Annotated in this window: 42 protein-coding genes and 1 tRNA gene; 26 read left to right on the forward strand and 17 right to left on the reverse strand. The window is 57.1% G+C overall.

The window, feature by feature from the left end; genetic code table 11:
• Positions 1–8: 8 nt before the first annotated feature.
• On the reverse strand, positions 9–1,448 hold the full coding sequence (locus AC5RE1_RS02860) for a sodium:proton antiporter (protein WP_103633528.1): 1,440 nt from the start codon (positions 1,446–1,448) through the stop codon (positions 9–11).
• Between the two features lie 157 nt (positions 1,449–1,605).
• Positions 1,606–1,678 (reverse strand) — tRNA-Arg (locus AC5RE1_RS02865).
• A gap of 153 nt (positions 1,679–1,831) precedes the next feature.
• On the opposite strand from AC5RE1_RS02865, the gene AC5RE1_RS02870 reads away from it, so the two are divergent.
• Positions 1,832–2,287 (forward strand): ribose-5-phosphate isomerase, encoded by a 456-nt coding sequence (locus AC5RE1_RS02870; RefSeq protein ID WP_006681762.1) that lies wholly within the window; start codon positions 1,832–1,834, stop codon positions 2,285–2,287.
• 103 nt (positions 2,288–2,390) lie between these two features.
• Here the strand turns inward: AC5RE1_RS02870 and AC5RE1_RS02875 are convergent, their stop codons facing one another.
• From AC5RE1_RS02875 to AC5RE1_RS02900, 6 genes are all read right to left on the reverse strand, one after another.
• Complete coding sequence (locus tag AC5RE1_RS02875) at positions 2,391–3,668, reverse strand: Nramp family divalent metal transporter (RefSeq protein WP_219811041.1); 1,278 nt, start codon at positions 3,666–3,668, stop codon at positions 2,391–2,393.
• A gap of 91 nt (positions 3,669–3,759) precedes the next feature.
• The gene (locus AC5RE1_RS02880; RefSeq protein WP_006681760.1) at positions 3,760–4,431 is read right to left on the reverse strand and encodes a hypothetical protein; all 672 of its coding nucleotides are present in this window, start codon (positions 4,429–4,431) and stop codon (positions 3,760–3,762) included.
• Positions 4,428–5,492: a LacI family DNA-binding transcriptional regulator gene (locus AC5RE1_RS02885; RefSeq protein ID WP_493938324.1), complete on the reverse strand. Its 1,065-nt coding sequence runs from the start codon at positions 5,490–5,492 to the stop codon at positions 4,428–4,430. The genes AC5RE1_RS02880 and AC5RE1_RS02885 overlap by 4 nt, the downstream gene beginning before the upstream one ends.
• 126 nt (positions 5,493–5,618) lie before the next feature.
• Positions 5,619–6,494 carry a carbohydrate ABC transporter permease gene (locus AC5RE1_RS02890; RefSeq protein ID WP_006681758.1) on the reverse strand — a complete coding sequence of 292 codons (876 nt, stop codon included), beginning with the start codon at positions 6,492–6,494 and terminating at the stop codon, positions 5,619–5,621.
• Positions 6,491–7,336, reverse strand: coding sequence for a carbohydrate ABC transporter permease (locus tag AC5RE1_RS02895; protein ID WP_006681757.1), 846 nt, complete (start codon positions 7,334–7,336; stop codon positions 6,491–6,493). Before AC5RE1_RS02895 ends, AC5RE1_RS02890 begins: the two co-directional genes overlap by 4 nt.
• Positions 7,337–7,431: 95 nt before the next feature.
• Positions 7,432–8,766 carry an ABC transporter substrate-binding protein gene (locus tag AC5RE1_RS02900; protein WP_006681756.1) on the reverse strand — a complete coding sequence of 445 codons (1,335 nt, stop codon included), beginning with the start codon at positions 8,764–8,766 and terminating at the stop codon, positions 7,432–7,434.
• Between the two features lie 364 nt (positions 8,767–9,130).
• Between AC5RE1_RS02900 and argS the strand changes: the two genes are divergently transcribed.
• A complete protein-coding gene (argS, locus tag AC5RE1_RS02905) occupies positions 9,131–10,810 on the forward strand; it encodes an arginine--tRNA ligase (protein ID WP_006681755.1) in 1,680 nt (559 codons plus the stop codon).
• Between the two features lie 79 nt (positions 10,811–10,889).
• On the forward strand, positions 10,890–12,263 hold the full coding sequence (lysA, locus tag AC5RE1_RS02910) for a diaminopimelate decarboxylase (protein WP_243440796.1): 1,374 nt from the start codon (positions 10,890–10,892) through the stop codon (positions 12,261–12,263).
• Between the two features lie 203 nt (positions 12,264–12,466).
• On the opposite strand, the gene hrpB is transcribed toward lysA, so the two are convergent.
• Positions 12,467–15,013, reverse strand: a complete 2,547-nt coding sequence (gene hrpB / locus AC5RE1_RS02915) for an ATP-dependent helicase HrpB (protein WP_006681753.1) — start codon at positions 15,011–15,013, stop codon at positions 12,467–12,469.
• 135 nt (positions 15,014–15,148) lie between these two features.
• On the opposite strand from hrpB, the gene AC5RE1_RS02920 reads away from it, so the two are divergent.
• From AC5RE1_RS02920 to AC5RE1_RS02955, 8 genes are all read left to right on the forward strand, one after another.
• Positions 15,149–16,174 carry a PhoH family protein gene (locus AC5RE1_RS02920; protein WP_083856973.1) on the forward strand — a complete coding sequence of 342 codons (1,026 nt, stop codon included), beginning with the start codon at positions 15,149–15,151 and terminating at the stop codon, positions 16,172–16,174.
• Positions 16,167–16,616, forward strand: coding sequence for an rRNA maturation RNase YbeY (ybeY, locus tag AC5RE1_RS02925; protein ID WP_006681751.1), 450 nt, complete (start codon positions 16,167–16,169; stop codon positions 16,614–16,616). Before AC5RE1_RS02920 ends, ybeY begins: the two co-directional genes overlap by 8 nt.
• Entirely contained in the window at positions 16,613–17,932 is a 1,320-nt protein-coding gene (locus tag AC5RE1_RS02930; RefSeq protein WP_103633531.1) for a hemolysin family protein, read from the forward strand. The genes ybeY and AC5RE1_RS02930 overlap by 4 nt, the downstream gene beginning before the upstream one ends.
• Positions 17,932–19,131: a GTPase Era gene (era, locus tag AC5RE1_RS02935; RefSeq protein ID WP_006681749.1), complete on the forward strand. Its 1,200-nt coding sequence runs from the start codon at positions 17,932–17,934 to the stop codon at positions 19,129–19,131. Before AC5RE1_RS02930 ends, era begins: the two co-directional genes overlap by 1 nt.
• Complete coding sequence (locus AC5RE1_RS02940) at positions 19,132–20,097, forward strand: amino acid kinase family protein (RefSeq protein WP_006681748.1); 966 nt, start codon at positions 19,132–19,134, stop codon at positions 20,095–20,097.
• A gap of 473 nt (positions 20,098–20,570) precedes the next feature.
• The gene (gene leuA, locus AC5RE1_RS02945; RefSeq protein WP_006681747.1) at positions 20,571–22,325 is read left to right on the forward strand and encodes a 2-isopropylmalate synthase; all 1,755 of its coding nucleotides are present in this window, start codon (positions 20,571–20,573) and stop codon (positions 22,323–22,325) included.
• A gap of 164 nt (positions 22,326–22,489) precedes the next feature.
• On the forward strand, positions 22,490–23,224 hold the full coding sequence (gene recO / locus AC5RE1_RS02950; protein WP_040318689.1) for a DNA repair protein RecO: 735 nt from the start codon (positions 22,490–22,492) through the stop codon (positions 23,222–23,224).
• Positions 23,224–24,054: an isoprenyl transferase gene (locus tag AC5RE1_RS02955; protein WP_006681745.1), complete on the forward strand. Its 831-nt coding sequence runs from the start codon at positions 23,224–23,226 to the stop codon at positions 24,052–24,054. The genes recO and AC5RE1_RS02955 overlap by 1 nt, the downstream gene beginning before the upstream one ends.
• Before the next feature lie 7 nt (positions 24,055–24,061).
• Here the strand turns inward: AC5RE1_RS02955 and AC5RE1_RS02960 are convergent, their stop codons facing one another.
• The 5 genes from AC5RE1_RS02960 to AC5RE1_RS02980 form a co-directional block, all read right to left on the reverse strand.
• Positions 24,062–24,571: an SNARE-associated domain-containing protein gene (locus AC5RE1_RS02960; protein WP_006681744.1), complete on the reverse strand. Its 510-nt coding sequence runs from the start codon at positions 24,569–24,571 to the stop codon at positions 24,062–24,064.
• On the reverse strand, positions 24,568–25,005 hold the full coding sequence (locus AC5RE1_RS02965; protein ID WP_006681743.1) for a Fur family transcriptional regulator: 438 nt from the start codon (positions 25,003–25,005) through the stop codon (positions 24,568–24,570). The genes AC5RE1_RS02960 and AC5RE1_RS02965 overlap by 4 nt, the downstream gene beginning before the upstream one ends.
• A gap of 117 nt (positions 25,006–25,122) precedes the next feature.
• Complete coding sequence (locus AC5RE1_RS02970; protein ID WP_006681742.1) at positions 25,123–26,085, reverse strand: metal ABC transporter permease; 963 nt, start codon at positions 26,083–26,085, stop codon at positions 25,123–25,125.
• On the reverse strand, positions 26,082–26,906 hold the full coding sequence (locus tag AC5RE1_RS02975; RefSeq protein ID WP_006681741.1) for a metal ABC transporter ATP-binding protein: 825 nt from the start codon (positions 26,904–26,906) through the stop codon (positions 26,082–26,084). Before AC5RE1_RS02975 ends, AC5RE1_RS02970 begins: the two co-directional genes overlap by 4 nt.
• Positions 26,903–27,967: a metal ABC transporter substrate-binding protein gene (locus AC5RE1_RS02980; protein WP_006681740.1), complete on the reverse strand. Its 1,065-nt coding sequence runs from the start codon at positions 27,965–27,967 to the stop codon at positions 26,903–26,905. Before AC5RE1_RS02980 ends, AC5RE1_RS02975 begins: the two co-directional genes overlap by 4 nt.
• A 157-nt stretch (positions 27,968–28,124) precedes the next feature.
• Between AC5RE1_RS02980 and AC5RE1_RS02985 the strand changes: the two genes are divergently transcribed.
• From AC5RE1_RS02985 to aroD, 3 genes are all read left to right on the forward strand, one after another.
• The gene (locus tag AC5RE1_RS02985; RefSeq protein WP_006681739.1) at positions 28,125–29,516 is read left to right on the forward strand and encodes a glycine--tRNA ligase; all 1,392 of its coding nucleotides are present in this window, start codon (positions 28,125–28,127) and stop codon (positions 29,514–29,516) included.
• A gap of 88 nt (positions 29,517–29,604) precedes the next feature.
• On the forward strand, positions 29,605–30,777 hold the full coding sequence (dusB, locus tag AC5RE1_RS02990) for a tRNA dihydrouridine synthase DusB (protein WP_040318728.1): 1,173 nt from the start codon (positions 29,605–29,607) through the stop codon (positions 30,775–30,777).
• A gap of 1 nt (position 30,778) precedes the next feature.
• Entirely contained in the window at positions 30,779–31,579 is an 801-nt protein-coding gene (gene aroD / locus AC5RE1_RS02995) for a type I 3-dehydroquinate dehydratase (protein ID WP_179370512.1), read from the forward strand.
• Between the two features lie 46 nt (positions 31,580–31,625).
• On the opposite strand, the gene AC5RE1_RS03000 is transcribed toward aroD, so the two are convergent.
• Complete coding sequence (locus AC5RE1_RS03000; RefSeq protein ID WP_179370511.1) at positions 31,626–32,753, reverse strand: hypothetical protein; 1,128 nt, start codon at positions 32,751–32,753, stop codon at positions 31,626–31,628.
• Positions 32,754–32,849: 96 nt separating this feature from the next.
• Here AC5RE1_RS03000 and AC5RE1_RS03005 point away from each other — a divergent pair, with 96 nt between their 5' ends.
• The 3 genes from AC5RE1_RS03005 (at position 32,850) to AC5RE1_RS03015 (ending at position 36,674) form a co-directional block, all read left to right on the forward strand.
• Positions 32,850–34,115: a deoxyguanosinetriphosphate triphosphohydrolase gene (locus AC5RE1_RS03005; protein WP_179370577.1), complete on the forward strand. Its 1,266-nt coding sequence runs from the start codon at positions 32,850–32,852 to the stop codon at positions 34,113–34,115.
• A 40-nt stretch (positions 34,116–34,155) separates the two neighbouring features.
• The gene (gene dnaG / locus AC5RE1_RS03010) at positions 34,156–36,120 is read left to right on the forward strand and encodes a DNA primase (RefSeq protein WP_006681734.1); all 1,965 of its coding nucleotides are present in this window, start codon (positions 34,156–34,158) and stop codon (positions 36,118–36,120) included.
• Between the two features lie 74 nt (positions 36,121–36,194).
• A complete protein-coding gene (locus AC5RE1_RS03015) occupies positions 36,195–36,674 on the forward strand; it encodes an S-ribosylhomocysteine lyase (RefSeq protein WP_179370510.1) in 480 nt (159 codons plus the stop codon).
• 77 nt (positions 36,675–36,751) lie between these two features.
• Here AC5RE1_RS03015 and AC5RE1_RS03020 read toward each other — a convergent pair whose 3' ends face one another.
• Both AC5RE1_RS03020 and AC5RE1_RS03025 read right to left on the reverse strand, forming a co-directional pair.
• Positions 36,752–37,237: a hypothetical protein gene (locus AC5RE1_RS03020; RefSeq protein ID WP_493938325.1), complete on the reverse strand. Its 486-nt coding sequence runs from the start codon at positions 37,235–37,237 to the stop codon at positions 36,752–36,754.
• A gap of 79 nt (positions 37,238–37,316) precedes the next feature.
• Entirely contained in the window at positions 37,317–38,405 is a 1,089-nt protein-coding gene (locus AC5RE1_RS03025) for a hypothetical protein (protein ID WP_493938326.1), read from the reverse strand.
• Between the two features lie 150 nt (positions 38,406–38,555).
• On the opposite strand from AC5RE1_RS03025, the gene rimP reads away from it, so the two are divergent.
• The 9 genes from rimP to AC5RE1_RS03070 all read left to right on the forward strand — a co-directional run bounded on the left by rimP (position 38,556) and on the right by AC5RE1_RS03070 (position 49,108).
• On the forward strand, positions 38,556–39,032 hold the full coding sequence (rimP, locus tag AC5RE1_RS03030) for a ribosome maturation factor RimP (RefSeq protein ID WP_179370507.1): 477 nt from the start codon (positions 38,556–38,558) through the stop codon (positions 39,030–39,032).
• A 5-nt stretch (positions 39,033–39,037) separates the two neighbouring features.
• Entirely contained in the window at positions 39,038–40,084 is a 1,047-nt protein-coding gene (gene nusA / locus AC5RE1_RS03035; RefSeq protein ID WP_006681729.1) for a transcription termination factor NusA, read from the forward strand.
• A gap of 24 nt (positions 40,085–40,108) precedes the next feature.
• Complete coding sequence (locus AC5RE1_RS03040; protein WP_207326483.1) at positions 40,109–40,432, forward strand: YlxR family protein; 324 nt, start codon at positions 40,109–40,111, stop codon at positions 40,430–40,432.
• 107 nt (positions 40,433–40,539) lie between these two features.
• Complete coding sequence (gene infB, locus AC5RE1_RS03045) at positions 40,540–43,338, forward strand: translation initiation factor IF-2 (RefSeq protein WP_179370506.1); 2,799 nt, start codon at positions 40,540–40,542, stop codon at positions 43,336–43,338.
• 238 nt (positions 43,339–43,576) lie between these two features.
• Positions 43,577–44,053 carry a 30S ribosome-binding factor RbfA gene (gene rbfA / locus AC5RE1_RS03050; protein WP_219585762.1) on the forward strand — a complete coding sequence of 159 codons (477 nt, stop codon included), beginning with the start codon at positions 43,577–43,579 and terminating at the stop codon, positions 44,051–44,053.
• Between the two features lies 1 nt (position 44,054).
• Positions 44,055–45,083, forward strand: coding sequence for a tRNA pseudouridine(55) synthase TruB (truB, locus tag AC5RE1_RS03055; protein WP_219585763.1), 1,029 nt, complete (start codon positions 44,055–44,057; stop codon positions 45,081–45,083).
• Positions 45,080–46,069: a bifunctional riboflavin kinase/FAD synthetase gene (locus AC5RE1_RS03060; RefSeq protein ID WP_103633543.1), complete on the forward strand. Its 990-nt coding sequence runs from the start codon at positions 45,080–45,082 to the stop codon at positions 46,067–46,069. The genes truB and AC5RE1_RS03060 overlap by 4 nt, the downstream gene beginning before the upstream one ends.
• Positions 46,070–46,245: 176 nt before the next feature.
• Positions 46,246–46,515: a 30S ribosomal protein S15 gene (gene rpsO / locus AC5RE1_RS03065; RefSeq protein WP_006681724.1), complete on the forward strand. Its 270-nt coding sequence runs from the start codon at positions 46,246–46,248 to the stop codon at positions 46,513–46,515.
• A gap of 220 nt (positions 46,516–46,735) precedes the next feature.
• Entirely contained in the window at positions 46,736–49,108 is a 2,373-nt protein-coding gene (locus tag AC5RE1_RS03070; protein ID WP_493938327.1) for a polyribonucleotide nucleotidyltransferase, read from the forward strand.
• Positions 49,109–49,123: the final 15 nt, after the last annotated feature.

The raw sequence follows: 49,123 nt of genomic DNA on the forward strand, positions 1-49,123 counted from the left end.
CTGAAAGGTTATCGGTCAGCCACAACGTGGTGGTGAGTGATTACGGGTTCACGCTTTCCAGCTTCCACGTCGTTGGCGAGCTTTACGCGCCACACCATCTGAGCGACGAGGAGCGCTGCCAGTACCCAACCTGCGAGATGAGCGATCATGGATTCGGCAACGAAGATTAAAGCCATGGCAACCAATGTCGGAAGCAAGTCTTGGAACGCTTTCACAACGTATCCGCCGAAGGACGGCATATCGACGCCATCGGCGTCAGCAACTGACTTGACCATGAAGTTCGGACCATTGCCGATGTACGTCAATGCCCCGCAGAAGACTGCACCCAACGAAATCGGGACCAAGTAGTACTCGGGGACACCCGCGATCAGGGTTCCATCGCCACCCAGCGACTTCGCCATTTCGAAGAAAGTCATGTAGGTCGGGGCGTTATCCAAGATCGAGGACAGGCCGCCCGTGAAGATAAAGAAGGTAACGCGGTTCAGGGGGAGGTGCGGTGCAACCTGCTCCAAGAAGCGCAATGCCGGAGCCATCGTCGAGAAGATGCCGATGAACAGGGCTGCAACCTCAAGGATTGGGGCCCACGTAAAGGCATTGTCCTCGTAGCGGATCTTCTTAGAGCCCGCAAAGTAAGAGATTGCTGCGGCGCTGAGCATGACGATCTCGCGCCACGGCACCAGGTCTGCTCCATGCGCGTGGCCTTCAATGATCTCGTGAGCGTTCCACGAGGGGATCTTGGCAACGGCGACGATGACAATGGCGAAAAGAACCAGGTTGAAAGCACCGCGCAGGCGCAGTGGGGTGATCTGGGTATCGTCCCTGACGATTTGCGCTTGAGGCTCCGACGAGTAAAGCAGACGGTCGAGCGAGTAGTACATACCGAGCATCAGCACAAGTACGAACAACCATTCCTTCCACAGCTGGAATGTCCAGGTGAAGGGGACACCGTTCAAGAAGCCTAGGAACAGTGGCGGGTCGCCGAGAGGTGTCAGTATGCCACCGCAGTTAGCAACGATGAAGATTGTAAACAGCACGGTATGTACGCGGTGGGTACGTTCTTTATTCGTCGCAAGAAGAGGGCGAATCAGGAGCATTGCGGCGCCTGTCGTTCCGATGAAAGAGGCAAGCGTGCCACCGATAGCCAAGAAAACTGTGTTGTTCTTCGGGGTTGCGCGAATGTCACCTTCAAGGTGGATACCGCCGGAGATGATGAAGAGCGAAAGAAGCAGAGCAATGAACTGAACGTATTCAACACCGACGTCAATCAGCGCTTCATTTCCGATCATGTACACCATGAATGCCAGCGTGGGTAGGCCTAGAACGAGGGCAACCAGAAGCTGGCTGGAGTTACGTTCCCACCACTTGTGTGTGGCGGGGATGATCGGGAAGAGTGCAATGGATGCAAGCATTGCTACGAACGGCAGAAGAGACCACCATTGGAAGGTCATCGGGATCCTTGTCGTCGATTACTAGGGACAGGCACATATTCGTGCGTACCGTTTCAGCCTAACGTGAAACCGCAATATCTTGCCGAAGATGTCCGTTTTTGATGATTGTTAACACTTTGCCCTGAATGTTCGTCCAGATGTGATTGGGCACAAAAAGTGCCCCGAACAGGATTCGAACCTGCGACCTTTCGCTCCGGAGGCGAACGCTCTATCCACTGAGCTATCGGGGCTTAACGCATTGAGTCTAGCAAAGGTTGATGGTGGGTGAAGAATGGCGCTTGACTGCTTCACTTTCGTGCATAGGCGAACGCCCTGATGACGCTGAGGGGTGAGGAGTGTCATACTAGGGGAGTTGATTCGCTGATACCCAAGGAAGGGACACAATGCGCGTTCATATTGGAACAGACCACGCTGGCTATGAGCTGAAGGAAAAGGTCGTCGAGCACCTCAAGGAAAAAGGTTACGACGTTGTTGACCACGGTGCCCATGAGTACGACTCGCTGGACGACTACCCGCCGTTCTGCATTGAAGCAGCAGAAGCAGTGGTTGCAGATGCCGGTTCTCTGGGTGTCGTTATCGGTGGCTCCGGAAATGGTGAGCAAATGGCCGCGAACCGTGTGAAGGGTGTGCGCGCTGCGCTGGTGTGGAATGATTCGACCGCACGTCTTGCCCGCGAGCACAACAATGCGAACGTCGTCTCTGTTGGTGCGCGTCAGCACACCGTCGAAGAGTGCCTGGCATTCATCGATGCCTTCCTCGAAACCCCGTTCTCTGAAGATGAACGTCACCAGCGTCGTATTTCCGAAATGGATGATTACGACGAAGCGCATCGAAAGTGAGTGGTGTCGTTAGACGCTGAAACTCAATAGAATGGGGTCCCTCGGTTTTCCGAGGGACCCCATTCGCGTTGTCACAGGGCAAGTAGCTCAGTTGGGCCTGCCCCTAGATGTCGAATCCGAAGTAGGGAGCTAAGGTCAGCGCCACAAGGAAAATGTTGAGTGCCACGATTGCGACGGCAATCAGAGTTCCACAAACCTGCGTGATCATCGCATTCGAGTGCTCGCCCATAATCGAAGGCTGGCGCGTGTAGCGGATCAAAGGAAGAATCGCGAAGGGAATGCCGAAGGACAGGATGACTTGGGAGACGACCAATGCCCACGTCGGTTCTGCCCCTATGCCGAGGATGATGAGGGCGGGGATTAGCGTGATCAGTCGTCGCACAATCAGCGGGATCCGAATGTGAAGCAATCCGGCCATGATTTCTGAACCGGCGTATGCGCCAACGGATGTCGATGCTAGGCCTGACGCGAGGAGACCAACGGCGAAGATCATGGCAACGACCGGTCCAAGTGCGCTGGCGATTGCAGTGTGAGCACCTTCAATGGTGTCTGTTCCGCTGACCCCTGATAGTGCGGATGCTGCGAGAAGAAGCAGACCGATGTTGACGATTCCCGCCAATCCGAGTGCCCACACGATATCAATCCGGGTTGCTCGCAAGTAATGTTTCAGGTTCGCGCGAGGAGCTTTTTCGTCGTGGTCGTTCACCAGCGAGGAATGCAGGTAAATCGCGTGTGGCATCACGGTTGCGCCAAGCATGGACGCTGCGACGAGAACCGAGTCCGTGCCAGCAAATCGGGGGACGAGGCCGGCCACAACTGACGGGCCGTCTGGCGGAGCAATGGCCAGTCCTGCAAGGAATCCGATTGTGATGATGACCAAAAGGCCGATGATGACGCGTTCAAAGATCTTTTGTGTCCCGCTACCTTGCAGGGTTAACAACAATGTTGAAACGACACCGACAATGATTCCGCCGGTAAGAAGCGGGAGCCCGAAAAGGAGGTGAAGTGCTAGAGCTCCGCCGATGACTTCCGCTAAGTCAGTTGCGGCTGCAACGACTTCTGCTTGAAGCCAGTAGCCAATGCGTGCGCGTTTTTTCAAACGTGTGCCGAGAAGAGCGGGCAGTGATTGCCGCGTGACTAGGCCCAGCTTTGCGCTCAAGTATTGAATGAGCATTGCTGCAAGGTTGGATGCTAGAAGAACCCATACCAGCAGGTAGCTGTAGCGTGCGCCGGCGGTAATGTTTGCTGCAACATTCCCAGGGTCCACGTAGGCGATTGCCGCAACGAATGCAGGACCCAGCAGTGTCGCAAGCGACGGGTGATGGGTCTTTGATGTGCCTGGAGTATGCGACTGCATCTCCGTAGAATCAAGTTTCGGCATACCGGAACCCTAACGCGTTTTTATTGAGATGTCACTCAAGAATGAAGAGCATGAACACGCCAAAGCAACGCTAGACCAGCGTGACCAGGGATCAAGATTCGCTCGAAGCCTCGTCAACCTGATCGGTGGAGAGCACGGGGTAGGTAGCGAGCACGCAGACGTACTGGGCGAAGGCAATCCCGAAGACGACGAACCAGAAAAGCAAACGGATAGCCCACGGCAGTGAAATTGATGCCAGCACAAGCGGTCCAGCCACAACGAGCAACGCCAACAGAGTCCGATGAAGCTTCGCCGCGGATGCCAAAAGCGCAGCGCTGGCCAAACGCGGAAGATCTTTGACGCTTACGCGTCCCCTGTATGCCAAACGGTGAGCAAACATCGGCCAGACCCACACGTGCGTAAACGCTGCAATCAGCACCACAAACACAATCAGCGCACGAACGATCAATGCCATTGAGTGGGAAGCAAGATGCGTCGTCACAGACCACTCCCACAACAGTAGGGAGAAAAGAAGACCTTCAATAAGTGCAAGGAGAATCGCGGGCAACGCTGCCTTGCGGACAACCTGAGCGACGGCCGGGGCAATCGCCGTGGACTCGGAAGCAATCAAACGCAACGAAACCAGCGTCATCACACCAAGACCCACACCGAAAGTGACGACGGGTAGCGAAATGAGCAAACCGACAACGTTCGCCATCACAAGCGCCGCAATCCACGACAGCACCTGAGCGATTGACGAATCAGGCCCAAAACGTGAGCTCACTTGGCTTCTCCGCTCTGAACCAGGGGAGCAGTCGTGCCACCAGCATGAATCGTGGCGGGAACAAAGACGTGGCGGACCGGTGCGGAATCATTGATCTGCTCGAATAAGACATCGCAGGTCAGGCGAGCGATCTCAAGGGGAGGCTGAACGACAGTCGTCAGTTCAGGTTCGACAAACTGGCCGATCGTAATACCGTCAAAACCAATGATGGACATGTCATCAGGAATCGACAAACCCGCTTCGCGAATTGCGCGCATTGCACCAATCGCGAGAACATCCGCGATGGCAAAAATCGCGGTCACATCGGGACGCTCTTGAAGCAGGCGCTTCGCCAAGTGATATCCGTGTTCGTAGGTGTAGGGGTTCATCTGCTCGCGTGTTTCGAAGCGAATCAGATCGTCATCAAGCGGAATACCGGCATTTGAAAGAGCCTGTCGATAGCCGGTGATGCGCTGGGCGCCAACAGAAGCATCCCCTTCGGGAACGCCAAGGGCGGCAATCGTTGTATGCCCCAAGTCAATCAGGTGTTGGACAGCGCGGGTAGCTTCTTCTTGGTCATCAACGGCTACAGACGAATACGCCGAATCATCAACCTTGGGCAGACGTGACACCGTGGAAAGCACGAAAGGCATGTTGAACTTCTTGAAGACGGATGCTTCGTGGCGGAAAGAGCCGCCAAGGAAAATAGCTCCCGCCATCAGTTCTTCATCAACGATCTTCGTGGCCTCTTCGACTTCGTCAGCCCAGTGGGGGACCTTCACGACGGTCAGAAGATAGTTCTTTTCACGGACGATAGCTTCCAATGGATCGAGAACCTGTTGGAAGAACGGATTATCGATACCCTTGATGATCAGGGCAATCGCAGGATTGTGAGAGAGCTTGAGGAAGCGAGCGTGACGGTTGGGGCGATATCCCATCTGATCGGCGAGCGCCACAATGCGTTCGCGAGTGGAGTCGGAGATATCGGGCTTGTTATTGAGTGCACGAGACACTGTCACCACACCAACACCGGCGACTTTGGCGATGTCTTTAATCGTGGGGCGGGAATTCGAGGCTCGCATGATCGCCTTCGTTTCGCTCTCTAGAAAACGGGGGTTAAACGGTGCTCGCCCCTTATCGTGGGCCGTGTCACACCAAGTGTGGTGCGACGCATCTTCAGATAAGGGGCGAGTCCGTCATGAGTATGTTCAGCCCTTGACTGCGCCGGCGACGACGCCTTCAATGATGTGCTTCTGGCTGGACAGGTAGAAGATGATGATCGGAATGATCGCAAGAACGAGCATTGCCATCAACGCGCCCATGTCGTTTGAACCGCGCGAGCCGACCAGCTGCTGAACAACAACAGGGATCGTCTTGTACGGGGTCGACAGGCCAATAACCAAGTAGGGCAGAAGGTAGTCGTTCCAGACCCACATCGCGTTGAGGATCGCGACGGTGATCATTACGGGCTTCAGCATCGGCATAACGATGCGGAAGTAGTTCTGAACCGGACCGCACCCATCAATCATGGAGGCTTCTTCAATCTCCAGAGGAATTGACTTCACGAAGCCGGAGATGATGAAGACCGACAGGGGAGCACCAAAGCCCAGGTACAGCAGGATCATGCCGATTGGGTTGTCGAGGTGCAATATGTCAGCGATCTTGACGGTCGGGAACATGACCATCTGGAAAGGAACGATCATCGAGAAGACGAAGAAGAGGTAAAGCAGGTTCGTCCACCACGTCTTCACACGCGTAATGTAGTACGCGGTCATCGCGCAGAAGAAGACGATCAGAATCAAAGAACCGATCGTGATGAAGAATGACCAGCCTGCGGCGGCCAAGAACCCGGTCTGCTCGAGGCCCGTCACGTAGTTCTGAATACCGGCGAAGTAATCGCCCAGTGGCAGAGCAAACGGGTTATCAGAGATGAACAGACGGCCCTTGAACGAGTTCATCAAGATGAAGAACAGGGGGCCAAGGAACACCAGAGTCAGTGCGATCAAAACGATGTAGAGAATCGCCTTGCCGACGGGGTTAGAGCGTTCTTCCGTGGCAACGATGGGGGCAGCCTTTGTGCTCACGCTTCGACCTCCTTGCTACGGGTTGCGCGCAACTGAATGAATGCGATCACGGAAACGATGAGGAAGAAGATCACGGCCTTGGCTTGACCAACGCCCTCGAAACCGACGCGCGAGTAGAATGTGTTAACGATGTTCAGAGCAACCATCTCGGTCATGTCGAGCGGTTGGCCGTTCGTCAATGCGAGGTTCTGGTCGTAGAGCTTGAACGAGTTGGAAAGCGTCAGGAACAAGCAGATGGTGATCGACGGCATGACCATCGGGATGGTCACGTTACGAAGAATCGTCCACTTTCCTGCGCCATCGATTTCAGCTGCTTCAATGAGTTCCTTCGGAACACCCTGAAGACCGGCGATGTAGATGATCATCATGTAGCCGACCATCTGCCAGTTGATCAGGATGATCAAACCGACGAAGCCGTAGGTGGCATTGGTGACCAGCGTGGTTTGCCAGTGCAGCAAGAGTGCGTTCAGAATTGTCTGCCAGGTGTAGCCCAAGACGATGCCGCCGATCAGGTTCGGCATGAAGAAGACGGTACGGAAGAAGTTCGTACCCTTGAGCTTGCGGGTCAGTGCGTAGGCGATTGCGAATGCAAACACGTTGACCGTAATGATGGAAACAATTGTGATGGCGGCGGTGAAGATCAGAGCGGTAACGAAGCCCTGCTTGTCGCTGAATGCATCAATGTAGTTCTGAACGCCGACAAACGTCGCGTTGGTGACGGTCGTGAACTTCGCGAAGGACAGGTACAAACCGATTGCGAACGGGGCAAGGAACGCCAGCGTGTACGCAAGGAATGTGGGTCCGACGAAGAGCAACCCAAATTTCTTAAGAGCTTTAATCATGAAAAGTTCTTCCTTGAACTATGCGAAGGCGGGTGTGCGGGACCCGGTTGGTTCCCGCACACCCGTATTCGGCAGATTAGTGCGGAGCGTTAAGCTCAGGCGCCCTTTTCAGCTGCCCATCCGGTGGTGAAGGTTTCGACGACCTTGTCCCAATCCATCTGGCCTGCTGCGTACTGCGACAGGGCGGCACCGAAGTCATCCTTGAAGGTCTGGCTCGGGAAGGTGGTGAAGACCCACGGAATCGTGGTCAGCTCGGTGTTGGACAGGTAGGAAACAACTTCCTTTGCTAACGGATCGGCCGGCTGCTCAGCATCGGTGAAGGTGTTGAACGGCGGGATGAAGCCGAGGTCTTCGACCATGTACTTCTTGCCCTTTTCGGAGTTGATCAACCAGTTGACGAAGTCGATCGAAGCCTTCTGCTTGGCCTCGGAAACCTGAGAGTTGATCGAGAAGAAGTTCTCAGTGCCGATGTTCAAGCCCTGGGTTTCTTCGCCCTTGTGTCCGGTGTAGATCGGGAGCATCTTGACATCTTCAGGCTTGACAGTGTTGCCTTCGATGTCAGAAATCTGGCCGTATGCCCAGTTGCCATTCTGAACCATAGCGGCCTTGCCGAGGGCGAACTCAGCCATGGAGTCGTTGACTGCCTTGGAGGAAGCGAGCTTCGGATCAATGGTGGAATTCTGCAGGTAGAGATCGAAGATGTTCTTGAACTCATTGCCGTGCGAGAAGGTCATTTCTGCCTTGTCGTCCACGCCGTCGTCCTGGTACTCGAAATAGACGGGAAGGTCGGCGAGGTGCGTCTGCCAGCGCCAGTCTTCACCGGGCTTGAGTGAGGTTGAAGCAAAGACGCCGTCGATGCCGAGCTCGTCCTTGCGGGCCTGCATGTCCTCAACAACAGTCTTCAGCGTGGCGAAGTTGTTGATTTCTTCCATCGAGGAAGCCTTCGCGCCGGAGAGGGCGAAGTACTTGTCCATGATGGACTGGTTGTAGATGATGCCATAGCCTTCGACGACGTAAGGAACGCCGTAGACCTTGCCATCTTCACCCTTGACTGCCATTGATGGGTCAAGGAGAGCCTTGTTGAAGTCGGTGTCGGTCAGGTCGGCGGTATAGTCCTGCCAGTTCTTCAGGCCGATGGGGCCGTTGATCTGGAACAGGGTCGGAGCGTCTGACTTGGCGATTTCAGACTTGAGGGTCTGTTCGTAGGTGCCGGAAGCTGCCGTGACGACCTTGACCTCGACGCCGGTTTCCTCGGTGTACGCCTTGGCGATTTCCTGCCAGGTGGCATCGGATTCAGGCTTGAAGTTCAGGTAGTAGACGGAGCCGGTGGTGTCATCGGCTGAATCTGAACCTGACGAGCAAGCTGCCAGAGTAGAAAGGGCGGCGGCTGCTGCAACGGATGCTGCGGCGACCTTCATGAACTTCGACATCGCAGGTGTCCTCCTTTGGACGCTTCGAGTTCGTGACGCTACCTGAAGTGCGTCAAGTTGATGCGATAGCGGGGGGCTACGTCTGAAGAATTGTTATCTCCGTCGGTAACGTTTCCGGTGATAGTGAGCATAGGACGATGAAGGCGTTTGCGTCCACATTTTTAAAAGATTGTCAGGTCACAATTTGGTGACGAAAAAATGGCTTGGTTGAGTCATTTAATGGCTGTCGGGTTGTTTTTAAATCATTTACGGATACGTTACCGGTAACGATTCCGTTCCTGACCTGCAGATTTGCTTTCAACTCGTCCTATTTCACCTCGGTGCGCGTAGCTAATCGGGGACGAAAACAACTACCCTAGAAGGCGTGACTCCAGAAGAACTTGCACTTGTTATTCGTCAGGCCATCATCGCTGCTATCGATAATGGTTCGCTTACCCTGAATGCTGAAGACGTTCCCGACCCTGTGAAGGTTGAGCGTCCGCGCAACCGCGACCATGGCGATTGGGCAACCAATATCGCGATGCAACTGGGCAAGAAGGCCGGCATGGCGCCTCGTGACTTCGCGCAGCTTCTCACTTCCGCACTTGTCTCAGTTGAGGGAATCGACGAGGCCGAGATCGCAGGACCGGGCTTTATTAACATTCGGCTCGGTGCCGCATCTGCTGGTGAACTTGCTCGAACGATCCTCGAAGCTGGCGATGCCTATGGCACCGGAGACAAGCTTGCTGGCAAGCACGTGAACCTCGAATACGTGTCCGCAAACCCGACCGGTCCGGTTCACCTTGGCGGTGCTCGCTGGGCAGCTGTCGGTGACTCGCTTGCTCGTCTGATGGTTGCAGCGGGTGCACAGGTAACCCGCGAGTACTACTTCAACGATCACGGTTCGCAGATTGATCGCTTCGCGCGTTCCCTCTATGCCCGTGCAATGGGTCAAGAAGCGCCTGAAGACGGCTACGGTGGCCAGTACATCGCCGATATTGCTGCCCAGGTGCGTGCCGATGCGGCTACGGCCGCTCAGCCTGATCCTGTCACCCTCGAAACTGAAGAGGCTGTTGAAGTCTTCCGCGCTCGTGGCGTAGAGCTGATGTTCGGCGAGATCAAACAGCGCTTATCTGACTTCCGTTCTGAGTTCGATGTCTTCTTCCACGAAGACTCTCTCCACGAATCAGGGGCAGTCGCTCGTGCGATTGAAACCCTGCGCGAACGCGGAGAGGTCTTCGACCAAGATGGCGCCGTGTGGTTGCGCACTACCAAGTACGGTGACGACAAGGATCGTGTCCTCATTAAATCGGATGGTCAGGCCGCCTACTTCGCTGGAGACGTTGCCTACTACTTGGATAAGCGTCAGCGTGGCGCAGACGTCGCAATCTACCTGCTCGGTGCTGACCACCACGGTTACATCGGTCGCATGATGGCAATGTGTGAAGCCTTCGGTGATAAGCCGGGTGAGAACATGCAGATCCTCATCGGTCAGATGGTGAACTTGGTGAAGGATGGCAAGCCGGTTCGTATGTCGAAGCGTGCGGGCACGATCGTGACTCTTGATGACCTTGTTGATGCTGTGGGTGTCGATGCGGCCCGCTACTCGCTGGTCCGCGTTTCGATGGACTCCAACCTCGACATCGACCTTGACCTGCTGTCATCGCACACGAATGAAAACCCCGTCTACTACGTCCAATACGCACATGCTCGTACTCGTAACGTTGCGCGCAATGCCGCCGAACACGGCGTGACGCGCGAAGCTGGATTCGAGCCCTCAGCTCTCGATACGCAGGCGGATTCGGATCTTCTGGGTGTGCTTGCCCAGTTCCCTGCCCAGGTCGCCCAGGCTGCTGAGCTACGTGAACCGCACCGTGTCGCCCGCTACCTCGAGGCTCTCGCTGCTACATACCACACGTGGTACGGCCAGTGCCGCGTCACTCCTCGTGGAGATGATCCAGTCGATGCGGGTCACGTTGCCCGCCTCTGGCTGAATGATGCCGTGGCGCAGGTTCTGCGTACCGGCCTTGGCCTGTTGGGCGTCGCTGCTCCGGAACGGATGTGACGTGGGGGAAGCGCCAGCATCGTTTGACGCCCGCCCCATCGGGGACCTGATTTGCCCAGAGCCCGATCAACGGCCCGACATGTGGCCTTGGTCGGCCAAGCGCCTTGACAATGGTGTTCTAGAAATCGGTGGAGTTTCTTTGACGGACCTTGCCGATGGCTTTGCCACGCCCGCGTTTGTCCTCGATCGCGCTGATCTTGCTGGACGCGCGAATGTCTGGGCGACCGCGATGGCCGAAGAATTCTGGGACGGCTACGGAATGAATGGCGGTGACGCCTTCTACGCCGGCAAGGCATTCCTTTCATCCGACGTAGTCCGTGTCGTCACGGACGCAGGGATGGGAGTCGATACGGCTTCCCTCGGCGAGCTGACAATGGTGTTGCGCTCCGGCGTAAACCCCGCCAAAGTGGGGTTGCACGGGAACAACAAGCTTGATAGCGAAATCGAACGTGCGCTGTTGGCAGGCAACAAAGAAGGTATCGAGCGAATCTTCATCGATTCCCTCTACGAAGTCGGCCAGCTCGAACGCATCGCTCAGAAGCTGGGCGTCGTCGCACGTGTCATGGTGCGCGTGAAGACGGGTGTGCGTGCGGGCGGAAACGAATACATTTCCACCGGGCACGAGGATCAGAAGTTCGGCGTTGGTGCCTTCGATGGTCAGCTTGACGAGGTCGTTGACTCGATTGCCTCCTCGGATCATCTTGAGTTGCGAGGCCTGCACTCGCATATCGGCTCGCAGATCATCGGCATTGACGCATTCGTTGAAGCGGCTACGATTATCTGCCGGCTGGCGAAGCAGATCCAGGAGCGTACCGGCCTGACAATTCCCGATATTGATCTTGGCGGTGGGGCTGGCGTTGCCTACACGGGTGATGACGAAACACCGACTTCGCCTATTGAGATAGCGCGCGCAATTGCGGGTGCAGTGCGTGACGCGTGCGCTGAGCTGGACTTCCCCGTTCCGCACGTTTCAGTTGAGCCTGGGCGTTCGGTTGTTGGACCCGCGATGGTGAGCCTCTATCGCGTTGGGGCCGTAAAAGACGCGACCCTAGGAGATGGCCTGAAGCGTCGCTACATCGCGGTCGATGGGGGGATGGCTGACAATATTCGACCGGCTTTATACGGGGCACGCTACACGGCGACGCTCGCGAATCGTGTTTCCGATGTCGAACCAGTGCGCTCGCGAATCGTGGGCAAGCACTGCGAGAGCGGCGACGTTATCGTCTGGGATGTTGATCTTCCGAGTGATGTGCACGCCGGGGACCTTCTCGTTATCCCGGTGACCGGTGCCTACGGTTATTCGATGGCATCGAACTACAATATGTTGACCAAACCGGGTGTCATTGCTGTTGAAAGCGGTCAGGCGCGTTGGATCATGCGTCCTCAAACCATTGATGACCTGCTGGAACTCGATACTGGACTTGCCAGCCTTGCCACCGCCAACGACACGTAGGGGCGAATTCTTCAGCGTATGTCGTTCATGTTTTTCCTTAAAGAAGATCAGCTTACTGTTGAGTCACGCACGTGAAAAGGAAAGGATGCGCAGTGCGTTCATGATCGGCCTATTCAACGACTGCTACGACGGTTTTCAATCCTGATTTCACCATGTGGTGGTGCGAGTCATGCCTGCGCCTCGTTGAGCACCTTGAGTGGGAATTATCGACGAGGTTTCGCGCGCGATGTCGGCTTCGCGCTCATCGGGTCTTCAGGCCATAGATGCTTGGGATAACGACCCCGTAGCTGGGATCGCACCTGCTGGTAAGGCCCTGCCCAAAAACTTGCGAGGTCTGATGTGACGGCAGTGGGTCTGCCCGCGGGGTCCGTCAAGTGAATAAGAAGGGGAAGACGCCCGTTGGCGAAGGTGGGCGTTACAGTCCAACCGAAGGCTTCCTGTACCCGCAGTGTCACCGTTGGAGTGCCAGTTGACCAGTCGATTTTCCTTCGCTCTCCGGTGGGAATCTTAATGTCGGCGGGAGCCCACTCGTCGAAAGAACCCGCATGCCGCCAAGGGATCAAGCTCCTGATGAGCGACGCAGTGTCAATCCTGGCGATCGATTCGCCCTCTGCCAACGCGGAAATGAAGGGAGCACACCACGAGTCAGCGTCGGCAATCAGCGCATCATCGCTCACGTCGGGCCACATATCGGGCGCTACCGCGTGCAACGCTGAGAGACGAGCGCGCATATGTGTCGCAGACTCAGTCCACTTCAGCATTGAAAGACCGTGGGTGGTGAACTCATTGGTGAGTAGGCGCATGACATCCTCAGGGCTGGGCTTCACATTGCGTGGTTGCCCAAGTGCAATGACGCCAAGCATTGTGGTTGCGGTTGCGCGGATTCTTCCACCGCTGAGCGTGCAGTCCGTGCGCTCCGTGATGAGTGAGTGTCCTAGGGATAGTGCGTCTTCGGCGCTAATCGGAACAGCCGCTCGAATGAGACCATCGGCTCGGCCGACACTGCGCGTCACATCCGTGATTGCCAGCCAATCGCTTCCCGCCAGTGGAGACGAAGGTGGGAGGGAAGCTCCCTGCCCGTCAGCAAAAAGATAGGTTCCGCTTTGTCCACCTCGCGCGCGAGCAATCCACGTTGGGTGAGCAAGCCCAGCAACGAGGCCAATCGCCTCTTCGTCAGAGAGCCTACCGGGGTCGGAATGGGGATCCGCCCAGTGTTCGAGGCGCTTTGAAGACTGACGTACCCGACGGGCAATATCGGCGTGCCCCGCCTTCAATCGTCGAGCAAAATGTGCCAGGTCACCGTTGCCAACTCGAGGATTCTCACCGAGAAGAGCGACAAAGTATGCGGCGCGTTTACTCCCGATCAGTGGTGAAGCGGCAATCAAAGCCTTCCCGAGGAAAGGGGAAACAGGCATTCGAGCAACGCGACGACCAAGTGTCGTCGGAGAATAATTGTCGTCCACAAGGTCTGCGGCGTGGAGGCGCTCGTGGGCACGCTTTAATGCTCCAGGCGGGGCTGGGTCAATAAGCGCCAACGCATCCAAACCACCACTGGTCCAGCAACGCGCTTGAAGCTCAGCGTCTGCAAGATCCGTCGACAGGATTTCCGGGGTGATCTGGTCGGGTCTGCGCGCGAAACTCACCTGATCAAAGCAGCGATACACCGTGCCCGGCCCGAGTCTGGCAGAGCGCCCAGCACGCTGATCACAACTCGCGCGAGGCGCTGGAACTGTTATCAATGAACCTGCATCGCGTTGAACGTCATACGACGGAACGCGTGCAAGACCAGAATCCACAACACATCCAATGCTCGGCACGGTCAAAGACGACTCTGCGATCGACGTTGTAATAATGATCCGTCGGACTTTCTGACTATCGTCGACGCTCAGAATCGCGTCTTGCTGTCCGGGAGCGAGGTGCCCGTGCAGGCCCCGCACATCCATCATGACCCCGCCAACTTCGTGGAGGCCGAACCCTCCTAAAGCCTGGGCGGCCTCGTCGATTTCTTTGGTGCCGGGCACGAAAACGAGGATGTCGGAATTGGTCTGGCTGACCGCTTGGCGCGTGACTGACGCGATGTGCGAGATGAACTCACGCGCGACCACCACATTCCCGCTACTTGTCGTTGCAAGAGGTTGGGTAGACGGCGCCATCCAATGCGTCGTGATCGGATGCAGTGCTCCGGGAACATCAACAACGTTGACCTCATTGAGGACGCCGCCAAGGAACGAAGCCAAACGATCAGCATTCAAAGTTGCTGATGTGAGAGTCAGGTGAAGATCTGGGCGTAGGACGCTCATCGTGTCCACGATGAACGCAAGCGACAGATCCGTTTCAAGATGGCGCTCGTGGAACTCATCGATGACCACGGCGCCAACGTCTTCAAGCTCCGGATCGCCCTGTAGGCGACGAAGCATAATACCGGGCGTGACAAATTCGACCCGAGTACGGTCGGAGACCTTGACGTCGCCTCGTACTCGATATCCGGACGTGTCACCCACCTTTTCGCCGAGGAGCCAAGCAAGACGGCGAGCAGCACTACGCACCGCGATCTGGCGTGGCGCACACACGATCACACGAGTATCGAGGATCGCTTCAAGAAGAGGAGGAAGCAAAGTCGTCTTACCGGAGCCAGGCGGAGAAGAAAGAACTAGGGCATGACCTGGCTTGATTGAAGGTGCAATGCGATCCAAAGCGTTGGCGATAGGCAGGCGTGGCAGGTTAGCCAGGAGGGGATCGCACGCACTCATGGGATAAGTATGACGTGAAGTCGCTAGACTGTGGAATACGAAGAAAGAAAGGGAGCATCAGTGACAGACCCTGACGTTGCGCGAATTGTCGCATCAACCCGTCACATTTCAATCCCTGCTGACCTTGATCCTCTGATGCTACTTGGTACATCAGATCAGGTGTTGCGCGCTCTGGAACACGGTTTCCCGCGCGTGAACTTCCACGTCATCGGCCGCGATATTTCGCTCACCGGCTTTTCTGCGGATCTTGGTGTTGCCGGCGACTTGATCGAAGAACTGATTTCTTTGGCGAAGAAGGGGCAGCCACTGGATGCGCAGGCAGTCGAGCACGCCATCTCACTGCTGACCCGAACATTCGCAACGCCCGCTGTTTCCGACGAAATTCTTTCCGTCCGTGGTCGGTCTATCCGCCCGAAGTCTGCTGGTCAGAAGGCCTATGTTGATGCGATTGATCGGTCGACGATAGTCTTCGGACTCGGCCCGGCGGGTACGGGTAAAACCTATCTTGCGATGGCAGCCGGCGTGCAACGTCTGCTTTCCGGGCAGGTCAAGCGCATTGTGCTGACCCGTCCTGCGGTGGAAGCGGGGGAGAACCTCGGTTTCCTGCCCGGTTCCCTGACCGACAAGATCGACCCGTATCTGCGTCCGCTCTACGATGCGCTGAAAGACATGCTCGATCCCGAGGTCCTGCCGAAACTCATGGCTGCGGGCACAATCGAAGTCGCCCCTCTGGCGTACATGCGCGGTCGCACGCTGAACGACTCCTTCATCATCTTGGATGAGGCGCAGAATACGACGCCGAACCAGATGAAAATGTTTTTGACGAGGCTCGGATTCAACTCTCAGATTGTTGTCACTGGCGACGCGTCTCAGGTGGATTTACCGGGTGCTGGTCAATCCGGTCTTGCGGTCATCTCGAAGATCCTGAGTGACATCGACGGAATTGAATTCTGCTACCTGACCAGCGCAGACGTAGTGCGTCATCAGCTGGTCGGAGTAATCATAGACGCCTACGAGCGTTGGGAAGACCGCCTGAGCGCTCAACGCTCCATATCTGGGCGAACACGTACGAATGTTTCGCGCTCACGCGCAGTTCGGACGGGCAGGCTGTCATCTGATCGATCACGCACTGGTCACTACCGAGGAGGAACCGATGACTGAAGTCATCAACGAAACTGATTTCGTCATTGACGGGAGCGAATTCGCAGCTCTTGCTGACCACGTGCTGACGCAGATGCACGTTGCCACCGACGTTGAACTGAACATTCTGTTCATCAATCCAGAGCCGATGGAAGACCTGCATTTGCGCTGGCTTGATCTTCCTGGACCGACCGACGTGATGAGCTTCCCGATGGACGAGCTCCGCCCGGGAAGTGCCGACAACCCGACTCCGTCGGGAACGCTTGGTGATATCTGCATTTGCCCGCAGGTCGCCCAGAAACAGGCACTTGAAGCCGGTCACGCGATGGTTGAAGAAATGCTGATGCTGGCCACCCACGGCATGTTGCATCTGCTCGGCTACGATCATGCAGAAGAAGATGAAAAGAAAGTCATGTTTGACCTGCAACGCAAGCTACTGCTGACTTTCCTGGCAACTCGATGACCTCTTCCACCACCTCACTTCCTCTTCCTGCTCTGATCATCATCGCGGTTGTCGGGCTTTTCTTAGCTGCGATGCTTCAGTCGATCGAGGTTGCGTTTTCTCGTATGTCGATTGCGCGTGCAACGGATCTGGTTGAAGAAGAACGCCAGAATGCTTCCGCACTGTTGGCTCTGCTGAACCATCGCAGGCGGGCGACGCTTGTTTTGCGTGGTTTTCGCACGTTTTTCCAAGTGATTGTTGCCGTCTCATTGACGCTTGCGTTTTCTGCGATGTCGTTGGCGTGGTGGGCGACAGCTCTCGTTGCTTTACTAGCGATCACCTTCGTCCATTTCGTCTTCATTTCGCTTGCTCCCTCCCGTTGGGGACAGCGCAGTCCAGAGAAGATTGCTCTGTCGGGAGCACCGTTGGTCTCCTCCCTTGTTACTTTGACAAGATTCCTCGACCCTCTTGTTGAAGCCATCCGTGGGCGTCTTCCCGCATCTGGCCTGACGGAAGCCGAAGCGCGCGCCGAAATGGCAAATGACCTGCGTGAAATGGTCGACCAGGTGGGTGAAACCGAAGGACTTGAAGACGAAGATCGCGCAATGTTGCGGTCCGTTCTGGACCTGGGGCATACGCTTGTCCGCGAAGTGATGGTTCCCAGAACTGAAATGGTGACCGCCCCGGCGGATCTTCCCGCTCATAAGGCCTTGCGCCTGTTTGTCCGCTCGGGCTTTTCACGTATTCCTGTTGAAGGTGACGATGTCGATGACATTCGTGGCATCCTCTACTTCAAGGATGTTGTTGCCCGCTTGCAGACCTACGGGGCGGACATGGACCAGGTGGCAGAGCAGATGATGCGCCCGGTCGAGTTCACCGTCGAAATGAAGCCCGCAGACGATCTGCTTCGTCTGATGCAAGCAGACCACTTCCATATGGCGATCGTCATCGATGAATACGGTGGAGTAGCGGGGCTGGTGACCCTTGAGGACCTCATTGAAGAAGTCGTCGGTGACCTCACCGACGAACATGACAAGGGAATTATTGAGCCCGAACAACGTGACGACGGATCGTGGCGTGTACCTGCACGCTATCCAATTACCGAGCTTGGCGAGCTTTTCGACCTTGAACTTGAAGATGACGACGTGGACTCTGTCGGTGGTTTGCTTGCAAAGGCATTGGGGCGCGTCCCTCTTCCCGGGGCGCAGGGTGACGCATTAGGCATCCACATGCTCGCCGAAGAAGCACGAGGACGCCGTCGCCAAGTTGGTACGATTGTGTGTTCGCTACTCGTGGCGAGCGATGAATCGACCGAAGAAACCAGTGAGGACGCATAATGCATTTCCCCAGCGACGACGAGCTGATGGCAGGCCCGAACGCGTTCGAAAGCGACGAAGTGTGTGTCGATGACAGTGATATTGATGCTGGCGAACTACGCGCATCGGGGGACGAGGTCGCGCACACCACTGAGTTCGATGACGTTGATGACGCGGATAGCCAGGCCTTCGATGACGTCGATCTCGACGACGCAAGTGACATTGACCCCGAAGACGTGTTTGCTGTCGTTGAGGGAATGAAAGCTCTGCGCGACGAAACGAACGTGGGCACCGGCCTGATGATCCCAGACTTTCCGGAGGACTTCCGCGCGGGATTTGTCTCTATCGTGGGTCGTCCGAACGTAGGTAAATCAACGCTGACAAACGCGCTTGTCGGCCAGAAGATTGCGATCACATCGGGTCGTCCTGAAACGACGCGTCACAATATTCGTGGCATCGTCCACGGTGAAAAGAGCCAGCTGGTTTTAGTTGATACCCCCGGATATCACCGTCCGCGAACGCTTTTGGGTAAGCGCCTGAATGACATGGTTCGCGAGGCGCTCGCGGAAGTTGATGTCGTCGTCTTCTGTTTGCCTGCTGACCAGCGTATTGGTCCTGGCGACAAGTTCATTGCCCGCGAATTGAAGGACGTTCGTCGTCCGATTATTGCTGTTGCGACGAAGTGCGATCTGGTGAGTCGAGAGCGCCTGATGAAACACCTGCTGTCGATTGACAAGATGGGTGATTTCGCGGCGATCGTTCCCGTCAGTGCTTTTGACGGAAATGGCGTTGACCAGTTGCTTGATGTGCTGACGAAGACGGTTCCGCTCTCCCCACCGCTCTACCCAGATGGGGATGTGACCGATGAATCGCGTGACACTCTGATTGCGGAGTTCATTCGCGAAGCTGCACTTGAAGGGGTCCGTGATGAGCTTCCGCACTCGCTTGCAGTTCAGGTTGAAGAGATCGTTGCCAGGCCTCGACGGCAGGGTGATACTCGTCCACCGCTCATGAACGTGCACGTCAACGTTTATGTTGAACGCGATTCTCAGAAGGCCATCATCATTGGTAAGAAGGGATCACGCCTGAAAGAGATTGGCTCAAAGTCGCGTCCTTTGATCGAGGACTTGCTGAAAGCGCGTGTGTATTTGGATCTGCATGTGCGAACGGCGAAAGACTGGCAGTCAGATCCGAAAATGTTGGGACGTCTCGGGTTCTAGATGAAGAGCGATTACTCTTCTAGCTCCGCGACGGTTGTTGCTCTAGGAGGTAATGCTCTAGGGCAGACACCCGACGATCAGTTGCACCTGTTGCGTCAGGCTGCGCCAGTCTTGGTGAGTTTGGCTGATGCGGGCCCTCTTGTGATCGCTCACGGGAATGGACCCCAGGTTGGTCAGATCACGCGTGCGTTTTCACTGGGCGTTGCAGCTGACCCCGGTGTGCCCGACGTTGATCTTCCAGAGATGGTTGCGATGAGCCAAGGCTACATCGGCGAGCACCTGGTGCGTTCAATCGACGAGGCTGGGGCGAGGCGCGGATATTCCGGCAAAGTAGTCGCTCTTCTGACTCGTGTGGAAGTCGATCCCAATGATCCAGCATTTGCTGACCCGACTAAACCGATCGGTCAGTTTCTGACTCGGGAAATGGCAGAACAGCGGATGAAGGAAGAGCCCGGATCCGTGTACCGCGAGGATGCTGGGCGTGGATTTAGGAAGTATGTTGCCTCTCCATTGCCACATCGGATCGTTGAAATTGAGGCGGTTCAAGCTCTGACAAACGCCGGCTTCATCGTCATCGCTTCAGGCGGTGGCGGTATCCCAATTATTCGCACCGACTATGGAATGAAAGCCGTGGACGCGGTTATCGACAAGGATCGAAGCGCAGCTCTCATGGCTGATGAGTTGGGAGCCTCTGCTCTGGTTATTCTGACTGCAGTTCCGGCGGTTGCTGCGGGGTGGGGAACACCAATGCAACACTGGCTTCACCACATTTCTTTGGATGAAGGGCGTGCTCTGATTGAGTCGGGGGAACTTGCTGAAGGTTCCATGCGCCCCAAAGTTGAAGCAATCGTTGACTTCGTATCGAAGGCCCCGGCTGGTACGGTTCGCCGTGGTGTCATTTGCGCGTTGGCGGATGCTGATAGAGCTCTGAGCGGTGAAGTGGGAACAACCATCACCTCGGTGTGACCAATGGTTAAACGCGCGTTGCTACGATGCTCGGGACAATAGAGCCATAACATCTTTGACGATTATTGGTCTTGCTGCGACGATCTTTACACTCTTCTGCACTGTTTCATCTTCTCTGTGGAAGCCTTTGCCTGGGAAGGGTCGCCCCCGCGCGTTCATTCTTCGGCGATAGCGCTGAAGAAACGCGAAAGTACGCGTTCTACGCCTACAACCAGGGCACGTTCCCCTTGATTGCGTGGCCGGCCTCGTGATTGGGTTGGCGATCTGAAAGGCGAAAATGTCCACATAACGAAGCGGACGCGTACGCTTACCCCCGTCTGTCATACGCTACGAGGCATGAGCCGAGAATGGATGCTCCTGCTTCTTTGCCGTGACGAGGCCTGAAAGGGTCGAAACCTCGCCACGGCTCAACGTGTTTCGACCCGACGCCCACCGATAACCGGGCGAATCAGGATAGCGAAGAAAGAAACACAATGAAGACGACTGGAAACGTCCCCACTCCTGCTGGCTCGCACATGCCGATTGCGAAGTACAAGCCGTTCCTCGACACGAACCCCGTTGTTCTGGACGACCGCAGGTGGCCCTCGAATCGGATTACTCACGCACCTCGCTGGATGTCGACGGACCTGCGCGACGGTAACCAGGCACTGATTGAGCCGATGGACCCGGTTCGTAAGCGCAAGATGTTCGACCTGTTGGTCAGTCGCGGATACAAGGAGATCGAAATCGGTTTCCCCGCAGCATCGCAGACTGACTTTGATTTCGTGCGATCCCTGATTGACGAAGATGCCGTGCCGGACGATGTGACGATTTCGGTTCTGACCCAGTCTCGCCCTGAAATCATCGAGCGCACCCTTGATGCCCTCGTCGGTTTCCCGCGCGCGACCGTCCACCTGTACAACGCGACGTCGCCACTGTTCCGCGAGCTCGTCTTCGGCAATGACAAGGCACAAACGATCGACTTGGCTGTCTTTGGTGCACGCGAAGTGGTGGCGCAGGCAGAAAAGCGTCTGGGCGATGAAACGATCTTCGGCTTCGAATACTCGCCCGAAATCTTCGTGGATACCGAACTCGACTTTGCTCTCGAAATCTGCGAATCCGTTATGGATATTTGGCAGCCCGAAGACGACCGCGAAATCATCTTGAACCTGCCAGCAACCGTTGAACGTGCAACGCCGAACGTTTATGCCGACCAGATCGAATACATGGCACGCAACCTCAGCCGTCGCGACAACATTGCGATCAGCGTGCACCCGCACAATGACCGTGGAACCGGCGTTGCTGCGGCTGAATTGGCATTGCTCGCCGGTGCAGACCGCGTGGAAGGTTGCTTGCTCGGCCAGGGTGAACGCACCGGTAACGTTGACCTGTTGACCCTGGGGCTCAACCTGTTCAGCCAAGGCATTGACCCGGGTGTTGACCTGACGAATATCGATGAGATCCGTCAGACCGTCGAATACTGCACGTCGATGGAAACGTCACCGCGTGCACCTTACGTGGGTGACCTCGTCTACACTTCTTTCTCCGGATCGCACCAGGATGCGATTAAGAAGGGCTTCGTCGCCCGCAAGAAGAAAGTTGGAGAAGCTGGCGGTGACGAAAATGCAGTGGTGTGGGAGTTGCCCTACTTGCCGATCGACCCGCACGATGTGGGTCGTTCCTACGAGGCCGTTGTCCGCGTGAACTCGCAGTCCGGCAAGGGTGGCGTCGCCTACCTCATGTCGACCACTCACAATCTGGAACTGCCACGTCGTCTGCAGATCGAGTTCTCTCGCATCGTTCAGCGACACACGGACTCCTACGGTGGCGAGATCGACGGCGATACCCTCTGGCAGATCTTCGCCGATGAATACCTGCCGAACTCGGCAGCGAAGAACCTCACCGCCTGGGGTCGCTTCGAACTCGGAGCTTCTCACGTGACGACTAACGCCGACGAGCAGGTTGATCTGAAGGTGACACTGACGGATCAGGGTGAGCCCGTCGAGGTCAAGGCACACGCCGGCGGTCCGATCGAAGCATTCGTCAAGGCACTCGGCCAGTTTGACGTGGATGTCCGCGTCCTCGACTATTCCGAACATGCGATGAGCCAGGGCGGTGACGCGAAGGCAGCGTCCTATGTTGAAGCCGCCGTCAACGACCAAATCCTCTGGGGTGTCGGTATCGATTCGTCGATTACGCGCGCAACCTATAAAGCAGTTATTTCTGCGGTGAACAGGGCTTTGCGCTGACATACAGGGGAGAAACGGGGCGGGTACGACCACTTCGTTCCCGCCCCGGCCATTTTCCAGTCGCCGTTTTCTCTCTGCAATTTCAGCCAGGGACTCGACAGTCGCCTCGTCCCCGCATTACATAACGCGCCATTAATGCACCGAAGTGGGACAATTTCACCGTGATGAGAACGTATCGAGACGAAGCGATCGTGCTTCGCACCCACAAACTGGGGGAGGCCGACAGGATCATCACACTGCTCACCGCGAATAACGGTCTGGTTCGCGCAGTCGGTAAGGGCATACGCAGAACAACGTCGAAGATGGGCGCGCGTCTTGAACCATTCGGCGTGATTGACGTGCAACTTCATCGCGGGAGGAACCTCGACATCATTACCCAAGCTGAAGTCATTACCCAGTACGGTGACGCGTTATCGAAAGATTTTGAGCTGTATGCCCGCGCATGTGTCATGATCGAGATCGCAGAGAAACTGACTGCTGATTCTGATGATGGAGTGCGCTCCCAACATCTTCTGCTGATCGGTGCTCTCTACGCTCTTGCACACGTGCGTCACGACCCCAATCTGGTGCTCGCATCGTATATTCTCCGCGCGCTTGCGATAGCCGGCTGGGCACCTTCGTTCTTCGATTGTGCCGTGTGCGGAGCCCAGGGGCCACACGCTGCTTTCTCCATTCAGGAAGGCGGTGCCGTCTGCGAAAACTGCCGACCCGTCGGAGCGTCAGCTCCCTCTTTCGAAGCAATGGAATTGATGGGGGACCTGCTGTCCGGAGAGTGGGGCCGAGCCGATAACTCGCCGGATTTCGCTCGCATTGAGGCATACGGGCTTGTCAACGCCTATGCTCAATGGCACGTTGAACATCGCATTCGTTCATTGCGGGTCCTTGAAAGGAACAGTTGATGGCACCTGAAGCGAATCTGACACCGATGGATCGAGCCGGTGGGGATCCCAGCGCGCCTCTGACCGGGCCGGGTCAGTGGCATCAGCCTGTTCCCGAATTTACTACTGGGGAAGTGCCCGCGCACGTTGCGCTGATCATGGATGGTAACGGCCGTTGGGCGAATTCACGAGGCCTCGCGCGCACCGAAGGACACCGCGCCGGTGAATATGCGCTGATGGATACGATCGCGGGTGCCATTGATGCGGGAGTCCGCTACCTGTCGGTGTACACGTTCTCCACGGAAAACTGGAAGCGGAGCCCAGCAGAGGTCCGTTTCATCATGAATTACGCGACCGACGTTCTTGCTCGCCGTACCGATCAACTGAATGACTGGGGAGTCCACGTGCGCTGGAGTGGGCGTGAACCCCGCCTATGGAAGTCCGTCGTGAAGGCCCTGTTGAAGGCAGACGAAGCCACGAAAGATAACTCCACACTGGACCTCATCATGTGCGTGAACTATGGCGGGCGTGCAGAGATCGCTGATGCTGCGCGAGATATCGCTAGGCAGGTCGCAGCGGGAAAGCTCCGCCCAGATGGCGTGACAGAAAAGTCATTTGCCCATCACCTGTATCTGCCCGATGTTCCTGACGTTGACCTGATGATTCGCACGTCGGGGGAGAAGCGCATCTCCAACTACCTGCTCTGGCAGATGGCGTACTCGGAAATGATGTTCATTGATACGCCGTGGCCTGCGTTCGATCGTGAAGTGCTGTGGGACTGTCTGCTCGAATACGCAGGGCGTGACCGCCGATTCGGGGGAGCGATTGATCAGGTGGGGTCGGCCTCGTAAAAACGAGTCAGTCGACGCGGACGGTAGCAGGCTCGCTGGAGGTGCGCTTGCGCCATGCAATGACTCCAATGGCAACAGCGGCGACGGCAAGGCCTCCCGTGCGACCCCACCAGGAGCCAGCAACTGTGCCAAGCAATGCCATCCAAATAGCCAGCAGCCCCATGCCGTACAGGATTGCCCATGCGATGCAACCAGGAATCATCGCTAGCGTGTATGTGCGCCACTTCATGGAGACTAAGCCGGCACCGGCGTTTACCGCAGTTTGGATACCAACGGTCAGGAAACACAGGGGAATGATGATCAACCCCCATGTGTCCAACAGCTTCGCACCGCGCTTCGGCGTAGGGCCGTTAAACCAGCGGGCAATCGAACCCCGCACACCATCTTTCCCGGCGCCAGCCAACGCGCCACGCGCGGCACCTCGACCCAACCAATAGGTTCCCTGGGCTCGGCAAAAAACGATCACGAAGAGGGCAATAAAAAGCGTCGAGCCGTGATCGGCCCACGAGGGAATCACTGAGCATCCTTAGACGACTGAGCGCCCGCAGGGCCCTCATCATCTGCCACGCCAGCCGAACACGTCTGGCATAGGCCAAACAACTCAACGGAATGCTCGACAGCCGTAAAACCGTGCGCGGACGCATTATCGCGAATCCACTTCTCGGTCATATCCAGTTCGATCTCTTCAGTATGCCCGCAGGTGCGACAGACCAAATGATGGTGGTGCGTTGATGAATGGCATACGCGGAACAAGGATTCTCCATCGGCGCTACGCAACACGTCCACATCGCGGCCGTCGGCAAGAGCCTGCAGGTTCCTGTAGACGGTCGCAAGACCGACCTTGAGTCCCTGCTTGTGCAGGTCTTCGAAAATCTGCTGGGCGCTACGGAAATCAGGTACCCGAGTCAGCTCGGCAAAAACCGCCTGACGTTGCTTGGTCATGCGTTGCATTTTCGGACCTCCAGTTTTGCGTCGAGTCAATCGGGTGGATGGGTGGCTCAGGGGCACAGCCTGAGCATATCGGTTCGGTTCGTTTCTGTCCGACCGTGATAGTGGCACTGTGTCTGATCACAGCCGGGTACGGGAGCGATTCTGTTGTGTTGAGTGGGTGTCTTGGTGTTCGGGGTGAGCGACGTGGGCGCGCACATTCGCCATTTTTGACGCACGCTGGTGCCTGTCGACCAGTCCCTTGATGATGAATCCGATCGCGTACAGGGCAATCGCGAATACGACGATGGATGCGCCCGGGGACAGATCGATGAAGTATGTGAAAGACAGTCCCGTGATGCAGATGATTGCGCCGAAAACCATGGCCCATGCCATCGTTGATCGAAATGACTGTGCCATCAGTTGTGAGATGGCAACGGGAATGATCATGAGTGCGGACACCAGTAGCGATCCCACAACGCGCATCGCAACAGCTACGGTCAGGGCAGACAGGATGGCAATAATCATCGACAGTGTCTTCGTGGGTAGTCCGGTTGAACGTGCGAAATCTTCATCGTTCGTCACTGAGAAAAGAGCTGGTGCAATACCGACTCCCACTGCCAAGATGAGGATTCCGAGGACTGAAATCAGCGTGATATCAGTCCATGTCACGGTTGCAATCGAGCCGAAGAGGTAAGAATTCAGCTGGGCTGAAGTGCCACCGGCAAGACCGATAAGAAGGACACCGCCGGCAATGCCACCATAGAACAGCATCGCGAGCGCCACGTCAGCAGACGTGCGCCCAGACTGGCGGACTAATTCGATCGTGATAGCTCCCACAAGCGAAATAATCATCGCCCCTGGGATCGCCCACGAATCTTGTGGGTTCGCGTTCGCCATTGTGCCGGCAAGCCAGCCGAGCGCTACGCCGGTCAGCGAAATATGCCCGATTCCGTCACCGAGCATTGCCAGTCGGCGATGCACTAAGTAGGTGCCGACAACGGGTGCTGACAAGCCGACGATGAGAGCGGCAAGAAGTGAGCGTTGCATGAGGGACGAGGTCAGCAGTGAGGTGAGTCCGTCGATAATTGTCGCGATCATCATGCCTGCCAAATATCGTCGACGAGGCCTGGCCCGGCCTGCGGATGTGGATGCCCGTGATGATGGCCGCCACCATCGGAATGCTGTTCATGGTCGTCACTGATGTGAGGTGGCCCGTCGTAGGTGACGTGTCCCCCACCGATGTGGAGTTCCCTATCGAGAAGCGGACCGAGTTCGCCGAGCTCGTGGAGTACGACAAGAATCGTTGTTCCCTCAGCTTTTGCTTCGCTAACGATTCGCGCGAGGCGCTCTCGAGATGTCCGGTCGATGCCGGCCATGGGTTCGTCCATGATCAGCAAATCGGGATTGCGGACGAGTGCTCGAGCGATGAGGACTCGCTGTTGCTGTCCACCCGAAAGAATCGACATCGAGTCTTTGGCGCGGTGTGCCAACCCGACTCTCTTCAGCGCAGCCATTGCCTTCTTTGTATTTCCGGGAAGGCTCCACCACTTCTTTGAGCCAAGAAGACCTGACTTCACAACTTCCAGAGCACTGGACGTGACTGCACCACCAACGCTGATGCGCTGAGGGACATAGCCGATTCGATCCCAGTTGACCGCGCGACGCTGAGTGTTATCAACACCGAAGATGTGAATCGATCCGCGGGTAATCGGAGCGGTACCAAGAATGGCGTGGAGAGTCGTGGACTTTCCTGATCCATTCGCACCCGTCAGGGCAACAGTTTGCCCAGGGTGAACATCGAACTCGATCCCGTGGAGAACGAGGTGAGAATCCCACGCAACGTGGACATTATCCAGTGAAATGACGGGAGCGGATATCCCCACCTCAGGGACATCCGCTTCCGAGTTTTTGGTGTTGCTCACTTGCAGGACAGAGCCGTCTGAAGAGCTGTGATGTTGTCACGCATGACCGCTGCGTAGTCCTTGGATGAATCAACCTGGCTTTCGATCGGATCGAGAACCGCGGTCTGGATTCCAAGATCGTCAGCAAGAGTCTGCTCAACCTTTGGGTCGATGAGAGCTTCAGTGAAGATCGTCGTGATACCTTCCGACTTCACGAGCTTGGAGATTTCTTCCAGGCGCGCCGGCGAGGGCGAGGATTCGGGATCCAGACCCGAGATGCCCACCTGGGTCAGGCCAGTGCGGTCTGCAAGGTAGCCGAATGCGGTGTGAGCAGTGACGAAGGTCTGGTGCTTGCAGGTTGCTGTTGCGTCAACGAGTTCGGTCGACAGATCTTTCATGTTCTTGGTGAGTGTCGCAGCATTGGATGTGTAGGTCTGAGCATTCTGAGGATCAGCCTTGGCCAGAGCCTGACCGATAGCCGTTGCTGCCTGGCCCATGCGTTCCGGATCCAGCCAGAAGTGAGGGTCAGTCGTCATGTCGTGGTGGTGATGGTGCTCAGCTTCTTCACCGGACTCAGCGGTTTCGCTCGAGGCCATGTGATGGCCGTCGTCATGATCTGCTTCATGATCGTGCGAATCAGACTCGGTAGCGTCGCCTTCTTCTTCCGCTTCAGCCGGGTGATTGCCGTCTTCTGCAACATCAACAAGCTGAACAGCCTTAGCGACGTCGATAACCGTTTCCGGGCCGTTGTGCTCAACAGCTTCGTCCACTGCGGACTGGAAGCCCCCTAGATAAACGACAGCATCGGCCTTGCCAAGCTGGTCGACGGTGGCGGGAGAAAGCTCAAGATCGTGCGGTTCGGCACCGTCGGGGGTTAACGAGGTGACCTTAATAAGGTCGCCACCGATTTCTTCGGTCAGATACTTCAGTGGGTAGAAGGACGCCATCACATTCAGAGGTGATGATGAACCAGATGCGGAGGTATCTGACGCCGACTGGGTGGTCGTCGTGCCCGAGCATGCGGCCAAAGCGAAAGAGCCAGCGAGCGCGCTAGCGATAACAACAGAACGAGACAGCTTCATGTTTCAAGTTTCACCCTTAATGGTAATCATTGCCAATAGTGGGAAGGGGGGTGTGCGTCACACTGAGCCTGTCAACGAAGCCGTCGCTAAGTTCGATAGACTCCCACTATCGCAGGCTGCGCCAGCCAGGTGTGGCCGCCAAAACAAGGAGCACAAAGTGGCAGCGCCTTCTCGTCTTGATTCCGTTATCTCCCTAGCCAAGCGTCGCGGATTCGTCTTCCCATGTGGCGATATTTACGGTGGTACTCGCTCAGCGTGGGATTATGGTCCGCTCGGCGTTGAACTGAAGGAAAACATCAAGAAGCAGTGGTGGCAGTACATGGTTCGCTCCCGCGAAGACGTCGTGGGTCTGGACTCCTCCGTCATCCTTCCTCGTCAGACTTGGGTTGCTTCCGGTCACGTCAAGGCATTCACCGATCCGCTCGTTGAGTGCACCTCCTGCCACAAGCGCCTCCGTGCAGATAATCTGCAGGAAGCTCACGCTGCTAAGCACGGCATCGACAACCCGGATGACGTCCCTCTCGGAGACGTCGCATGCCCCAACTGTGGCACCCGCGGTCAGTTCACCGAGCCTCGCGCATTCTCTGGCCTGCTCAAGACCTATCTCGGCCCGGTCGACGACGAGTCCGGTCTGCACTACCTGCGCCCCGAAACCGCTCAGGGTATCTTCATCAACTACGGAAACGTTGCGGCAGCCTCGCGCAAGAAGCCGCCGTTCGGCATCGGCCAGATCGGCAAGTCCTTCCGTAACGAAATCACCCCCGGTAACTTCATCTTCCGTACCCGCGAATTTGAGCAGATGGAACTCGAGTTCTTCTGCGCACCGGGCACCGACGAAGAATGGCACCAGTACTGGATCGACTACCGTCGCGACTGGTATACCGACCTTGGCATCAACCCCGACAACCTGCGCTTCTACGAGCACCCAAAGGAAAAGCTCTCGCACTACTCCAAGCGCACCGTCGACATCGAATACCGCTTCGGATTCCAGGGCTCCGAATGGGGTGAACTCGAAGGCATCGCAAACCGTACCGACTACGACCTGGGTGTCCACTCCGAAGCCTCCGGCTCGAAGCTCGACTACTTCGACCAGACCACCGGCGAACGTTGGACTCCCTACGTCATCGAGCCGTCCGCTGGTCTGACCCGCTCGCTCATGGCATTCCTCATCGAGGCCTACCACGAGGACGAAGCCCCCAACACCAAGGGCGGTGTCGACAAGCGCACCGTTCTGCGCCTCGACTCGCGTCTTGCCCCCGTGAAGGCAGCTGTCCTGCCACTATCGCGTAAGCCCGAGCTCACCGGCCCGGCACGTGAACTTGCAGCAGACCTCCGCTCCATCTGGAATGTCGAATACGACGATGCGGGCGCCGTTGGCCGTCGCTACCGTCGCCAGGACGAAATCGGCACCCCGTACTGCATCACCTACGACTTCGACTCGATTGAAGACAAGGCAGTGACCGTCCGCGACCGCGACTCGATGGTTCAGGAACGTATTCCGCTTGAGAACGTCAAGAAGCTCCTCATCGAAAAGCTCGGAGCTTGCTGATTTGATTCCATCCGAATCAACGCTTGGCCCGACCTTAGCTCTTGAGGTCGGGCCACTGCGCGTATGGTCGCCCATCGTTCTTGCCCCGATGGCGGGAGTAACCGATGTGCCATTTCGGCGTTTATGTCGACAGATGGGCGAAGAAGGACTGCCGGATTGGTTGAATCCTTCCAGCTCGAACGCTCAGGTCACTCCAGAAAAAGGCGTGGACGCACTCGCCGGCCTATACGTCTGCGAAATGGTAACGTCGCGCGCCCTCGTTGAAGGTAATGTGCGCACATTGGAAATGGTGCGCCCAGACCCCGCCGAACGCGTGCGCTCCATCCAGCTCTACGGCGTCGATCCAGCAACGATGGCTCAGGCTACATCGATCCTTATTGACCGCGACCTGGTGGATCACATTGACCTGAACTTTGGGTGCCCGGTTCCGAAAGTGACGAAGAAGGGTGGGGGAGCTGCCCTTCCGTGGAAGCGCGACCTGTTCGACGATCTTGTACACGCGGTTGTTGGTGCTGCGGACAGGGCCGGAGCAGCAGCTGGTCGCGATATTCCCGTCACAGTGAAAATGCGCGTTGGTATCGACGACGATCACATTACGTTCCTCGACGCTGCGAAAGTGGCTGAAAATCGCGGTGTCGCAGCGGTTGCCCTCCACGCGCGCACGCAAACCCAGCACTACGCGGGTCACGCTGACTGGACGCAGATCAAGCGTTTGAAAGACGCGATGCGTATTCCTGTCTTCGGCAACGGCGATATTTTCTCCGGCGCAGATGCGCAGCGAATGATGGATGAAACCGGTTGCGATGCAGTTGTCGTTGGTCGAGGATGCCAGGGGCGCCCCTGGCTGTTTACCGACCTGACTTCGACACTGATGGGTGGTCCTGCCTTTAGCGACCCGAGTCTTTCCGATATCGCGGACATCATCGAAAAGCACGCCGCATGGGTCATTGAAGACCAGGGCGATGAACTGCGGGCCCTCCGCGAAATGCGCAAGCACGTCGGCTGGTATCTGCGAGGCTTCGCGATCGGCGGGCCGACTCGTCACGCGCTCTCAATGGTGTCGACCCTCGAAGAACTCCACGATCTTCTCCACATGCTGGACCTCGATCAGGAGTATCCGCAGGCGGCGCTGGGAGCTCGCGGTCGCGCCGGCGGTGAAAAGACGCCACGCCTACCCGATGGGTGGTTGGACTCTCCCTATCTGAGCGATGCTGAACGCCAGACCCTTCATCTTGCTGAATCCGATGTCAGTGGAGGCTGATATGTCGAATCCCTGCGATGATTGCATCCCAACTGAAGTGACGATTGGTCATGCGTCGACTCCGCGAGGAATGCTCAACATCGGAGGGGGCGCTCCAACGGCCGTCATCTCTTCGCTGATGAGCGCCTCACTGGAATCGCTAACAAGCGAGATCACGGATGTCGCCGGCGCTCAGCCCGACCTGATTGAATGGCGCGTTGACCCACTCCTTGCCTCGGTGCAAGCGAGCGAGCGTGAAGGCCTATTACGCACTGGACTCAAGCTCGTGACGGATCAGAGCCCGCTTCCTCTGTTGGCAACAATTCGCACAGTCGCCGAAGGGGGCCTCGTTGATCTTTCTGACGCTCAATACGCGGACTTTCTTGCCATTCTGGCCACCTTCGCCGACGCGATCGACCTTGAAATTTGTCACCCGGGTGCAATCGACATAGTTGAAGAGATTCACGAGGCCGGTAGCATCGCCGTGGCATCGCACCATGATTTCACCCGAACGCCCCCCGCCGTTGACATTGATCGAGTATTCGCATCGATGGCAAAAGCTGGCGCCGACGTGCTCAAAGTTGCCTATATGACTCATCGGCCCGAGGACGCACTGAGGATCATGGACGCGCAACTAAGAGCGTCACGAACCTATGCCCTTCCTGTTATCGGCATTGGAATGGGTGAATTCGGTGCGATCACCAGGATCTGCGGTCACACATTCGCCAGCGCGGCAACATTCGCTTCAGCGTCGTCCTCTAGCGCCCCAGGTCAGCTCAGCGTTGAAGAAACCCGGCGTGGCCTCGTCACCCTTCAACGCTGAAAAGGCGCGCACGAAAGCGGAAACCGAAACGGTGGTCGTGGATCCGTCAGCCAGAGAACTCGGCGGTCGGTGCCGGCTGGATGCGGGCGACACTTACCCACGCGCACGACCTGGGAGCGACCACACCATGGCTACTCTGGGAACTCGCCACAAGGATCTGGGAACCGGGCGGAAGAGCGAGAGGCTGATCGGCGGTGTTCACAACGATCATCACGTCGGAGTTCAGATAGACAAGAGTATCGGGGCGCGCCCACTCCAACCCGTGCAGTACGCCCAGCGCGTGCGTTCCCAGCTTGCGTTCGGATCGCAGGGCAAGCGCCGTTCGGATGTACGAGGTCGCACTGACCTGCTCGACCACGTTTTCTTCACGAAGGCGACCGTGGAACACACCCGGCAGACCAAGCGCAAGTAGCGTTAACGCACGATCCGCATCCGACTGGCGATCGGCGGGCAGACAATCAACGTTCCATGGAGCAACCGCACCAATACGATCGCGGATAGACAGCGAATCTGAAACAACCAACTCAAGGCTTGGAGCGTCAAAAGAAGCAGTTCGTAGCGCATCATCGTACAGATGATGGAACCACTCGTCTTCAAGGTGAGACATAATGGCGGGAGTGTCAAAGCCAGACAGGCGTGCCGTCACAATCGGCTGAGAATCAAACGTTGCACACTCTGCTTCAACCTGGCGGACAAGAGCAGTGAAACGCTCTCGCGCAAGCGCCCTGCGGATCGGGGAGTCTTCATACTCTTCGGCGCACACGCCCAAATCAACACCATCTGCGCCAGCGTTGAGGGCACCGCGCGTCCTCAGAAGGAGCGTCGTGACGCGGTTTTCCATATCCGCTCCGCGCGCCCCCAAAGACACGAATGTTTCATTCGGGATACGCACAATCACACGCTGGCGGCGCGCTTTCAACTGATGAATAAACTCTGGCAACGGCGACTTCGGATGAACCAGCAGAATCGGGTCATCAAGAGTGACAAGAACGGTATCAAAACCGGCATCTTGTAAGGTCAGTGCATCAGTGGAAATCTGAGCAACGTTATCCGCAGACAGAGGAGTAGGGATCGTCGCGAGCGCACAGGAATGCCACCAGGGACTGGGACCGCGCCTGGATCGGTGAACGAGCAGGGTGCGGACGGCGTGTGGGCGAGGCTCATGGTGTTGCACCCTTTCATCGTGTCACAGATGTGGATAACTCGTCTGCCCATTCCCAAGGGATAGGCTTATATGGTGAATGAAAGCCCTGAAATGACTCGGAGTGCCATGGTGCTCGTGCCCGTGTATTCGTCCCAGGATCAGTCACGTATGTGGCCTGAACCTTCGAAGTCAGCGATGCGGACAGCGTTCGAACGTGACAGGGCTCGAATTGTGCACTCGTCGGGTTTGCGTCGTCTGGGTGAGAAGACTCAGGTGTTAGGCCCGGCCACTGACGACTTTGTTCGTACGCGGCTGACGCACTCTCTTGAGGTTGCGCAGGTTGGTCGTGAACTGGGTAAAGAATTGGGCGCGAATCCTGACGTGGTGGATGCAGCGTGCCTGAGCCACGATCTTGGACACCCGCCGTTTGGGCACAATGGCGAGAGGGTTTTGGATGAGCTTGCCGGTGATTGCGGTGGTTTTGAAGGAAACGCGCAGACCCTGCGTCTGGTGACTCGACTTGAGCCGAAAGTGCTGACCGATGATGGGCATCCTGCGGGGTTGAATCTGACGAAGGCGACACTGGATGCGATCTGTAAATACCCGTGGGCGAAAGGCCAGGGGCCGGATCCGATGAAGTCAGCAAAGAAGTTCTCCGTCTATTCAGATGATGCTCACGTTTTCGAGTGGATGCGTCAGGGAGCACCCGTTGGTCGACGTTGCTTGGAAGCGCAGATCATGGATCTCTCAGACGACATTGCCTACTCCGTGCATGACGTTGAAGATGCCATCGCAACGGGTAAATGCGACGTTGCATCCCTCAGTGATGAATCGACACTGAATGAGATTATTGACTCGACGATCAACTGGTACGGGACAGGTGTTGCCCGCACCGATTTGGAACTGGCGATTGAACGTCTGCTTCGTATGCCCGAATGGCCACGATCCTTTGATGGTTCCTATCGTGCGCTCGCGGAATTGAAAGATTTCACATCCGAACTGATCGGACGTTTCTGTGCCTCTACGGTCAGCGCGACTCGTGTTGAGTTTGGTGCCGGTCCGTTGGGACGATACCGTGCGGATCTGGTTGTTCCTCCCGAGGCTCGTGCAGAGATCCAGATCCTGAAGGGGCTGGCTGTTCACTTCGTGATGAGCCCGCGTGAGAACGAGCCGGTGTATTACCAGCAGCGCACGCTTTTGGCGGACTTGGTGGATGCTCTTTTCGAAGCTGGACCGTCGGCTTTGGAGCCTCTTTTTGCTGAAAACTGGCGTCAAACGAACGATGATAATGAGCGTTTGCGCGTGGTGATTGACCAGGTCGCATCGCTGACGGATGCGTCCGCGTCACGCTGGCACGCCCAGTGGTGTGGCATGCTTTCAACCCAATTGTGAGCGTGCGCTAAATGGTGAACGGATCGGTAGACTAGCGTCTATGGCCGGACGCATTCTTGAAGAAGACAAGGAACGCTTACGACAGGCAATTGATGTTGCTCGTGTCGTAGGTGAACACGTCACTTTGCGTAGCGGCGGAATGAACTCTTTGAAGGGGTTGTGCCCTTTTCACGATGAGCGCACTCCGAGTTTCACCGTTAATCCGACGACGGGTCTCTGGCATTGCTTCGGGTGTGGAGAAGGCGGGGACATCTTCGCTTTTGTGCAGAAGATCAATAATTTTTCCTTCCCAGAGACTCTTGAGTACCTGTCTCAAATGACGGGTGTCCCTCTTCGCTACGAAGAGGGAAGCTCTCAGACGGTGCGTGAACAGCCCGGCAGGCGCCAGCGTCTGATCGACATGCATCGAATTGCTGAAGAGTTCTATCAACAACAGCTTGAAACTCCAGAGGCCTTGCCTGCCCGTAAGTTCTTAGGCAACCGCGGGTTCGGGCCTGCAGAGTGCCGGCATTTTGGCGTCGGTTACTCAGCCGATTCCTGGGACACTCTGACGCGCATGCTTCGCTCACGTGGTTTTACCGATGAAGAGATCGAAAAGTCCGGTTTGGCGTCGCGTGGGCAGCGGGGTCTGATTGATCGTTTCCGCGGTCGCGTCATGTGGCCGATCCGGGATATCACGGGAACAACCGTTGGTTTTGGCGCCAGGCGTTTGAACGACGAAGACAAGCAGAGCCCGAAGTACTTGAATACCCCCGAAACTCCGCTGTATAAGAAGTCCACGTTGCTGTATGGGCTGGATTTGGCGAAGAAAGAGATTTCCAAGAACCGTAAGGTCGTCATTGTCGAGGGATACACGGACGTGATGGCTGCTCATATGGCCGGTGTGACCTGCGCGGTTGCTACCTGCGGTACGGCTTTCGGATCCGAGCACGTTCGCGTTGTCCGCCGACTGCTGGGCGACTCAGCGGATTCTGCTGCCGGGGTTGTCCTGTCCAGTGGGCAGGCACGAGGTTCCGAAGTGATCTTTACCTTTGACGGTGACGAGGCGGGCCAAAAGGCTGCTCTTCGCGCGTTTAAAGAAGACCAGAACTTTGCGTCTCAAACGTTTGTTGCAGTTGATCCTCAGGGGATGGATCCGTGCGACATCATGATTAATCGTGGGAAGAACGCGGTTGTTGAATTGATTCGCTCGCGTATTCCACTGTTTGAATTCGTCTTGCGTTCGATCCTTCGCCAATCGAACCTCAATTTCCCCGAAGGACGCGTTCGGGCTTTGGAAGCTTCTGCTCCCATCGTTGCTGACATTAAAGATCGTGCATTGCGGATGGAGTACGAACGCCTGCTAGCCGGCTGGCTTGGCATGGATCCTCGTTTCGTGCAAAACCAGATTCGTTCACTATCACGCGGGAGATACCAGCGTTTCGACAGTGCGCAGAATAACCACATGGCTGGAGCTGGTCGCCCGCAACCTCAAGCGCGCCCCGAACCCGAAGATCTTGTCTCGCGCGTGGAACGCCAGGCGTTGGAAGCAGTTTTGCAACAGCCGATTTATTTCATTGGCACGCAGTTCGATTCCATCGATGGTGCGACGTTTACTCATCCAACGCGCAGAGCCGTATTCGATGCGGTTAAAGCGGTTGGTGGCGTCGATGCGTTTGCTCGTCAGCTGAAGAAAGCACAGGACGAAACAGGCGATAGTGTCTATGCGCAAGAGGTGGCGACACGTCGTTTCGTGGATGATATTCGCCAAGAAGCAGGCGAATTGATTGAACCGATTATCACCAAACTTGCAGTCGTCGAACTTCCTCAGGATCGCGAAGACGAAATGCGTTCCTACTGCAAGGGAGTTGTGAACGCACTGGTTCGACTGGACCTGAATCGCAAAACAGCCGACATTCGCTCTCAGCTTCAGCGTATGAATGAAGACGACCCGAAGTATCAAGAAACATTCGAATACCTGGTCACTCTTGAACAGCGACGACGTTCTTTGCGTGAACGCGACTAGATTGTTGATCGTTTCTCGCACTGGCTTCCCGGTGCCGTGCTACCGACATATTCGACCCCAAGGAGGAGGCCACCATGGCTGAAGTTGAGAGCTTCGCGCTGGATCACACTGCAGTGAAAGCACCCTATGTTCGCCTGATTGCCGTTGAACACGGCCCGAGGGGGGATGCGATTTCTAACTTTGATCTGCGTTTCGTCCAGCCGAATGAAAACGCGATCCCAACCGGTGGTCTGCACACGATCGAACACCTGATGGCATCCCTTCTGCGCGACCGCATGGATGGAGTGATTGACTGCTCGCCGTTCGGTTGCCGAACCGGTTTCCACCTGATTACGTGGGGCACCCCAAGCATTGAAGAAGTCACGCGAGCCGTTGTCTCCAGCCTTGAAGCAATCGCTGACCAGATCACTTGGGATGACGTTCCCGGCACCGACATCGTGTCCTGCGGTAACTACCGTGATCACTCACTGTTCTCCGCCAAAGAATGGGCGCGAGCCATCCTGGATAAGAAGTTCTCCATTGATCCTTTTGTGCGCACTCTGCTGGACGACTAGGGGCGCGTTGTAGCGACTGAAAAACGTGTCGGCGAGGTCACAGACTTCGCCGACACGTGTATTACTGGGGAATAGACCTAATCGAGGCCCACGCTTTCACGCAAATCGCGTTCGAAGGCATCTGCTTCCTTCTGGGAAGCCTCGTCAAGCGGGCCAAGCGCAATCAGAACAGAAAACAGCTTTCCGTCTTCCGCGCGCCGAATCCATGCCGCTACTTGCGTTCCATTCGACACCTTCAAGGCCTTGTGAATCACGATCGAATGATTGACGCGGTCACTGATGGTCCGCATCAGAACGTGCGGATCTTCAGACACTGTCGTCAGCGTCCAATCCGGGCGTTGAGGATCAACCCAGGTGACCGACAACTGACGAGTTTCAGCCTCCCATTTGGCGGTCGCGGCCTCGTACCACATTGCGGAGTCGATAACCGCGGTGGCGGAAGTCAGGATCAGCGCATGAGTGCCGGCGACAACCCAGAGGTCATCGCCTACTTGCTCAGCGACGGGGTTGCGATCACTATCGGGGAGTAGGCCAAGAGCGGACGCGGGCAGAACGGTAGTCATGGGCTCATTGTAAGCAAACGCCATCTGCCCGGCTGGGCGAGGTGGCGTCCTGCGAAAAGCGGGCTTCCAAGACGGACAGTTAGTTGCTCTGTCCGGATTCGGTGCGTGCAACGGATTGAGATGACGGGGAGTCGTCAGTGCCCTCGGCGGGAACAGGGGTTGGCAATGGAAGAGAGCTCATCGTGGCAACACCCATCCATGAGCGAATATCATCGAGGGCTGCCTGAATGCCGATTGTCCGCAGGCTTTCGTCAGACGTATTCACCAAGTGAAGGTCGGCTTCAATCAGAGTCAAGAAAATAGCGTCAGCGCTGGACGTATCGATTGAACACCTCATGGCGCGCGTGTCCGTTGCACCATTCTTTAATGTTTCATCGACGCGGCTGAATAGTTCATCGGCTTTGATGCTGGCATCAGAAATGACTTGGTTCTTTAACTGAGCAGTCGGCAGTGACTGAGCAACACAATCCCAGCGTGCGACAGAATCGGAGAGCTCCGTGGAAGCTGCAAGCTTTTCACCTGTTTCGTCGCTTATTTCGAGCGTGGGCAACATCGTGCCATTCTCAAGGTGTTCCTGGTCAATCCCCCATGTTGACAGCGCCGCGAGCTCCCTATTGTCTGTTTTCATGCTGAAGCGAGAGTTGAGAGTCTGGAGGCTCTGACTCTGCATGCGTGTACCAATCCCGTACGTTAGAGCAAGCCCCTGAGTATCGGCGTAGCGGCTCAAAGCCACTTGAGTGAGGGCAACGGCTTGTCCGCCGTCAAGAGCATCGGGATTTGATGCGGTTGCAAGATCTCGAAGAGCAGTTGTTTCGTTCCACGCGATGAATTCGTCAATCGAAAGTGGCGCGTCGGCAATATCCGGAACGTTCTTGGCATTGTCTGGCACCTGAGTTCCCCACGGCTGCCAGGCCCCACCCAAGGAATTTGCGCGTCCCTGAGCCTGCGTAGAAAAAGTTGAAAGTGCAGTGGCACATGACTCACACGATGAAGCAAGGGAAGCGAAACCCTGAGCGCGAATCGCTGCTGCCTGATCAGCGCGCGCAGCGCGATCGCGAATGATGTCGGTGTCAGACATTGACGGGATCTGAAGTGTTCGCGTCAAAAATGGGATATTCGTTGACGTGCAGGCGCTGAGGATCAGGGCAGAAGCGATACTGATGCTCACCGAGGTGGCGATTCGGCGACGCCGAACTGGTCGCGACGAAGTGGCTCGGTCAGTCTGAGTGTGATGATCAACAAGATGCACCTTCAAATCATGTCATGTTTCAAGGCGGGTACGATGGGGAGCTAATGCCGTGTTGGACACGTAGGAGGAATGGTGGCGAAGCCACAACATCACTTTGAGGCGCTTGAAGAACGCTTAGCGCCTATCGCTTCAGGGTTCGGACTCGAACTCGATTCCGTTATTGGAGTCAAAGAATCCGGAATGCAGATTGTTAGAGTGATCGTCGAAGCAATCGAGCCCGACGCCAGCGTCGATTCGGAAGCTCTTGCCGATATGTCACGTGCAGTCAGCCCGATTATGGACGAAGTCGATCCCGTCGATGGCGAATACTTCCTTGAGGTGTCAACACCGGGAGCTGAGCGTGAACTGGTTACCCCTCGTCATTGGGGGCGCCAAATTGGGCGCCTTGTTGCCGTCAAACTCAAAGACGCTACGAAGCTGGTCGGACGTGTCGAATCCGCCACTGATTTCCATGCTGTGCTGAACGTCGATGGAACGCCTACTACCATTGAATATACCCAGGTTAAGAAGGCGCGTCCGCGCGTCGAATTCGGTTCGGAGGAATGAGACGCATGGAAATCGATATGACAGCACTGCGCATGGTCGAGCAGGAAAAGGGCGTGTCCCTAGACCGGCTCGTCGATGCCATTGAAGAAGCCCTTCTCAAGGCCTACCACAATCTTCCCGGCGCCATCTCTCAGGCTCGAATCGAAATCGATAAGAAGACCGGTAGCGTCGCAGTGATCGCCACCGAAGAAGACGAAGAGGGCAACCCGATCGGCGAATTCGACGACACCCCGAAGAACTTCGGTCGTATCGCCCAGACGACCGCTCGTTCGATCATCATTGCGCGCCTGCGTGATGCAGACGATCAGAAGGTTCTCGGCGACTTTGCTTCCCAGAAGGGACAGGTCGTCACCGGCGTCGTTGACCAGTCGCGCGACGGGCGCATCACCATCGTCAAGGTCGGCGATGACTTCGAAGCAGTTCTTCCCGACTCGGAAAAGGCTCCCGGCGAAACCTACCGTCACGGAGACCGCATTCGCGCGTTCGTCGTCAACGTTGAACGCACCGAAAAAGGCGCACGCATCACGCTTTCGCGCACTCACCCGGGCCTCGTTTCCGGTCTCTTCGAGCGCGAGGTCCCCGAAATTCAGCAGGGCTTGGTCAAGATCAAGTCGATCGCACGCGAAGCCGGACACCGTACGAAGATCGCCGTTGCACCGACTCGTGACGGCATTAACGCCAAGGGCGCATGCATCGGTCCGATGGGTGCACGTGTGCGCGCGGTCATGAACGAACTCGGTGGCGAAAAGATCGATATTGTCGACTGGTCGGCAGATCCGGCACGCTACGTCGCAAACGCTCTGTCGCCTGCACGCGTTGCCCGCGTTGTCGTTCACTCGATCGACAATCGCACCGCAACCGCGATCGTCCCGGACTTCCAGCTATCGCTGGCGATCGGTAAGGAAGGCCAGAATGCTCGCCTAGCCGCGCGTCTGACCGAATTCCATATCGACATTCATTCTGATACGGAAAACGGTGAAGAAGCAGACGTTTCGCGCACCTCAATGCCTGATGACGTGACCAGTCGCTCATGCGTGGACGACGAGGAATAAGCCCAGCTCGATTAAACTGATCATGTGTCGCATCCTGCGCTGAACCAGATTACCGTGCCACAAGGCGCGGTAATGGTGCGTACGTGTGTGGGATGTTCACGTCGAGCGTTACGCGCGGATCTAATTCGCGTTGTTGTTTCGAAAAATGGGGTGTGCACCGTAGACCCCACAAGCGCGCAACCCGGTCGAGGTGCGTGGATTCACCCGGATCCAACGTGTATCGAAACCGCCCGCAAGCGTCGGGCATTTCAACGCGCACTCTCATGCGAGGGCGACATTGACGCCCACATGTGGGACCAGCTTGGCCAGGTTGCCTCATCACGAGCACACAGTGCTCTCGTCGAGTAATGAAAGCGGGTTGGAAGCCGATGGGCACCCGATGAGTACCCAGCGATGAGCTGCCAGCAATACAAGTAACGCGTCTCCGTCCGGAGGCGCTTCCGGACAGGAGAAAAGTGGCAAAGTTGCGTGTCCACGAGCTCGCCAAAGAGCTCGGAATCACCAGCAAGGAACTTTTGACGTACCTCAACGACCACGGTGAGTTCGTCAAAGCCTCAAGCTCAGCATTGGAATCGCCAGTTGTGCGTTCCGTGCGCGAGCACTACGGATCGAAGGGCCCGGCTGAAGTCCCTTCAACGAAGAAGACCGCTACCAAGAGCGAAAAGAAGACTGCCGAAAAGAAGACTGCGGCATCGAAGGCTTCTTCTTCGCAATCTTCCGCTCCGAAGCCTGCCTCACCGAAGGCAACAAAGAGCGCTGAGAAGACCTCGGCCCCCAAGCCGGGTGCTCCCAAGCCTGCAGCCCCCAAGCCGGCAGGCCCCAAGCCGGCAGGCAAGCAAAAAGCTGAAAGCAAGGACGACGCTAGCGCGCCACGTCCTTCTGCACCTCGTCCCGGCCCTCGTTCGGGTGGCCCACGTCCGGGTAACAACCCGTATGCGTCCAGCCAGGGCATGCCTCGGCCGGGTGGTACCGGTGGCCCGCGCCCCGGTCCTCGTCCGGGCCCGCGCCCCGGTGGCAGCCGTCCGCAGGGTGGTAATGATCGCCCGACACGCGGCAATTCCAACCGTTCCGGTAGCCCTCGTCCGAGTGGTAACCGTTCCGGTGGTGCCAATCGCCCGAACCCCGGCATGATGCCAGGACAAGCAAACTTTGCTCGCAACGCTTCCGGCGCCGCCCCCGCAAATGATCGCCCCGCACGTAACGGTGGTGGCCGTGGTCGTGGTGGCGCACGTCCCGCTGGTGGTCGCTCTGCGGGCGGTCCCGGCGCAAACGCCGGTGGCGGTTTCGGAGGTGCTCCCCGCGGTGGTGGACGTGGTGGACGCGGCTCAACTCCGGGCGCATTCGGTCGCGGAGGCGGTCGCAATCAGCGCGGACGCAAGTCGAAGCGCGCAAAACGTCAAGAGTTCGAACAGCAGAATGCACCCGTCATTGGTGGCGTTCAGATTCCTCGCGGAAACGGCAAGGTTATCCGTATTCGCCAGGGTGCATCCCTCGCAGACTTCGCCGAGAAGATCGAGGTCAATCCCGCAGCACTGGTCACCGTTCTGTTCCACCTTGGTGAAATGGCAACCGCAACCCAGTCGCTCGACCAGGACACCTTTGAAACACTCGGTGCAGAACTCGGTTACGACGTTAAGGTCGTTTCTCCCGAAGAAGAAGACCGCGAACTACTGGAGTCCTTCGATATCGACCTCGAGGCCGAAGAACTCGACGACGTCGAAAACCTCATGCCTCGTCCGCCGGTCGTCACCGTCATGGGTCACGTCGACCACGGCAAGACCAAGCTGCTTGACGCGATCCGTCACACCGATGTGGTCGATACCGAGCACGGTGGCATCACGCAGCACATCGGCGCCTACCAGGTCAACGTTGAACATGAAGGTCGCAAGCGTCCGATCACGTTCATCGATACCCCCGGTCACGAAGCATTCACCGCTATGCGTGCCCGCGGTGCTCAGGTCACTGACATCGCGATCCTGGTTGTCGCAGCCGACGACGGAGTCATGCCACAGACGGTTGAAGCAATCAACCACGCTCAGGCAGCAAACGTTCCGATCGTTGTCGCGGTCAACAAGGTCGATAAGGAAGGCGCAAGCCCGGACAAGATCCGTGGCCAGCTGACCGAATACGGTCTGGTCGCCGAGGAATACGGTGGCGACATCATGTTCGTCGACATCTCGGCAAAGCAGCGTACCGGTATCCGCGAACTGCTCGAAGCAGTTCTGTTGACCGCAGACGCTGCTCTGACCCTGGAAGCTAACCCCAATACCGCAGCACGTGGCGTTGCCATTGAAGCGAACCTCGATAAGGGTCGTGGCGCCGTTGCAACCATGCTGGTTCAGCGTGGCACCCTGCGCATCGGTGACGCACTGGTCGTCGGTTCCTCCTACGGTCGCGTCCGCGCCATGTTTGATGACACGGGGGATGACGTTTCTGAAGCCGGTCCGTCGCGTCCGGTTGCTGTCCTTGGTCTGACCTCCGTTCCGCGTGCAGGCGACTCCTTCTTGGTTGCCTCCGATGACCGTACTGCTCGCCAGATTGCTGGCAAGCGTGAGGCAGCAGAACGTCAGGCAATGCTTGCCAAGCGCCGTAAGCGTGTCTCCCTTGAAGACTTCGATAAGGTCCTCAAGGAAGGCGAGGTCGATACTCTCAACCTCATCATCAAGGGCGACGTTTCCGGTGCCGTCGAGGCCCTGGAAGATTCACTCCTCAGCATCGATGTGGGCGAAGAGGTCGCACTGCGCATCATCCACCGCGGTGTTGGTGCAATCACGCAGAACGACGTCAACCTGGCAACGGTCGACAACGCCGTCATCATCGGCTTCAACGTTCGCCCCGCAGAACGCGTGGCAGAACTGGCCGACTCCGAAGGCGTCGAGATCAAGTACTACAACGTCATCTACTCGGCGATCGATGACATTGAGGCCGCTCTTAAGGGCATGCTCAAGCCGATCTACGAAGAGGTCGCACTCGGTAGCGCAGAGATCCGTCAGGTCTTCCGCTCCGGCAAGTTCGGTAACATCGCAGGTTCGATCATCCGCTCTGGCACGATCAAGCGTGGAACCAAGGCTCGCTTGGTTCGCGACGGCGTGGTTGTCGCAGACAACCTCGAAATCGCGTCGCTACGTCGCGAGAAGGACGATGTCACCGAGGTCCGCGAAGGCTACGAATGTGGTATCACGCTGGGCTACAAGGACATCGCCGAAGGCGACATCATCGAAACCTGGGAAATGCGCGAAAAGCCGCGTGACTGAGGCCGTGATGGTCCGCTTGTAGGACATACGTAGTGTCGGGTGGAAGCGAGTTTCGTTTCCACCCGACCTGTGTGTTCCAAGCAGCTAACGCGTTTGGATAGGTGCGTTGAACGTGAGGTATCCACCAGCATTCAGCCGATGAGGGGTAGAGCCTCTACGATGGGATACCAGCAAGTACGCCAGTTCGACTGAAATCATGAGCCACTGAACGGGTGACAGAAGAAAAAAGGGGAGTGCCATGGCAGACGAAGCACGCCAGCGCAAAGTTCAAGACCGTATTCACCAGACCGTCGCGCGTATGCTCGGCCGTCGAATCAAGGATCCACGTCTCAGCTTCGTCACGATCACCGACGTGCGAGTGACCGGCGACCTTCAGCATGCTTCGATCTTCTACACAGTCCTCGGCGATGATGCTGACCGCGCAGGCGCCGGTCGCGCATTCGAATCTGCAAAGGGCATTATTCGCTCCGAAGTGGGTAAGGCTCTAGGCATTCGCCTGACCCCGACCCTTGAATTCATCCTGGATGGTCTGCCCGATTCTGCGGCAGCTCTCGAAGACGCGCTGGCAGCAGCGAAGAAGCGCGATGAAGAGATCGCGGCCTCGTCGATCGGGGCTACCTACGCTGGAGATGCAGATCCCTACCGTCGCGACGATGACGATGAAGGTGGCGAGGAAGCCGACGGCTTCGACGAAAATGACCAGGACCTCGCCTGAGATGGCGAAAAAGCCTGACACTTCCATCCCAGGCATCGTTATTATCGATAAGCCAGCTGGGATGACCAGCCACGATGTCGTGTCGAAGATGCGACGCGTGGCGCATACTCGCAAGGTCGGCCACGGAGGAACCCTGGATCCGATGGCGACCGGCGTTTTGGTCATCGGCATCGGTCAAGCAACGCGACTGCTGACCTACATTACCGCCGGCTCGAAGGCTTATGATGCGACGATTCGTTTCGGCGTCGCAATGACCACGGATGATGCGCAAGGCCAGCCGATTTCGATTGCCGGATGCGAACAGCTGGACCGAGAAGCGCTCGAATCTGCAATGGCAAGCCTGCGCGGTGAGATCATGCAGGTTCCTGCAACGGTCTCGGCGATCAAGGTCGATGGCAAGCGAGCCTACGCGTTAGCACGTGAAGGCCGCTCTGTTGAGCTGAAAGCGCGTCCGATTACAATCCACGCCTTCGAACGACTGGGCGATCCGCGCATTCAAATGGCGGAGTATGCGATTGCTACAGATGATGATTCGGCTGAAATGACGGCTATTCCAGTCAGTGTCGTTGATGTTGACGTTCACGTCGATTGCTCGTCTGGCACGTATATTCGTTCCCTCGCCCGCGACCTCGGGCAGATGCTGGGGTGCGGCGCGCACCTGACGGCATTGCGTCGTACGCGTGTTGCCTCGTTCACCCTTTCGGGCGCCCACCAGCTGGCTGATCTGCAAGCGGAAGCTGAAGCGCGAGGGGAGTTTTCGCCAGGCGCGCCCTCGTTGCCGTCTCCCGGCCTGATTCCGATTGCCGAGGCCGCGACCTCGTTGTTCCCCTCCATTGTTCTGAGCGCGGAAGAAGAACAGCGTTTCTCCCATGGTCAGGCACCGACGCGTGACGCGCAGGAAGTCATGGCATTAGGGAACCCCGGCGATGTCATCGCAGCATGCAATACATCTGGAGTGCTCTGTGGGGTGCTGGCCATTAAGAATCATTCTTTGAAGACTCTCAACGTATTTTCTGGAGAAACACAATGAAGGTCTGGACCGACCTGTCTGAGATTCCCGGCGACGAAAAGTCGGTGGTCACCATCGGTAACTTTGACGGTATGCACAATGGGCACCGCCGAGTCGTTGCCTCGTGCGTTGAGCGCGCACGCAAACGCGGTGTGGATGCCGTGGCGATTACTTTCGACCCGCATCCGACCCAGGTGCATCGCCCGGAAGTAAACCTCCAGCTGATTTCGCCGTTGCGGGATCGACTTGATGCCATGGCCTCGTGCGGACTGGATGCGACACTTGTGGAGCACTACGACCAAAGCGTGTACACGCTGGAACCCGAAGATTTCGTCACCGAGTTCCTCGTTGATCGCTTGGGTGCGGTTGAAGTTGTTGTCGGTGAAGACTTCCGTTTTGGCGCCCACAACGTAGGCACAATCGATACGCTTCGGGCGCTGGGACGCACCTACGGTTTTGATGTTGTGATGGTCACCGATATTCAGGCTCCCGAAGGGCGTCGCTGGTCCTCATCGTGGGTGCGTGAACTGCTCGCTGAAGGCGATGTCGCTGGCGCTGCCCGGGTTTTGGGGCATTTGCACCGAATCCGTGGCACGGTCGAACACGGTTTTAAACGAGGCCGTTCTCTGGGATTTCCGACCGCCAATTTGCGGGGCGGAATTGAAGGCGTTGTGCCTGCTGATGGCGTGTATGCCGGCTGGGTTGTGCGTACCGTTCCGGGAACGCAGTCCGCAGAATTCTTGCCCGCAGCGATCTCGGTGGGAACGAACCCACAGTTCGATGGGGTAGAGCGCACTGTTGAAGCTCACGTGCTGGGGCGATCCGACCTGAACCTCTACGGCGAGAAAATCGCGGTCACTTTCGTGTCACGCATTCGCGAAATGATGACCTTCGATTCTCTCGATGAACTACTTTTCCAGATGGATAATGACCTGCTGAAGACCGCGTCCGTGCTCGGAATCGCCGTGGCGAATCGCGTGGATCCCGATTCGGTGACCGCCGTCTGAAAGCAACGGGTTTCCCTCGGGTGTGATTGTCCTTTCACAAGGTGAGTCTGCCCACGTAGATACGGGGAAAAGCCCGCATCATGCTAACCTTGAAAAGCCGTTAAACGGCCGCGGATCCGATGCTGTAAAGGAAAGCTTTACAGCTCCGCGCAACGAATGAAGCAAAGGAGACGCCTGTGCCGCTGAGCAAGGACGTTAAAGACCAGATCATCGCCGAGTACGCGACCCACGAGGGCGACACCGGTTCCCCCGAGGTTCAGATTGCACTGCTGACCCAGCGCATCAAGGATCTGACCGAGCACTTCAAGTACCACACGCACGATCACCACTCACGTCGTGGCCTTTTGCTGCTCGTTGGTCGTCGTCGTCGCCTCCTTGGCTACTTGGCTTCGGTCGACATCGAACGCTACCGTTCGCTCATCGAGCGTCTCGGCCTGCGTCGCTGAACTTGTGCCGGCCCGATCCCGTATGGGACCGGGCCGGTTCACTACGTGTGGCGTTTTCACCCACACACCCAATAGGAAAGAACCACGAACGCGTCGCCGGTTTTCGACAGTGGTTCACGGACCCCCGCTTGTTTGTCGGGTGCGACGCCGTGGACTTCGATCGAAGGCCGAAGCGTGACGTGAGTTCTTCAGTTGAGAATCACAAAGGAGAATCCCCATCATGATGGAAGGTTCAGACATCACCGCCGCAGAGGCGATTATTGATAACGGCCGTTTCGGCAAGCGCACCGTGCGCTTCGAAACGGGTCGCCTTGCCAAGCAGGCCGCAGGCTCCGCTCTGGCATACCTGGACGACGAGACCACCGTCCTGTCGGCCACCACCGTCGGCAAGTCGCCTCGCGATCAGTTCGACTTCTTCCCGCTGACTGTCGACGTTGAAGAACGTTCGTACGCTGCGGGTCGTATCCCCGGATCGTTCTTCCGTCGCGAAGGTCGCGCGGGCACCGAGGCAATCCTCGCAGCCCGCCTGATTGACCGCCCGCTGCGCCCCGGCTTCGTCAAGGGCCTGCGCAACGAGGTCCAGGTTGTCGAGACTGTCCTGACCGTTCACCCGGATGACGCTTACGACGTTCTGGCAATCAACGCAGCATCCATGTCTACCCAGATCGCGGGTCTGCCCTTCACCGGCCCGATCGGTGGCACCCGTCTTGCTCTGATCGACGGCCAGTGGGTGGCATTCCCGCGTTGGTCTGAGCTCGAGCGCTCCGTCTTCAACATCGTTGTTGCCGGTCGTATCGTGACCGCTGAAGACGGCACCGAAGACGTCGCAATCATGATGGTTGAGGCCGGTGGCGGAAAGAACCAGTGGGAACTCATCCAGGGCGGCGCCATTGCTCCGACCGAAGATGTTGTTGCCGATGGTCTTGAAGCGGCAAAGCCCTTCATCAAGGTCCTCTGCGAGGCCCAGATTGAGGTCGCCAAGACCGCTTCGAAGGAAACTGCAGAGTTCCCGCTCTTCATCGACTACACCGATGAAGAATACGCAGCAGTCGAGGAATGGGTTGGCGACAAGCTTGCCAAGGCGCTCCTGACCGAAGGCAAGCTGGCGCGCGACGAAGCCGTTGATGCTGTTAAGGCCGAGATGCTCGAGGCACTGCTTGCGCGCTTCGAACATGAAGACGCTGAGAAGGAACTGAAGGCAGCCTTCCGTTCGCTCGAAAAGTACACGATCCGTCAGCGCACGCTGCGTGAAGAAATCCGCATGGATGGTCGTACCCCGCGCCAGATCCGCTCCCTCTCCGCAGAGGTCGAGGTTCTGCCTCGCGTCCACGGTTCCGCCATCTTCCAGCGTGGCGAAACCCAGATCCTGGGCGTCACCACACTGGCAATGCTTCGCATGGAACAGCAGCTCGACAACCTGAGCCCCGTCACCGCGAAGCGCTACATGCACCAGTACAACTTCGCTCCCTTCTCGACCGGTGAAACCGGTCGAGTGGGTGCTCCGAAGCGCCGCGAAATCGGCCACGGTGACCTTGCAGAGCGCGCTCTGATCCCGGTTCTGCCGTCGCGCGAAGAGTTCCCCTACGCAATCCGCCAGGTCTCCGAGACCATGGGCTCCAACGGCTCGTCCTCGATGGGCTCCGTCTGCGCATCGACCCTGTCGCTACTCCAGGCTGGCGTCCCGTTGCGCGCACCCGTCGCCGGTATCGCCATGGGCCTCATGACCGGTGAAGTTGATGGCGTTCAGAAGGCTGTCACCCTGACCGATATTCTCGGCGCCGAAGACGGCTTCGGCGACATGGACTTCAAGGTAGCCGGCACCAAGGACTTCATCACCGCCCTCCAGCTCGACACCAAACTCGACGGTATTGATTCCCAGGTCCTGCGTGGCGCCCTTGCTCAGGCCCGCGACGCTCGCCTGACCATCCTTGATCTGATCAACCAGGCTATTGACGGCCCTGATGAAATGAGCCCGAACGCTCCTCGCATCATCACCGTCCAGGTTCCCGTGGATAAGATCGGTGAGGTCATTGGCCCGAAGGGCAAGATGATCAACCAGATCCAGGAAGATACCGGCGCAGATCTGACGATCGAAGATGACGGCACCGTCTACATTGCTGCCGCTGCCGGCGAAGCCGCTGAAGCTGCACGCCAGATGGTCAACCAGATTGCTAACCCGCAGATGCCTGAGGTCGGCGAACGCTTCATCGGCACGGTCGTCAAGACCACGTCGTTCGGTGCATTCATCTCCCTGACCCCGGGTAAGGATGGCCTGCTCCACATTTCCCAGGTTCGTCGCCTGGTCGGTGGCAAGCGCATCGAGTCTGTCGATGACGTTCTGCAGGTTGGCCAGCAGCTTGAGGTCGAGATCGCTGAAATCGGCGATCGTGGCAAGCTCTCCCTGCACGCTGTCCTTGATGACGAAGCTATAGCCGCTGAAGCTGCCAATGCTTCCAACTCCGAGTCCGAAGGTCGCCCCGAGCGTCGCGAACGCCGTGACCGCTCCGAGCGTCGTGAGCGTCGTCCGCGCACCCGCACGCGTCGCAAGCGTGAGGACGAGGGTGAAGCAACCCAGGCTCCGTCTGAAGACTGATAGTTCTTCATCACC

This window comes from Actinotignum sp. usb-actsch-rep-73, from assembly GCF_059082735.1.

What these genes read in the sequence shown, in the direction of transcription:
- truB (WP_219585763.1), top strand. Translation starts at nt 44,055, where the DNA reads ATGGCGAAAAAGCCTGACACTTCCATCCCAGGCATCGTTATTATCGAT.
- AC5RE1_RS03060 (WP_103633543.1), top strand. Translation starts at nt 45,080, where the DNA reads ATGAAGGTCTGGACCGACCTGTCTGAGATTCCCGGCGACGAAAAGTCG.
- rbfA (WP_219585762.1), top strand. Translation starts at nt 43,577, where the DNA reads ATGGCAGACGAAGCACGCCAGCGCAAAGTTCAAGACCGTATTCACCAG.
- AC5RE1_RS03015 (WP_179370510.1), top strand. Translation starts at nt 36,195, where the DNA reads ATGGCTGAAGTTGAGAGCTTCGCGCTGGATCACACTGCAGTGAAAGCA.
- ybeY (WP_006681751.1), top strand. Translation starts at nt 16,167, where the DNA reads ATGACTGAAGTCATCAACGAAACTGATTTCGTCATTGACGGGAGCGAA.
- AC5RE1_RS02860 (WP_103633528.1), bottom strand. Translation starts at nt 1,448, where the DNA reads ATGACCTTCCAATGGTGGTCTCTTCTGCCGTTCGTAGCAATGCTTGCA.
- AC5RE1_RS02940 (WP_006681748.1), top strand. Translation starts at nt 19,132, where the DNA reads ATGAAGAGCGATTACTCTTCTAGCTCCGCGACGGTTGTTGCTCTAGGA.
- leuA (WP_006681747.1), top strand. Translation starts at nt 20,571, where the DNA reads ATGAAGACGACTGGAAACGTCCCCACTCCTGCTGGCTCGCACATGCCG.
- hrpB (WP_006681753.1), bottom strand. Translation starts at nt 15,013, where the DNA reads ATGAGTGCGTGCGATCCCCTCCTGGCTAACCTGCCACGCCTGCCTATC.
- AC5RE1_RS02965 (WP_006681743.1), bottom strand. Translation starts at nt 25,005, where the DNA reads ATGCAACGCATGACCAAGCAACGTCAGGCGGTTTTTGCCGAGCTGACT.
- nusA (WP_006681729.1), top strand. Translation starts at nt 39,038, where the DNA reads ATGGAAATCGATATGACAGCACTGCGCATGGTCGAGCAGGAAAAGGGC.
- AC5RE1_RS02895 (WP_006681757.1), bottom strand. Translation starts at nt 7,336, where the DNA reads ATGATTAAAGCTCTTAAGAAATTTGGGTTGCTCTTCGTCGGACCCACA.
- AC5RE1_RS02870 (WP_006681762.1), top strand. Translation starts at nt 1,832, where the DNA reads ATGCGCGTTCATATTGGAACAGACCACGCTGGCTATGAGCTGAAGGAA.
- dnaG (WP_006681734.1), top strand. Translation starts at nt 34,156, where the DNA reads ATGGCCGGACGCATTCTTGAAGAAGACAAGGAACGCTTACGACAGGCA.
- AC5RE1_RS02930 (WP_103633531.1), top strand. Translation starts at nt 16,613, where the DNA reads ATGACCTCTTCCACCACCTCACTTCCTCTTCCTGCTCTGATCATCATC.
- rimP (WP_179370507.1), top strand. Translation starts at nt 38,556, where the DNA reads ATGGTGGCGAAGCCACAACATCACTTTGAGGCGCTTGAAGAACGCTTA.
- lysA (WP_243440796.1), top strand. Translation starts at nt 10,890, where the DNA reads ATGTGGCCTTGGTCGGCCAAGCGCCTTGACAATGGTGTTCTAGAAATC.
- dusB (WP_040318728.1), top strand. Translation starts at nt 29,605, where the DNA reads ATGGCGGGAGTAACCGATGTGCCATTTCGGCGTTTATGTCGACAGATG.
- recO (WP_040318689.1), top strand. Translation starts at nt 22,490, where the DNA reads ATGAGAACGTATCGAGACGAAGCGATCGTGCTTCGCACCCACAAACTG.
- AC5RE1_RS02970 (WP_006681742.1), bottom strand. Translation starts at nt 26,085, where the DNA reads ATGATGATCGCGACAATTATCGACGGACTCACCTCACTGCTGACCTCG.
- era (WP_006681749.1), top strand. Translation starts at nt 17,932, where the DNA reads ATGCATTTCCCCAGCGACGACGAGCTGATGGCAGGCCCGAACGCGTTC.
- AC5RE1_RS02885 (WP_493938324.1), bottom strand. Translation starts at nt 5,492, where the DNA reads ATGCGAGCCTCGAATTCCCGCCCCACGATTAAAGACATCGCCAAAGTC.
- aroD (WP_179370512.1), top strand. Translation starts at nt 30,779, where the DNA reads ATGTCGAATCCCTGCGATGATTGCATCCCAACTGAAGTGACGATTGGT.
- AC5RE1_RS03070 (WP_493938327.1), top strand. Translation starts at nt 46,736, where the DNA reads ATGATGGAAGGTTCAGACATCACCGCCGCAGAGGCGATTATTGATAAC.
- AC5RE1_RS03020 (WP_493938325.1), bottom strand. Translation starts at nt 37,237, where the DNA reads ATGACTACCGTTCTGCCCGCGTCCGCTCTTGGCCTACTCCCCGATAGT.
- AC5RE1_RS02875 (WP_219811041.1), bottom strand. Translation starts at nt 3,668, where the DNA reads ATGCCGAAACTTGATTCTACGGAGATGCAGTCGCATACTCCAGGCACA.
- AC5RE1_RS02980 (WP_006681740.1), bottom strand. Translation starts at nt 27,967, where the DNA reads ATGAAGCTGTCTCGTTCTGTTGTTATCGCTAGCGCGCTCGCTGGCTCT.
- AC5RE1_RS03005 (WP_179370577.1), top strand. Translation starts at nt 32,850, where the DNA reads ATGGTGCTCGTGCCCGTGTATTCGTCCCAGGATCAGTCACGTATGTGG.
- AC5RE1_RS02900 (WP_006681756.1), bottom strand. Translation starts at nt 8,766, where the DNA reads ATGTCGAAGTTCATGAAGGTCGCCGCAGCATCCGTTGCAGCAGCCGCC.
- AC5RE1_RS02920 (WP_083856973.1), top strand. Translation starts at nt 15,149, where the DNA reads ATGCTACTTGGTACATCAGATCAGGTGTTGCGCGCTCTGGAACACGGT.
- AC5RE1_RS02955 (WP_006681745.1), top strand. Translation starts at nt 23,224, where the DNA reads ATGGCACCTGAAGCGAATCTGACACCGATGGATCGAGCCGGTGGGGAT.